This window comes from Paenibacillus rigui (assembly GCF_002234615.1).
Lineage (GTDB): Bacteria > Bacillota > Bacilli > Paenibacillales > NBRC-103111 > Paenibacillus_S > Paenibacillus_S rigui.
In genome coordinates this window covers 173,015-230,033 of the sequence record NZ_NMQW01000025.1, presented here as the reverse complement: position 1 = coordinate 230,033, position 57,019 = coordinate 173,015, and the positions used below count along the sequence as shown (strand labels likewise).

Genomic DNA, 57,019 nt, shown 5'->3' with positions numbered 1-57,019 from the left:
ATGGATAACAAACCATAATCTCACTAAACGCTTCTAAGTAAACATACCAGTCCGTGTCGTTTCTTTCCTCGTTCTGGACACAGCTTGAAGTCATGTCTTTATTGGTCATATAATCCGATGCAAATACTAATTTCACGTGATACTGCTCCTCCTCAGGCGTCTAAGAAAAGACAGATACAGGTAGACGGTTGCTTGATCCATCAGAGAGCGTCTTCTCTAACTTTTCAACATCATCATTTTATGTGAGAGGGAAATATGTAATTTACTTACAGCAACACAACAACCAAATAATACCATAGCCTTTTTAAAATGGTAAATATTAAGAGTAGTGCTTTTGTACTATATTATTATCAAATTTATGTTAAATTAGGCCTGTATAAGCATAATTTTAGAATTCACAAAAATAAAACGCCTGCACCTGATGCCGGGCAGACGTTTATACTTCAACCTATTATATGAAAGGGATTCTCTTACACTCCTACTATATGATAGCCATTATCTACATAAATAACTTCGCCAGTAATCCCTCGGGACAGATGGCTCATCAAAAACATCGCCGTATCTCCTACCTCGGCAACCTCCGTTGTACGGCGCAGCGGTGCTTTCTCCTCAACGGTTTTGAGAATCGAATTGAAATCCTTGATCCCTTTGGCCGCAAGTGTGCGGATCGGTCCGGCCGAAATGGCATTCACTCGTATATTGAACTGGCCCAGATCTCCTGCCAAGTAACGGACACTCGCTTCCAAAGCAGCTTTGGCTACGCCCATGACATTATAATTTTTCATGACCCGTTCCGCACCCAAGTAAGTCATGGTCATGATGCTTCCGCCTTCTGTCATGAGCGGATACATTCTTTGAGCTACCGCTACGAGTGAATATGCGCTAATATCTTGAGCCAGCGCGTGTCCAGCCCGCGAGGTATTCACAAACAAGCCTTCCAGCTCCTCTGTTTTGGCAAAAGCGATGCTATGTACAAGACCGTGCAGTACGCCAAAATGTTCCCCCACAGCAGCAGCAAGACCATCAATTTCCTCATCTACCGTGACATTACAAGGCAGAACCACCGAGCCGGGAATCGTATCCGCCAGCTTCCGGACCCGCTCCTCCACTCTTTCGCTCTCAAAAGTAAAAGCAAGGCGCGCTCCTTGCCCGGCTAACGATTGAGCGATCGCCCAAGCAATGCTTCGTTCATTGGCAACACCCATAACCAATATATTCTTACCTGTGAGCAGTCCGTTCATAAAGCCAAGTTCCCCTCTCCAGCTTGAAATGAGGCCTGTTGATTATGTATTCTCCCTCCATCAAAGTACCCCATTTTTCCCGATTTTTCAAGAATATAAATGAATTGGACGTCACAGTTCAAAAGAAGCCTGGGTCAACACTCTTACATCCGGGTGTGCACGCACATCCTCCATTAATTTGAATAGAGCTTCATCTTTCTTTTTCGCTTCAATCATGACATCAAGCCTGGGCGTAATGGCAGCGATCGAACGCAAAAACTCCATCAGGACAGATGCCTCGATAAAATCCGCATGTCCCCGGGGGTCCTTTTCGTTTTTCGGGCTGGAGACATGGATTTTCGGGGGTAAGGGCCGATCCGAGTGTTGTTCCGTTTGCCCGTCCCAAGTGTGCATAATACGGGGCCATAGCTCCGTCGCGGATTCCCCGCTGTGATTAACCTGATGATGATGAATATCCAGAACCATCGGCGCACCCACTTTTTCGCAAGTTTCCAGCGTCTCCAGGGCGGTGAACGTTTTATCATCATTTTCAAGAGTCATTCTAAGACGCACACGATCCGGAAGGTTGGTAAACCGGTCTATAAAACGTTCAAGAGCGGTTTGCTTGTTGCCGTAAGTCCCCCCGATATGAATGTTGTTTTTGGCGGAAAGATCAAGTCCCATGGCCTCCAGCATAGATGCATGCTTATCCAAATCAAGCAGCGAATTGCGCAGCACTTCCTCTCTGGGTGTGCTTAGCACTGTAAAATGGTCCGGATGAAAGCTGATACGCATGCTGTGCTCTTTGGCATACGCCCCCAGCTCTGCAAAATTGTCTTTTAGAACGTCTATCGGATTCCAGCCGGCCAGCAGCTCATGGTTGAAAAGCGGAATCAGCTTGGAGGAACAACGGTACAGCTGAATATCATAGGCCCGATTATGTTTAAGCAGGCGTAAGGTGTTATGAATATTTTCCGAAGCGATGCGCTCGAGCTTGCGGATTGCCGCTTCACGGTCTTCCAGCTTGGCAAAGCTCGTGGCCGTCATCGTTTTGGAAGGTGAAGCGTTCTGTACCCGCATGGACATGGCGACGTAGCCAAGGCGAACGATCATAAATGGACTCACGCTCCGCGTTTCATTTTACTTGCTAGCAGCTAGGATGCCCATTTGCTCTATACCCTATGAAGGTACAGCCATTACCATGTCCACGAATAGAACGGCGATCCTCTCTTACGGGATACCCCTTCTATTAAGGTGTTTCGATGATGTGCGGCCGCGTTAGTTCAAAAAAAAGCACCTGTTCGCTTGTGCGAAAAGGTGCTTTTGTTACTTATTTTTTAGAATCTGAAGAATGAAGGCCAAAAAACATCTCATGGGCAAGTGCCGTTTGAACCCGTGCCTCTTCTTCGGTTAATTTACGTACCAGCTCCATCTCTACCTGTGTGACCTCTTCTCCCTGGAAGTTAATCTCCGCGATTGAAGCGACAATCTTCACAATGGCAATAGCCTGATTATCAGGAGAATACGCAATTACCATCTGACCTGTAGGAAAAACGCGGAAGCCGGATTTTATCATTTTGCCCCGGCCGTACTCCAACAGCTCGTAAAGCTCCTGCTCCGACTTAAATTTACATACCGAATTGAATTCCGTTTGAAAACCCAAAAGCCTCACTCTCCTTTTAGATAAGTTGGAAGTCCGCTGAAATGATTTACTGTACTCCTAGCATACGTGATGCAGGTGCCCGAAGCAAGGGAATCAAGAGACCAGCCAACCCGGATGGCACGAATACTACTCTACATCAAAAGAGTACTGCAGCCGCTGCTTATCCGCATGCCGTTGAAGCGCAAGTGCTATCAGATCATCCAGCAGCTCCCCGTAAGGCTTGCCGGTTTCCTTCCACAAGAGAGGATACATGCTGTAGGGCGTAAAGCCCGGCATCGTATTAATTTCGTTAATGAAAATCTGGTTGTCTTCTTTTCTTAAGAAGAAGTCCACACGGGACAAGCCGGAGCCGTCCACGGCCAAAAATGCCCGTACAGCCAGCTCGCGAATTTGATCGGACAACTCGGCCGGAATGTCTGCCGGAATCATCATCGATGATTTGCCGTCGATATATTTGGCTTTATAATCGTAAAATTCATTCGATGAAGTAATTTCCCCTACGACTGAAGCTTTAGGCTCATCATTCCCGAGTACCGCCACCTCGACTTCGCGGGCATTGATATTTTCCTCTACGATAACTTTACGGTCATATTGGAAGGCAACCTGAATGGCTTGGAGCAGCTCGTCGCGATTTCTTGCTTTGCTGATTCCGACACTGGAGCCCAGGTTAGCCGGCTTGACAAAGCATGGAAACCCGATGGCAATTTCAATTTCCATCAGAAAGAAGGCTTGATCCTTCTCCCACTGTGTACGGGTGAAGTGACGGAACACGCATTGCGGCAGACCCTCTTGGGCGAAAACCTTTTTCATCATCACTTTATCCATGCCAACCGACGAAGCAAGTACCCCTGCACCTACATAGGCAATGTTCGCCATCTCCAACAGCCCTTGAATCGTTCCGTCTTCGCCGAAAGTTCCGTGCAGCAATGGCAGCACTACATCTAATTGGACCTCAGAGGAAGAAACCGCTGCAGGTGCAGCGGCTGCCGTATCCACTTTCACAGGAGAAGTAGATTCCACAGTGCTAAAGAACGGCTTCAAAGCAAAAGCGGCCGCCTGAGAAACCGCATCACTGCCAAAAGTAAGTTCGGCTGCAGTCTGGACGGGACCCGTCAGCTGTGGGCCTGACCTCCACTCCCCTTGCTTCGTTATGTAGAACGGGTGGACTTCATATTTGTTCATATCCATCGCTTTAATTACAGCAAGCGCCGTTTGCAGAGACACTTCATGCTCGCCTGATTTGCCGCCGTAAATTAACCCGATGCGAATTTTGTCGTTCATAATAACCTCCGAAAGTCGATATGAGTAATGACGATTGTTTTTACTGACTGGCATAAGGCATAAACTAACCCTGTTCGAAGAATACTTGCTTGGTAGGGCTCGTGCGGTCACATAAAATCGGTAATCCGCAAAAAACGGTACCGCGTCCGCTCGGTCCAAGCTACAGAATCTTTATAGCTCCAGTAGCGGTGATGACTTGCCGTTGTATGGGCGTTAACCAAAGGCATGCCGTTACCATCTTTGGCCGTCACGATCGTGCTGTGCTGAAAGCGTCCGTCGCCGTCCCAATCGTAGCTGATGACATCTCCGAGCTCCAGCTGATCGGCGCTGGAAGCCTCTTCGGCACGCAGACCCGTCCGGCTCATTAACAGATACCATTGCAGCGCTTGGGCAACAGACCAACTGAAGCTCCAATGCTCTTGCCCGTTGAAGCGGCCCTTGTACCACCAGCCAGAAGTTCTTTTCCCAGTATAGTTCATTGGCCCCCCGCCTGCAAAGAGGCACTGGGATATAAAATTACTGCAATCCACTTCGAATTCAATGTAAGCGGGATTTGCCTTATCCCACCATAATTCGGCGTAGGCTGCCGCTTTAAGTCGGTCGTAGTGCTGTTTTCTTCCGTTCGCTTCCAAATAGGGTAAAACGTTATGGTTAAGATAAGGCATGGACGGGGCCCGCATGAGCCCATAATCCGCATAGTGCTCATCCATCTCCAGAAGCCCGCCTGGCGGTGTACCCCTTTTCAAGGGTACGGCCTGTTCTATGCCTTTCGGTTCAATGCTTGCAATGTACCATTTGCCGTCTACCTCTTCGAGGGTCACGCGTTCCTTTTCCAGACGCTGCTCCTCCTGTTCCGTACTGCCGATAATGCCGACGGAGGTGCGTCGAAGCAGCAGGTCCGCCTTAACTCTCGAGGGCTGCTCGGACGCTCCGATAATCGTGAGCCTGGTTTCATTTTTCATTGTGAAAAAATTCCGGTCTTGATCCGAATGTGCGGTGCGGGCCAGCCGTTTGACTTGATCTTGCAGATAGGCGGAATCGGTAACAATGGACAGTAAGGGCTCAACAGAATAATCCATTTCCATCTGATTTTTGTGATGTACGTAATCATAGATCGTTGTTTTCCAGGACATGGCGGCTACCTCCACAAAACGGATTGAAAATCATAAAATCGGCATAAAAAGGGCATTTACCGGTCTTATAATCATTCCAAATATATGTGCTTACACGGGCAAAAATGATTGAATTTGACCTTTACGTAGAATCATTCAGCATGTATACTTAAGATATCACGAATATGAAATCGCGTTTCAACAGATGAAACAATATAGATTTCAAAGTTGAGTCTTTATCATAATGAAGGAGGAAATAAACAGATGGCTAAAAAAGACCAATATTCGGTCCGTAAATCGCTGGACGTGAACGGTAAAACGTTCCACTATTACAGCTTGCCAGGACTCGAAGAGCAAGGCCACGGCAGTATTTCGTCATTGCCTTTTTCCATCAAAGTATTGCTGGAGGCTGCTGTGCGTCAATTCGACGGCAGAGCGATTACAACGGATCATGTAAAACAATTAACGAACTGGGCTAGCGAACGCGACGATAAGGAAATTCCTTTCATCCCTGCCCGTATCGTACTTCAAGACTTCACCGGCGTACCTGTTGTTGTTGACTTGGCGGCTATGAGAGATACCATGAAAAAATCCGGCGGAGACCCTAAACGGATTAACCCGCTTGTTCCCGTAGATTTGGTTATTGACCACTCCGTTATGGTTGATGCCTTCGGCTCCAGCACAGCTCTGGAAACGAACATGAACATCGAATTCGAGCGCAATGAAGAGCGTTACCGTTTCCTTCGCTGGGCACAAACGGCGTTCGATAACTTCCGTGCCGTTCCACCGGCAACAGGTATCGTTCACCAAGTTAACCTGGAGTATTTGGCAAGTGTAGCAGCAACGAAAGTGGTTGACGGCGAAACAGAAGTATATCCTGACTCCCTCGTAGGTACTGACTCCCACACCACGATGATTAACGGTCTTGGTATCGTTGGCTGGGGCGTTGGCGGTATCGAAGCGGAAGCGGGAATGCTTGGTCAACCGTTGTACTTCGTTACTCCTGAAGTTATCGGCTTTAAATTGACAGGCCAGCTGCCAGAAGGCGCTACGGCGACTGACTTGGCATTGACTGTTACCCAAATGCTTCGCAAAAAAGGCGTTGTTGGTAAATTCGTTGAGTTCTACGGCCCTGGCTTGAGCAACATTTCCTTGGCTGACCGCGCAACGGTAGCTAACATGGCTCCTGAGTACGGCGCAACGATCGGCTTCTTCCCTGTTGACTCCGAGTCCTTGAACTACCTGAGAAGCACAGGCCGCGAGGAAGATCAAATCGCGCTGGTTGAAGCTTACTATAAAGCACAAGGCATGTTCCGTACAGACGATACACCGGATCCTGTATTCAGTGATAAAATCGAGCTGGATATGTCCGCAGTTGTACCAAGCTTGGCAGGTCCTAAGCGTCCTCAAGACCGTGTAGAGCTGACAGCTATGAAAGAATCGTTCAACACCATCGTTCGCACGCCGATCGAAAAAGGCGGATACGGCTTGAGCGACGAGAAAATCGCTGAAACCGTTGAAGTGAAGCATGCAAACGGTGAAGTGAGCAAAATGGGTACAGGTGCGGTAGTTATCGCGGCTATCACAAGCTGCACGAACACGTCCAACCCAAGCGTAATGCTCGGCGCAGGTCTCGTAGCGAAAAAAGCGGTGGCACGCGGCTTGAAAAAGCCTGCTTATGTAAAAAGCAGCTTGACTCCAGGCTCCCTCGTTGTTACCGAGTACTTGAAAAATGCCGGCGTCCTGGAATCCCTGGAAGCTCTCGGCTTCCACGTAGCAGGCTATGGCTGCGCAACCTGTATCGGTAACTCCGGTCCATTGCCAGAAGAAGTAGGTCAAGCGATTGCCGACAACGATATGACGGTAGCGGCTGTATTGTCCGGTAACCGTAACTTTGAAGGCCGCGTTCACGCTCAAGTGAAAGCCAACTACCTGGCATCGCCTCCGTTGGTTGTTGCTTACGCTTTGGCAGGTACGGTTAACATCGACTTGGCTAACGATCCAATCGGCTACGACCAAGCAAACCAACCAGTTTACTTGAAAGACATCTGGCCAACTAAAGATGAAATTCAAGAAGCTATTACTACAGCGATGAGCCCTGACATCTACCGCGACAAATATTCCAACGTATTCCGTGCGAACGAGCGTTGGAACGCTATCGACGTACCGGAAGGCGAGCTGTACGAGTGGGATGCGAAATCCACTTATATTGCAAATCCTCCGTTCTTCGAAAACCTGGGTGCAGGCATTGCCGACATCGCCGATATCCGTGGTGCGAAAACATTGGCCTTGCTGGGCGATTCCGTAACGACGGACCATATCTCTCCAGCGGGTAACATCAAGGCTGACAGCCCTGCAGGTAAATTCCTGATCGAGCACGGCGTGAAAAAAGAAGACTTTAACTCCTACGGTTCCCGTCGTGGTAATCACGATGTCATGATGCGCGGTACTTTCGCGAACATCCGGATTCGTAACCAAGTTGCACCTGGTACTGAGGGCGGCGTAACGACTTACCTGCCAACCGGCGAAGTGGAGTCGATCTACGATGCTTCCATGAAATATCAAGCTCAAGGCACGAACCTGGTTGTTATCGCAGGTAAAGAGTACGGTACAGGAAGCTCCCGTGACTGGGCAGCTAAAGGTACGTTCTTGCTGGGCGTTAAAGCCGTTATCGCTGAGAGCTTCGAGCGGATTCACCGTTCCAACCTCGTAGGTATGGGTGTACTGCCTCTTCAATTCATCGATGGTCAAGGCTGGAGCACGCTCGGTATCACCGGTACCGAAACGTTTGACATCACAGGCCTGAGCAACGATGTACAGCCAGGCCAACGCGTAACGGTTACAGCTACCCGCGAAGACGGAAGCAGCTTCAACTTTGAAGCAGCCGTACGTTTGGACAGCATGGTGGATGTAGACTACTACCGTAACGGCGGTATTCTGCAAACTGTACTGCGTCAAATCATGGCTTAATCCTGCTATATCATAAAAGAAGCTCTCATGGTCCTTTCGGGACCGTGGGAGCTTTTTTGGTGTGCAGTAAAGTCCGCAGCAAAAAAGCCCGGTATCCCCTTTACATTCCGGGGATACCAGGCTTCCGCTTTATTTGAGCATTTTACCCATGCGGCGGGCCGCTTCCATCAGCACCGGCGCATGCTCCATCATCTTCTCCAACGTGAGCCGGTTGGAGGGTCCGCTTACCGCGAGCGAGGCAACGAGCCGATGCGCGCGGTTGAAGATCGGCACCGCCACAGCAGCGGCGCCGGGCTCGCGCTCCTCGACGCTCGTCGCGAAGCCGAGCGTCTTCGCCTCATCGAGCTTTTGCAGGAAAGCGCTGCGTTCCAGCCCCGGCGGCCATGCCGGGCCTTCCATCAGCGTCTCCTGCACCTGCGGCTCGGCGAAGGCGACCAAGATCTTGCTCGACGCGCCGACATAGAGCGGCAGTCTTGCCCCGATCGGTGCGACGCGGCGGATCGCCTGATTGCTCTGCACCGCTTGTACCCTGACGCGCTCCATCCCGTCGCGGACATACAAGCTGATCGTCTCATCGAGCTGATCGCGAAGCCGCTCCATATCCGGCAGCAGGATCAGTGCCGGATCGTCGCTGTGATTCAAATTGGCGGAAAGCTCCCATATGCGAAAGCCAAGCCGATATTTATCCGAGGCTGCGTCGCGCAGCACGAAGCCTTTGCCCTCCAGCGAAGCCAGCAGCCGATGCACCGTGCTCTTGTGCAGAGAAACGCGGGCAGAGATTTCGGTTAAGCTCAAATCCTCCGATTCCGTAAAGCAAAGCAATATATCCAAAGCGCGTTCTACCGCGCGGACGGTCAATTTTCCATCTTCCATTCGGCCATTCCCCCCGATACTTCAGTTTCACTTGATGAAACCAAGTTACATATAGTATAACTCAACTCCTAAAAAACATAAAGCATATCTTTCATGGGGAGTGCCAATTCCAGCCAAGTATTACACGAAGATTACAGCAAGTTTACATTTTTCGCGATCAATTGACGCCACTTGCTGTACGTCTTACTATAGTAATAAGACTAAACGATTTGCTTAGAATCTACAGCATTAACAACTTCATAACCCATCGATATCTCAAGCATATATCGAGTCATCTGTACAGTTTATTAAGTCATCTTAGTTACTAAGGAGGGATTCCGATGGAAACCAACCCGCTCACTTCATCTTCTGTTCCTATGCACCCCACTGATATTGAAACCGCTCTCAAACCCTCCGTTGTCAAGAGTCGCTTCAGGGGACTATGGATCTCATTGCTTTCCTTATTACTCCTGTTCTTAAGCCTGGTCCTTGCTTTTCACGGCTACGTCGCCTGGAAGCTGGCCCGACCACATATTGACCCGCTTCGTTCAAATCCGGCGCTGGCCTTCGGCGCAGCTTATCAGGATATCGAATTTCCGAGCCTGAACGGCAGCTCCACTTTGTCCGGCTGGTATATCCCGGCTGAGCATCCCATTCCGTCCAACAATAAAACCGTCGTCTTCTCTCACGGCTATGGCGGGAACCGCGAGGAAATCTGGGTGCCTCTATATGATCTGGCCGCAGAATTGCACAAGCAAAATTATAATGTCATTATGTTCGATTACGGCTTTGTTCAGCCCAAGGAAATCGTTACAGGCGGAATCCGCGAATCACAAGAGCTGCTTGGAGCTATCAAGTACGCGAAGCAGCAGGGTGCCAAGCAGGTGTATGTATGGGGCTTCTCCATGGGAGCGGGAACCGCGCTTCAAGCCGCATTACAAACCAAGGATATCGACGGCATGATTCTGGACAGCACCTTCATTCTGGAGCCCGAAACACTGTATCATAATATGAAGCAGGAAGCGAATTTGCCGAAGTTCCCTTCCGAGCCTCTGGTTAAATTGTTTTTCCCGCTGATTAATGGCGTAAGCCTGAACCAAATCCCTTACACTAAAGTAAAAGAGACGAAATACTCCATACCGATCTTTTTTATTCACGGTGAACAGGATATGAAGGCGCCCTATGAGATGGTTCAAAACATTTTCAAAAATCAATCGAATACATCAGGCTCCCAGCTATGGCTGCTGCCTAAAGATACACACGAGCTGATCTACCGAGCTCATCCCAAGGATTATTTATCGCTTGCGACGGGCTTCCTCAATAATCTCCCGGTACGGTCAAGCGAGCCTACAAACCAAGGCCATTTGGAGCTTAAATCCTCCTAAATATTAGACAAAACCAAAATCCCCCTTCTCCCGGATCACTGCAGCAGTGCAAATCGCTGTCAGCGAGCCCATGGAAAAGGGGGATTTCTGTTTAGTCCTTAATCAGAGATAAAAATTCGGCTCTTGACGCCGCATCTTTACGGAACAAGCCGCGCACTGCGGAAGTGACCGTCTTGCTGCCTGGCTTCTTCACACCGCGCGCGCACATGCACAGGTGTTCTCCCTCGACAACGACCATGCAGCCGTGCGGAGACAGCTCAGTTTCGATAATATCCGCAATCTCGGACGTAATCCGTTCTTGCACCTGCAATTTGCGTGTCACAGCTTCAACCAGACGGGCGAATTTGCTAAGTCCGGCGATTTTACCGCTGGGTACATAGCCGATATGGATTTTACCGAAGAATGGCGCCATATGATGCTCACACTGACTGTAGTATACGATATCCTTGACGATGACGAGCTCCTCGTGTTTCTCATCAAAAGCAACGCCCAAAATATCTTTATAATCGGCCTCATAGCCTGCGAAAATTTCTTCATACATCCGGGTTACCCTGGCCGGTGTATCCAGCAAACCTTCGCGATCCACATCTTCGCCGATTAATCTTAAAATCTCGCGGATGTGGCCTTCTATAGCTGCCCGATTCTCTGCGACGCGGGTATTTTTATATTCTTTTGCCGGCATGTTTTCCCCTCCTAAGGGCTTTGTGGAACAAAGCCTGCTACGAAAAGTTTACGGACGAAACTTTTGTTTTTTCATCATTTGCTGTGCTCTTTGCATTTGCTGTTTGTTCAAGTTATAGCCCATTTTCTTGGCCATTTCCTGAAGCATTTCAGGGTTGCTCTGCATTTTCTCCAGCTGCTTGCGCAAATAATACACCCCTGCGAAAAATCCCCCGACTGCACCTGCCACTAAAGTTACTATAGGAATAATATAGCTCCACATTGTTAATTATCCACCTCATCAAGAAGTTATCAATGTACATCATAGCAAATCCTAGGCTTGCATACAAATACGATTTCGTTGTCCTCTATGATCCGTCCTTGGCGGCGGAACAGCTAGCGTTACAGCATTACGCTCTCTATAAAAACAGTCGTCTGCTTTGCCAAATCGACCTCTTTAATGTCCAGTTCACGGTCTGTCGAATCCGACTTAACCACTCGGATTACCGGACGTCCGGGCAAGCCCCTGTGCTGCCCAACGACAACTCCCGTTTCCCGTGTCGACAGCTTTACCGACGCTCCCGTCGGATATACCGACACGGTGCGGAGAAAATGAATCACAATCTCCCTGTCCAGCTGCGTTCCCGCCAGTGCTGTCATGTGCTCGCAAGCCTCATGCGGCAGCATTCGACGACCCAACGATAAGTCAAACAGCAGGTTATCGTAGGTGTTAGCAACGGCTACAATTTTGGCGTACAAATGAATTTGCTCACCGGGCATCCGCCGAGGCAGCCCTTCACCGTCAATTCGCTCATGATGCTGGAAAGCGACATGGGCGATGAGCAGGCTGAGCTCCCTTTTATTCTTCAACACCTCAAAGCCCCGCCAAGTGTGATGCATGCGCGAATCCTCGGCGCTGTCGTTAGTTATTTTCTCGACCTTCCCAATATCGTGCAGCAGCGCTCCCACTGCGAGCTCACGCAGCTGATTCACAGGCAAGTCCATTTGAATTCCGATCATCACCGACATCATACATACGTTCAACGCATGTACGTACATCGCATTATCTTGAGTACGAATGTCGGAAAGCTGGACGAGTACCTCTTTATTTTTCAGCAATTCCTCAAGTAAATGATCAATACTCCCGTTAATATGCCGGGTATTGAAATCTTTGCCTGACCGGATGGACTCAAATGTTTGCCCCATCTGCTGCATGACGGCCCGCTTTGTTTCGTCAGAAGCCACATCGGTAATTTCAACGTCTTCGAACAAAGGATCCTTAATATAGATCATCGTCACGCCAATCCGCTTAAGGGTCGTAATCATATAGACGGTGAGCTGCACGCCCTCCGACAAAAGAACAGCCCCGCTCCCTGAAAAAATGGTCCGGCCCAAATATTGCCCCTGCTCGACTTGCTCAATATGAATGTATTTCATGTCGGTTATCTCCCAAAAAGTTTTCCCGCAGGAAACACTTGTATCGTAGACAGTTATTTTACGTGCAACGCTTATTTGCCAATCAAGGATAAACGGCTTTCGCCGTCTTTCAAGATGGCATGCGTGTGTCAAGGTAGACGAAGGTTGAGAAGCTTATACTCCCTTATCTGCGAACAAAGGCAACGACCAACTTATTCGTTCGAATGTGTCCTTCATGCTTAAACAGTGATGCCCTCATGCTGCAGCAAAAAGCTTTTGATCTCCAAGCCTCCGCCATATCCAACCATCGATCCGTCAGCCCCGATCACCCTGTGGCAGGGTATGATGACGGGAATCGGGTTTTGGTTATTGGCCCCGCCTATGGCTCTAACGGCTTTCACAGAGTCAATCGTCTGACCTATATCTTTGTAGGAGCAAACGGTACCGTAAGGAATCCGACCTAAGGCGTCCCATACTTTCAATTGGAATGGAGTTCCTTGCAAATCCAGCTGCACGTCGAACCTCTTCCGATCCCCATGGAAATATTCCTTGAGCTGTACGGCCGGATCCCTGAGATCGGCCTCATCCTTGCGCCAATCCCGCGTGCCGTACCATCGCTCTGACCAGCTTTGCAGCCGGGCTGCCGTTAATTCGTCAAACCGGCCGAATTCGATATGGCATAGTCCGCTGCCGGCGCTTGCCAGCACCAAAGGTCCGATGGGAGAATCCAGCTCCATATATTGAATCGTTAAGACAGACATAGACTCTTTTCCAGCTCCCTTATGACAACCTGGTCCTGCTCCCGCTCCATAGCGCGGCGCAGCCCTTCCATCGCTTCCGATCCGCCGATGCGCCCGAGCGACCAGGCCGCTGCCGACCGGATCTCCGCTCTCTCATCGTGCAGCAGCAGCTCACTTAAAGCAGCTACGGCCGAGGCATCCTTAAAATGCCCCAGCGCCAATATGGCGTTGCGCTGAATCGGCTTTCTGCCGCGCCATGCGGCAGAGCTTGTACCGAACCGCTCCTTGAATTCGCGGTTCGTCATCTTCAATAGAGGGAGCAGAAGCGGCTTCGCCTGCTCCGGATCCGGCTGCAGCTCCGCATGCTGCGTCCAGTGCTTGCCCTTATTTTGGGGGCATACCGTCTGGCACGTATCGCAACCGTATAGACGGTTGCCTATTTTTTTCTTCAGCTCATCGTCTTCGATATGCCCTTTGGTTTGGGTAACGAAAGAGATGCAGCGCTGGGCATTGAGCTGCCCTGGGCCTACTAATGCTCCTGTCGGGCACGCATCGATGCATAAGGTGCAGTCCCCGCAGCTTTCGGTCACCGGGCGGTCCGCCGGCAGCGGTAAATTCGTGATCATTTCCCCGAGATACACCCAGGAGCCGAACTCAGGGGTGATGACGGAGCAATTTTTACCTAACCATCCGATCCCCGCCCGTTCGGCCACCGCGCGATCCACCAAAGCACCGGTATCTACCATGCTCTCCATACGGGCATCGGGCACTTGGTCACGAATCCACGCCTCCAGGCGCTGTAATCGGTTGCGAAGCACCTGATGGTAATCAAGCCCCCAAGCAGAGCGGGACAATATTCCGCGGTATGCCCCTTTTTCCGAACGGGGAGCGTCGGTGAGCTTGGAAGGATAAGCTACAGCTATAGATATAATCGAACGCGGGGCAGCAAAACTTAAGCCCGGATCCGTCCGTTTGTCCAAATCCTTCTCTTCAAAGCCTGATTCAAAGCCCTTTTCCCGGTGGCGCAGCAATATTTGCTTCAGCTCCACGAATGGATCCGAGGACGCCACTCCAATTTTGTCGATACCTAACGATTCGGCTGCGGCTTGCATATCCAGTTTTAGCTGCTGCCAATCGTTGCTGTTCATCTCCGCTATTCCCTTTGACATGCATGTTGCACCTCCTACAGCTTCTTCATTTTATAAAACGGCCACAGAATCCACTCCGCCCGGCCCTCTAACTTGGCGAGCGGTACGGCTCCGAAGGAACGGCTGTCCAAGCTGGCATACCGATGCCGGTTATCCCCCATCACGAAAACCTCTCCCGGCTTCACTTGATAGGGCTCGATCCGTCCGTCCTCAATCGGAGAATCGGTATAGCTCTCCTGTGCCGCTTCACCGTTAATATACAGCTTTCCCTGCCGTATATGCACTTCGTCCCCGGCTACAGCGACGACGCGCTTCACTAAATAAGGATGCGGGGATTCCTCGTCCCCTTCCCCTTCTTCAGGGTCTCTCACGACGATAACGTCTCCACGCTCCGGAGAGCTGACATAGCGAAAAGCCTTATTGATAAACAGCCATTCCCCTTCCTCCAAGGTAGGCTGCATGGACCCTCCCTTAACCATGGAGAGATGAAATATATATTGATGAACAAGCATCACAATACACAAGGCAACCACCAATGACTTCATCCATTCCCATATTTCCTTCAGAAAACCGGTAGAATGCGCCTCATGTCTATGCTCTCTCTCTCCAATTCGTTCGCTATCCGGCTCCTTCGGAGTAGAAGAACTCATGGTTATGCCTCCGTCCCTTCCCCTTTCCACTTACACCAATGCTTGTAATAGTCCAAAACCCAATCATCGCGGAAAGGCGCCTTGCCCTGCTTGATGCGCTCCAGTAAATCGTGAAGCCCCTGCTTCACCTTGCTGTCAACGATATCCGAGTACCGGTAGCTGATTTTGTGCCGCTCGTATTCTTCCTGGTCAACCACATGGACCGCTCCTCCAGGCATCCGGATGACGTCCAAATCATAATCGATATAGGTAATCACTTTGCCATTAACATAGGGAGGAGACGCCACATTGCAATAATAGCGTACACCGGATTCCTCCAGCAGCGCCACGACGTTAAACCACTGATTCGGTATGAAAAAGGAAACGCCGGGAATACGGCTCACCCATTGCTTTCCATCCGCTTCAACGATCTTGGTTTGACTGTTAATGAGTACCAGCATCGATTCTGCCTTATGAGGTTCGTAAAGAAGCGACTCGGGCACAAGCCCGTTTTCCAGCCACATCCGGTGAACATGCCCATCATGCTTGAAGCTTTTGATAATATAGGATGTAAAAGTCGCCATGCCGTCCAAACCCTTCTATAGTAACGTACGCATCTCGTTTTCTTCTTAGCATAAACTTATGTCCGGCGGCTTTCAAGAGTCGTAACACAAAAAGCACAGCCTCGACTTATGCTCGCGGGCTATGCTTGGTAAAAAAGAACCGTATCTTCTTATTCTTGTAGAGATTATCCGTTCACGATGCTCAAGCGATGGGTTGTCCGGGAAAAATCAGCCGCTTTATATCCCGCCGACTCATAGACCGGTAAAACCATTTCGTTATGCACATCCACTGTAATCATAATGCGTCGAACTTTTCTTTGTACAAACCGCTGCCTCATAGCTTCGATCAGCTTTGTTCCGATGCCTTGACGCTGATACTCCTGGCTGACAGCAATGCGATAGTAGTACCCTTCCTGATTGTCGATCGTGCCGATAATCACACCTACCATTTGATTGTTCGCGATAGCCACGAGCACCAGCTCACTATCCCAAGAAAGCTGTCTTGCGAAAGCTTCCATGGTTTCTTCGTAGCAAGCCTCAGATAATACTTGTTTGAACAACTCGGTACAGGAAACATAATCGGACAATTGAAAAGAACGAACGAGCATAGTGAACTCTCCCCGCGTCTTGATTTAGTATATATAAAATACGACAAATCTCGCAAAATTCCTGCTTAATGTTCGAAAAATCCTCATAAATCTTTATAAATATTTAAAATTCTATTGTAAGCGCTATATATTAAGCGTTTTCATAATATTTTGATACTTTTCGTCCCTTTTCCTTCCATTTTCGGTTAAACTTATCTAAATGACGATTACTTGATTCAAAAATGAGTTGACATTACTTTCTTTCGTAAAATGGTAACAAAATGGATAATTTTCCGTATAACCTTGTAACCGACTATTTCCGACAGGAGTGAACCGATATGACCAGTCAGCCTCCATCCCAAGCATCTTCCACGAAATCCAAGGCTCTTGTTAGCCTATTCCTTGCCACTGCACTTGCTGCGGCCTCCGGCTGTTCTCCTTCCACACCCAAGCCTGTCCAGCAAACGATCCCTCAGCCTGCCGGTGCGACGGGGCCTGCCGCACAAGCTGCGGCCCCTACAGCCGACTATTGCAGAGATACAAATAACGACGAATTGTGTGACGACGACGGCTCCAGCTACGTATCCTCCGGATCGAACCGGTACTATTACAACGGAGCTACCTATTACCGTCGCAATACAAGCGCCCCCGTCGTTTCCCAGCCGACTACATCCGTGCCGAGAACAGGGGCCAGTACCAACGTCACGGCACCTGCCGCAACCGGAGGCACCACAGGAATAACGCCTGGCAGCTCTTCGAATACAGATGCGGCGGCAAATACTCCGACGACCAGCTCAAGAACAGGCACATTCACGACCAACGGCTCAAGCGGCGCAGGAGGAGCGGGATCATCTGCTTCAAACGGGATAACGGGTACATCCGGGGACAAGCCCACCTCGAAGCCGGCCGACTCCAGTACGAAAAGCTCGGACAAAAGCAATATCAGCAGTTCCAAAAGCTCAAGCAGCTCTACGGATAACAGCAAAAGCAATAGTTCTTCCTCAGAGCTGTCCAGTTCCCGTTCCAGCGGCTCCACATCGTCAAGCTCCTCGAAGAGCAGCGGTATTTCCTCGGGCAGCTCCTCCTCCTCCCACGGGGGGATTGGCAGCTCGAGCGGAAGCAGCAGCAGCTAGAAGAACCGGTGCTTTCCTGCATCATTCGATGAAATGCCGAAGCTCCTTTCAAACTTCATTGAAGCTGAAGCATAATCTTGCATCTGCGGAGACATGATATAGCTGGAAAATGAACCGATGAAAGGAGGCTTTCACCCGATGCAAAATGTCCGCCGAATTCATGAACTGAACGATATCAAGACTTCGTCCTGGACGGAAGAGGAGCTGCACTATCACCAACGCGTCATGAGCGACCTCTCCCCATGGCTCAATGCCCAAGGCACCGCCATGCTGAGTCAGATCATCCATGAGATTGAAGACCGCGGCTAAAATCACACTTTTTATACATACGTGTTGATTTTATATCAAATATAAGGGATAATAAGCTTAGCTGCTGCCGGACGAAGCTTGGCTGCAGCCAGCTGGCGCGATTCCGTTGGAATTGCCGCAAGGTTCAAGGCCAACGATTTTCGTACCGGACACTACATATTATTAGGAGGTTTTTTACGAAATGGCACATCAATTACCCGCATTGCCTTACGCTAACAACGCACTTGAACCGCACATCGACGAAACAACGATGATGATCCACCACGATCGTCACCACAACACATACGTAACGAACCTGAACGCAGCTTTGGAAGCTCACCCGGATCTGCAATCCAAAAGCATCGAAGAGTTGATCTCCAACATCGACGCTTTGCCAGAAGGCATCCGTACAGCGGTTCGCAACAATGGCGGCGGCCATGCGAATCACTCCCTGTTCTGGGAAGTTATCGGACCAAACGGCGGTGGCGCACCTGCCGGCAAATTGGCTGATGCTATCAACAACGAGCTTGGCGGCTTCGACAAATTCAAAGAAGACTTCGCTAAAGCAGGCACAACTCGTTTTGGCAGCGGCTGGGCTTGGCTCTCCGTTACTCCACAAGGCAAATTAGTCGTTAGCAGCACACCTAACCAAGACAGCCCGATCATGGAAGGCAACACGCCAATCCTGGGTATGGACGTTTGGGAGCATGCCTACTACTTGAAATATCAAAACAAACGCCCTGACTACATCGCAGCGTTCTGGAACGTTGTCAACTGGGCTGAAGTTGGCAAGCGCTACGAAGCGGCTCTGTAAGTGCCGTTTTTCGTTCCATCCAAGGGAGAGAACATCACTGTTCTCTCTCTTATTTTATATTCGGTTACACATTTCACAGAATTTTCGTTCCCAATATGAAATAATATACATAATGTCTGTGAACACTGAGGTGGTATAAGCCCTAATGCGATTACTCCCTATATCCATGGTTCAGCCGGGGATGCGCCTCGGTAAACCCATCATGTCCGAGGATGGTCAACTTTTGCTCGAATCCGGGGCTGAGCTTTGTGCTGTCCGTATCCGCAAGCTGGTGCACATGGGATATCAGCAGCTGTATATCGAGGACAAACAGACAGAGGACATACAAATTCAAGACGCCCTGCGCGAAGAAACCCGGGCGGCCGTGAGGCTCCACCTGCTTCGAGCCTATCAGCGCCTGCATCAAACCGGGGAATGGAGCAGTGGGGAACGGCAATTTTTGTCCAACGCCGCCTTGCACTCCATGAAAATCATTTATGATGATTTGAAGCACCAGAACCTGACCTATGATGATACCATTTTTTTGATGCCGGCAAACCGGAGCAGCTTCTCGATTCTGGAGCATCTGTGTCAGAACGCGCTGAATACGTGCGTATATGCCACGCGTATCGGGATGATCGAGAATTTGGACCGGGAGCAAATTTTTGCTCTTGGACTGGGCGCCATGCTTCACGATATCGGCAATACCCAAGTATCCCCCAAGCTTTTGTTAAAAACGACCCCTCTCACGCCGCTGGAGTATGAAGCGATTCAAAAGCATACGGAATACGGCTTCCGCATCGTCAAGGAGATGCCGGGCATTCCACTTTTATCGGCGCATTGTGCGCTTCAGCATCATGAGAAAATTAACGGCTCCGGCTACCCTGCAGGTTTAACGGATGCCGGCATCCACCCTTTTGCCCAATGGGTAGGTTTGCTGGACGCTTATGACGCGATGACGAACCCCAGGCCCTACCGACCCGCCATGCCGCCGGATCATGCATTGGAAAATCTTTGCACGAGAGCCGGAACATTGTATGATAGAGAAAAGGTCGATACCTTTCGAAGTAAGGTTGCCATATACCCTGCCGGACTGACCGTCCGCTTGAGCACCGGTCAAATCGGCATCGTATCCAAGTACAATCCGACATTCAAGCAGCGCCCCGTGATCAGGGTCCTGACCAATGAGCTGGGAGAAAGCTTGAAGCAGCCTATGGAGATTGATTTATCGCGCCATCTGCATATCATGATTGACCGGATCGGTGAAGATGCAATGGTCCATTAAGTTTGGAAAAGAGATGAGCTTAGGCTATGCAAATCATGATTCCTTTGCTGAAAAACGTACCTTTGTTTCAGGATATGACGGACTACGAGCTGGATGCCATCGCCCCGTTGTTCGTAGAACGCAAGTTCAGGAAGAATACCGTTTTGTTTTTTGAAGGAGATTTGGGAGAAGAGTTTTTTATTATTGAGACAGGCTTGGTCAAAATATACAGAATTGATCATGCGAAGGAAATTATTTTATCCCTGTTCGATCGGGGAGATTTTTTCGGAGAAATGTCTTTAATTCAAAAAGGGCTTACCCGCTCGGCTACCGCCGAAACGCTGGAAGCCACGACGATGTACAGCTTGAGCCGGCAAGCCTTCTATCAATTTCTCGAGCGTTCGCCCAAGCTCAGTCTGAGGCTGCTGGAAATGACGATGGACCGGCTTCGCAAAGCCAACGAGCAAATCTATGACCTAACCTTCCTCGACGTCAGGACGCGAACGATCAAAGTACTATGCAGGCTGGCTGAGGAGCACGGCATTGCTCAAAGCGATAGCTTGCTGATCAACATGAAGCTGACGCATCAGCAATTGGCCAATATGGCAGGCACCGTGAGAGAATCCGTTACGAAGGTGCTTCAGGAGCTTCAAGAGGAGCAGATTATCGGCATTGAGAAAAAATTAATCTCCATCAAGAACATGGATGCGTTAAAAACCAAAACAGCTCCGGAATAGAAGCCGATGAATAAGCGATGGAGCGGACGAGCGGTTTGCTCTGATAACGATCGGCGAAGCGGGAAAGTATCTGCAGTCCGTTGTTCGCTCACGAATCCCGCCCCGGCACGCTTATGCTTCTGCAGAATCAAAGTACCGGTTCAGAATGCGCAAAAAAACATTCGGAAACGCGTACTGCCCCATGCTCTCCCTGTCGAGCCACTGATAGTGTGAAGGCAAAGGCAGCTCCGTGGCGGAGGCTAGGACAGGAGACGAAAGTCTGCCGGTCACGATCTGCATATCCCAGTGAATATGGCTGAACGTATGCTCCGCATGCATAAACCAGCGTTCCGCCTCGAACGAAACCGTCTCCTCCGCAAGCCGTTCGGCCAAAGCTGCTATCGATGGCTGCAGCTCACCTGGCGTCGGGGAATCGACTGACGCGTAGGCGAACGGCACCTCCGCATGAGGCAGCTCCCACATTCTGGCGAGCAGCCCTTCTTGCGGACGCTGGCGGATCAGCACGCGGCCCTCATTCGCACCGGCACCTTCGATCAATGCCGCCATCCGGTACTCGGGACGCGGCGGCTTGGCCTTTTTCTTCACAGGCAGCGCCTCTTCCATCCCCGCTTCCCTGGCTGCGCAATGCTCCATGACCGAACAGGTCAGGCAGTGGGGTGAACGCGGGGTGCATACGAGCGCTCCCAGTTCCATCAGGCCTTGATTGAAATCCCCTGCGGCCCCGTCAGGAATGAGCTCCTTCGCGAGCTTTTCCATCAGCACCCTCGTGCTCCCTTTCATAATATCTTCCTCGATTAAAAAGTATCTGGAAAGCACCCTCATAACATTACCGTCAACGGCAGGCTCCGGTACATTGTAAGCAATGCTAAGCACAGCGCCAGACGTATAAGGGCCTACACCCTTGAGTGAGGAAATCTCTTCTTTCGTGTTCGGCACAACCCCGCCATACCGTTCATGAACCTCCCGTACGGCTGCTTGCAAATTACGTGCGCGGGAGTAGTAGCCCAGTCCTTCCCACAGCTTCAGCACGTCCTCTTCCGGTGCATTCGCCAAAGCCTCCGTCGTCGGAAAGCGTTCAATAAACCGGTTAAAATACGGTATGACTGTGTCCACACGTGTTTGCTGCAGCATCACTTCGGAAATCCAAATATAATACGGGTTGCGGCTCCGGCGCCAAGGCAGATCACGGCGATGCCTTCGGTACCAAGCCAGCAGCTCCGTTGAAAAGTACGTTTTCTTCTGTTCTGTATCCATTGAGTCTCCTTCTAAATGCAAACGATTATGGTATAATAATGGAAATATCCATCGGAGGAGTGAGCCCTATGTTAACTCCCGGTGAGCTGGCCGCGCGGCTGAATAAGCTGGTTATATCGATCCTCCTGGTCGGGCACCAGAAATGCAGTCCGGAATGGCACCAGCTGCCCCGAACCATTCAGCACCATTCCATCTGGCTGGTTATTAAGGGCAAAGGCACCTTCACCATCAACGGCACACATTATCCTGCAGAGCCGGGCAAGTTCTTCGCCTTCAGTCCCGGGATGATCGTGGAACGGCAAACGGACCCTGAACAACCGCTGGAATACTACTTCCTACGTTTTCATTATACGGAAACTTACGAGGAGAAGGAACAGTGGATTTATCGCAGCGCTGCGGAATCGGCCTTTCCGCTGGAAGGCATGTACACCGTCACCAATACCCCGCAGCTTATTTATTTGTTCGAGCAGTTGGATATGCTGTGGAAGCGGAGAGGCCATATGACCGCGATGCGGCGCAAAATATTGCTGCTTGAAATATTTCTCACACTGATTCAGGATTTCCGTGCGCAAAAAATCGCAGGCGACACGACCGCAGCCATTGAGCTGACGCAGGACTACATGGTCGGACACTATCAGGAGCCGTTAACCCTGGAAGGACTGGCACAGATGGCCGGATTGAGCGTAAGCCATTATTCCCGCTTATTCAAAAAGTTTATCGGCTACAGCCCCATCGATTACTTGACGCATCTGCGGGTGGACCGCGCCAAAGAGCTGCTCGTGCTCTATGATTACCGGTTAAAGTCGATCGCCAACAGTGTAGGCTATACGGATGAGTTTTACTTTAGCCGTATTTTCAAAAAGGTGACCGGCGTGTCGCCCCGCGATTATGCGAAAAAACACCGGTTCGCCCCTGTCGTGGACCGGGGATGAACGAAAGCGTGAACAAGAGAACAAGCATCGGAGGACTGATCGGAATGAAAGGTTTCACATCAGGATTGGGGCAGCGGGGACTTATCGCTCTGCTGCTCGTCATGGCACTGGCCGGCTGCGGCAGCCCTGCAAAAAATGGAGGCGAGCCGTTCGGAGGCGATAAAAATCCGAATGCAAGCTCGAATGCGGCATTAGCCGAAGCGCCGGAGCAGGTGCAGGCGCTGTACAAGCAGACATGCCTGTCATGTCATGGAAATAATCTGGAGGGCAAGGTAGGGCCTACCACCAATCTGCAGAAGATCGGCTCCAAGCTGAGCAAGGATCAGATTGCGAAACAGATTACGAACGGCGGCAACGGAATGCCGGGTTTCGGCTCCAAGCTGAAGCCGGAGGAAGTCGATGCCCTGGCTGCCTGGCTCGCCGCTAAAAAATGACCGGTGCGCTGCGCTCGCATCGGCCGCTTCGGCCGTTGTACAAGCGTAAAAGACCCCGCTGTACAACGGCACGGATCCGCGACCTTTATCGAAGCCTTGCGAAGATGAGCGGCAGCCGCGTTCAGCGGCTGGTTTTATCGCCAATAAGCCTGCAGCCCCTTGTATGAAGGGGTGCAGGCTTATTTCTATAACGCGGGAGCGCAGCCGCGCTGCTGTTGCTTTATGCCCTATGCCTCAGGTAGGCTCCAGGCTCCAGGCTCCAAGCTTCAGGCCGATGTGTCGCGGCCGCCCTCTGTCCGTTCCACGATGGCATACGCCATCGCCATCGTGTCCGTATGCGTGATGCTCAAATGCACCGCCGTCGCACCCGGCTCTAGCTGCAGCCGCCTGAGCGCCGCGTCAGCTATGCGGCAAATCGGCTTGCCGAGCGCATCCGGAAGCACTTCCATATCCTGCAGCGACAGCTGCTTCCCGATACCGCAGCCAAAAGCCTTGCTGACGGCCTCCTTGGCTGCAAAGCGGCCGGACACGAACTCGGCCAGCCTTCCCTGCCTTCGCGAGGCCAGCTCCCGCTCAGCAGGCGTCAGCACCCTCTCCATAAATCGGTCGGCGACCGAATTGCCGAGTATGGAGCGGACCCGCTCGATGGCAACCAAATCGGTTCCAATCCCGATAATCATCGTGAACGCTTCCCTCGTTTCAAATCAATTCGTTAAATGCCCGGAATGCCGGCACGTTTATGCTCGGTCTTCAAGTACTGCTTCTCCAGCTTTTCTTTGGCTGCAGCATCGATATCCTTACCTTCCAAATAAGCGCTGTTGGCATCATAAGTGATGCCGAGCTCGGCCTCATCCGTCTGCCCTTCCCATAAGCCTGCGGTTGGAGCTTTATCCAATACGCTTTGCGGAACGCCCAGCTTGGCTGCAAGCTGGCGAACCTGACGCTTGTTCAAGGAGCTCAAGGGCGTAATATCGACCGCTCCGTCTCCGTATTTGGTGAAGAAGCCTGTGATCGCCTCAGAAGCATGGTCCGTTCCGACAACGAGCAGATTCAGCTCGAAGGCCAGTGCATATTGCAGCACCATCCGGGTTCTTGCCTTAACATTGCCCTTTCCGCCACGGCTCAGGTGACGATGCTCACCAATCGACTTCAGCCCGTATTCCGCCTCCAAAGCAATTTCATTGACGGCTTCCTCGATGTTCGTCTCAATTTTATACTTCAGCGCAAAGGCATCCGCTACCGCGTAGCTGTCGGCAATATCCGCTTGCTCGCCATAGGGCTGAAAGACCCCAACGGTTTTGTACTCCTTCCCCTTCTCTTCCGTCAGCTCGTTCGTGGCTTGAATACAGAGCCCTGTTGTAACCGCACTGTCAATGCCGCCGCTAATCGCAATCAGCAGCCCGTCCACTCCCGCTTTCAGCACGTATTCCTTCAAAAAATCAACGCGCTTGCGGATTTCCTCATCCACGTTAATTTCCGGCTTCACGCCAAGCTTCGCGATAATTTCCTGCTGCAAGCTCATATTGTCCACCTCTCCCCTTCGTCCGTTTACTATTAAGTATAGTTAACTCCGCTTCCCCAATGCAACTATACAAAGCTAGAAGGCATCCATGGATAAACGGCTTCGCCATCTTTCTTAATCTACCAAAAAAACTCCCGTATACCCGGATCATTATCCAGGCTTACGGGAGCTTCTTGATGCGTTATTTGCAATATTCTTCGAAAGCGGAGATCAGGTCGTTCGCAATCATTTCGGCCGAACGGTCCTCGATCTGATGACGCTGAATGAAATGAACCAGCTGTCCGTCCTTGAACAAAGCGATGGACGGAGAAGAAGGCGGATACGGAGCCAAGTACTCGCGAGCTTTAGCCGTTGCTTCCTTATCCTGTCCGGCAAACACCGTAAACAGGTGATCCGGCTTCACTTCATTTTGCAGGGCTTTGGCTACACCTGGACGGCATTGGCCGGCGGCACAGCCGCAAACGGAGTTAATGACGAGCAGGGCCGTGCCCTCTGCGTTCGGAAGATGTTCAACAACCTCCTCCGGTGTACGAAGCTCGCTAATACCGATACGGGTCAAGTCATCGCGCATCGGCTGAACCATATCTCTCATGTATGAATCAAATTGAAATTGCATAATATCTTTCACTCCTTTTACCTACATAAGGATATACAAACTATCATATGTTCCATTATACATCGGCTAGGAATGAAAGCAAAGCATCTGTGTTTAAAAAAGGGCATTCTATTTTTTTGTAGACTTTTTCATCGCTTCGTTGGGGGCGTTATAAGCAGGGTAAGCTACGTCCTTGTCGGGATGCATAAATATTCCCCCTTGGGGAGGGATGCCTTTTTCAAACAAATCTTTATTCTCGCTCGTATGAAAACCGACATCTTTGTACGGATGTACCCACTCGTCTCCAGCCATTACAACCGGGTCTACGTCCTTGGACCAGTTCTCCAAAGGCGATTGCGGGGATTCATAATTATGATCTCCAATGACTACGCCCTGTGAATTAACAAAAGGCTCCTTCGGTTCCGTCCCTTGCTTAAATTCCGGTAAAAAGTTAATTTCAAACGGGTCCAGCTCGCTGTTATCTTTGCTTCCGGCAACAGGGCGAACCGGCTTACCATTCTCATTACGGTCCATCAATCTTTCCCTCCTCATCCGTGATGCATCTGCCTTCGTGGCTTCTGAATTAAACTGAGGGACGGTTCGGTCCCCGCAGCTTTTTATCGGTGCCTGCCGCATCGGATACCCGCTGTGATATCTTTTTATTTTGCTCTGCCTGCTGCTCTTGCTCCTTGGACTCCGAAAGGTGATTGTTCATCGATAAGCTCCTTTCATCTTTTTAGCTAGTATGCTTCCGCCGATTGATTTCCAACCCGGGCTTCAAAAATTGGAAGGTGAACGATTTCTTGTTGAGCACGTCGAAACGATAGCCCTGCTCCTTTAGATGCCGAATGATGTGCGGCAGAGCATCCACCGTCGTCGTTTTCTGATCCAGATCGTGCATTAAAATAATTGCCTGCCGCTTCCCTCTGCTATTTTGCTTTACAGCCTCTACGATCTGCTCCTCACTGACTACCGCACCGGCCGCATCGGTCGAGCTTACATTCCAGTCGAAATAGCTGTACCCTTGCTGCGATATGTCACGGATGATGTTAGTCATTACATTCGAGCCGCCGTATTTCCGGCTCTGGTGATTGTTCGAGCCTCCCGGAAACCGCATGATCCGGGGTTTGACGCCAACCGTCTGCTCCAGGAACCGGTCCAGCCGCCGGACATCCGCTTGAAATGCCTCCGTAGAGGCATAAACGCGATTGTAATCATGGGAATACGTATGATTCCCCAAAGCATGCCCCGCTTCCACGATCGCTTGCAAGCTATGCTTGTCCGCGGCGGCAGCCCGGCCAGTTACAAAGAACGTCGCCCGAACGCCATGCTCCCGCAAAATGCGCAAAATGCGAAGCGTATTTCCGGAAGGGCCGTCATCGAACGTCAAGTAGGCCGTTTTCTCCATCCCTATACATTCGTTCTTGGACATAGACGGCCCACATGAAGCGCAGAGGAAGCCCCCAAGCTGCAGCTGAGTAGTTACCCGTTCCTCCTCCCCGGCAGCGGCTCGTACCTCCCCTGTGGGAAGAGACGATGGAGCGGGAGGTGCGGCGCGCGGCGATTCCGTCATGCTTTCGGAGAATAAAGGCATTCGGGTCAGCGGGATGAGTCCCAGCCCTACCGCTAGGAAGCATCCCAAACAGCTTATGACCACGCGAAGGCCAAAGCGAAGCTTCATGTTATCCGTCCCCCTCACGATACCCTCACTGTAAAGGCTAACAGATAGTATGACCCCTATGGTCTCCTTTCCTGGCTGGACGTTATTGGAAAGTGATGGGCAGACGCCGTGCCCCCTCTAGGCCAATGCAGCATATATTAAGACAAATGCCTATCGTTCGAGGAGGAATCCCCTTGCGTATTGCCAGTCACAAAAGCTTGCTGAAGCTTCAGGGCCGCTTTTATGTCGTTCAATTCAGTGATTCATTATATTTAATCTCACAGCGATTCGGCGTGAGCGTATCCGACTTGCTGACGTATAACGACCAGCTTCAAGGATCCAGTACCTTGTTTCCCGGAGAAATCTTATATATCCCTGAGCCCATGTCCAACACCTTGCGCAGAGGAACCGAAAAGCATCAGAGCAAGCACCTCAGTAAGCACATTAGTAAACATCTCAGTAAGCCGGGAAGCGGAAGGCATCAAAGCAAGCAGCACGGTTCAAAGAAACGGCTTTCCCGTCCGTAGACGGCAAAGCCGTTTTTTCTTGAATCGATTTCCATTGGAGCACCAGCCGCCGCTTGGTCCGTGACCGTGCTATGCCGCACCGGTGGATTAAACCGTGTTGGAAGTGGCGGCACAATGACTTTCTGCAATGAATTCTGTTTGCTTCCATCCGAATAAAAGGAGTAAGATTAGACAAGAACGGCTGAAAGCCGCTTATAATGGATATTATGGATATTATGCAACGGCAAGGAGTTATCAGATATGTCATATGATGTTATCGTCATCGGCGGCGGGCCCTCCGGCCTGATGGCCTGTATCGCTGCCGCCTCGCACGGGGCCAAGGTGCTGCTGATCGATAAGGGCGATAAGCTGGGCCGCAAGCTGGGCATTTCGGGAGGCGGCCGGTGCAATGTTACGAATGCCAAGGAAATCGACGAGCTGATCCAGCACATACCGGGCAACGGGCGGTTTCTTTACAGCGCTTTCGCCCACTTCAGCAATAAGGACATTATTGCTTTCTTTGAAGGGCTCGGAATCCCCCTGAAGGAGGAAGACCGGGGCCGGATGTTCCCCGTCAGCGACAAGGCGAAGACGGTTGTCGATGCGCTGGTCGCCAAGGTGCGAAGCCTTGGCGTCGATATCCGGGTGAACCAGCCGGTTCACCGCGTGCTGTTCCGCGATGAGCGGGTCGCGGGTGTGGAGCTGCACGACGGGCGGCACATCGAGTCGCGCGGCGTGATTGTGGCCACCGGCGGCAAGTCGGTGCCGCATACGGGCTCTACCGGCGACGGCTACGCCTGGGCCGAGGCAGCGGGGCACACGATCACGGAGCTGTACCCGACGGAGGTACCCCTGACGTCACGGGAGCCATTTATCCGCAGCAAGGAGCTGCAGGGCTTGTCGCTGCGCGGCATTACGCTTTCCGTGTGGAACCATAAAGGAAAGAAGCTGATCGAGCACGAGGGGGATATGATCTTCACCCATTTCGGCCTTTCCGGCCCGGCCGTGCTGCGCTGCAGCCAATTTGTCGTGAAGGCGCTTAAGCAGCAAGGAGGAGGAACCGTACGGTTAACGCTGGATCTGTTTCCTGAGCAAAGCGTCGAGGAAATTTATCAGTCTACCCTTCGTCTGGCGAAGGACGATCCGAAGAAGCAGATCAAGAATGTGTTGAAAGCCGCCGTATCCGAGCGCTTGGTCCCCCTTTTACTGAACAAAGCGGAGCTTGCGGGCGACATTACATACGACAACATTCCGAAGGCGCCTTGGATGGAGCTCGCGAAGCTGCTGAAAGCTTTTCCCATCGAAGTGAACGGGACCTTGTCGATTGAGGAAGCCTTTGTAACGGGCGGCGGGGTCCACCTGAAGGAAATTGATCCAAAAACGATGATGTCCAAACAAAAGGAAGGGCTGTTCTTCTGCGGCGAAATTCTCGATATACATGGATATACAGGAGGATATAATATTACAGCCGCTTTTACGACGGGGTACACGGCTGGGATGAGCGCCGCATCGGCAGCTATCCCTTCCGCATCATCGAAACCATAGCAACGGGAGGCCATAACCTTGGGGAAATTAAGCAAAATACTTGGAATTATCGCCAGCGTAGTGACTATCGCTATCGCGGTGTCTTATTTTATGGATAAACCCTCCATGGACCAGACGAGACTATCTTGCTTGATGCTGGCCATGTGCGGTTCTTTGATTTTCAACGGAGGCGCGTCCTATTTAACGAAGAAGGACAGACAAGGCTTGCTATCGGTTGCAGTAGGTATCGTTATTGTCGTGTTTGTACTTCTTCAATACCCTTTCTAAATGAATTCAGGCGGTGCCCGGACAGCATTCCACCGAATGTGTGCCTGGGTACCGCCTTTATTTTATCCGTCAGACTAGCTGCGCTGCCCCTCCGAGTAGGGTTCGATGTGCACGTGCACGTTATTGATGCTATGCTTCACATGCATACGCCGTTCAATATCGTCGCTAATATGATGGCTCTGCTCCACGCTCAGCTCGGCGCTCACCTCCACGACCACATCGAGAAGCACACTGCTGCCGTGCACACGGGCGCGAATATCCTTGATCCCTTTGACGCCCGGTGTTTTCCGTACGGTCTCTTGGAAAACCTGGAGCCGCTTCTCGTCGAAGCCGTCCGTGAGAGCATGTGTCGCCTCCGAGAAAATAGACCAGGCTGTCTTGCAAATGACAAGCCCCACCGCAAAGGCAGCGATCGGATCCAGGATCGGAAACCCGAGGCGGGACCCGAAGATGCCCACTGCTGCACCAATGCTCACCAGGGCATCCGAACGGTTGTCATAGGCAGCCGCCATCAGCGATTGGTTATTAATCCGCTTTGCCAGCCGATGATTGTACAGGTAAACTCCCCACATGCATACCGCAGCAATTAGCGCCACCCAGCCTGCAAGCATGTCCGGTGCCTGACGGTCGGAAGCCAAAAAGCTTTGGCCCGCTTGAATCAGCACTTGAATGCCGGCCGCGAACATAATGAAGGATGCGACAAGCGACGCAATCGTCTCTGCACGCAAATGGCCGTAAGGATGATCCTCATCGGGCGGCTTGCGGGATATGCGCAGACCGATCAGAACGGCCAAAGAAACGATAATATCGGTTGTATTGTTAATACCGTCTGCAGTTAATGCTTCTGAGCCCGTGATATAGCCCATGCTGATTTTGAATACAGAGAGGATGATATAAGCGACAATACTGACCCATGCGCCCTTTTCCCCCTGCTTCAGGTTATCATATGTGTCCACGTGCGGCTCTCCTCCAGTTCCATTGTCGAAACAAGCTATTTCTAAAACCGACCCCATCATAACAAACGAAACCGTTGTGGGTCTAGAGAAACAGTTTTCCCCCTGCAACGAAAATTAGGAGAGAGGCAACATTGTTTTCCGGGGTCAATTTTGTAGGACAAGGCAAGGATTAACGGCTTCGCCATTTTTCAAGGCGTCATGCGTTTGTCTCTTGTCAACTGAAAAAAAACAGCGGTCCGCTTTCATACGGTAGCCCGCTGATTTTGTCTTACATATGGACTCCGGCATCAAAATAGCCGTAATCATCGCCCGAAGGGTCTAACGGCTGCTTCCCTTCATCGTCAACCGAGTGCACAGCCTCACTTCCTATAGCCCCTTCATTGGTCGCATAAGAATCATCCCAATCCTCATTCACCACATGTGCCGGAATCCGAATATAATCGGCTTCATCATAGGCCATCGCATAGGTATCCAGCTCAGATGCTCCATCCTCTCGTTCCACCAGCCGCCCACCATAAGCCTGCGCGATTTCGAGAGCGGACGTAAGCTCGCTGTGGTCCACCTCAAGATGAACTGTCGGATGCTTCATCTCGGTATGTACACCGGCCCGGTAGCCCAATTCTTCCAACGTCTCGCGAGCCATGGCCGCAGACTGCTCCGTATCAAACTCAAAAAATATCGGTGCGGAACTCATACAGAATCGTCCTTTCTTTATACAGGAATAGTCTGCCTTATCATTCCCTGTTAGTGCTTCATTATTCCGGTGACGGATTGGGGTCCGGCCTCGTTTCATTCGAAGAACAGACATACCTTGTGAACATGAAGCATAGGATGGTACCAAAGAACAAAGGCTTCCCACTTTAGCGAAAGAGGTGAATGCGTTGTCCCCCTACAATGAAGATCCGAATGAAACCGACCCATCGGCAAACGCTGCTTCGGTCACAGACCCTTCGGACGTCAGCGAGAACAAATGGATAGCCGTCATTGCCTACATTGTATTTTTCCTGCCGCTCCTGGTCGCCAAGCAATCCCGTTTCGCCATGTATCATGCAAATCAGGGGCTCGTACTGCTTCTCTTCTCCTTAGCCTCCAACATCGTGCTGGGGCTGATTCCAGTGGTCGGCTGGATCCTGCTCCCGATCGCCAACCTGGCTACACTGGTCCTGGCAATCATCGGCATTATTCAAGCGGCCAACGGACAATTGAAACCGCTCCCGGTTTTAGGTAAGATCTCTATTATCAAAACGCCTTAGGAGCCAAGGGCAACCCGCATCGTGTGCCGGGTAAGGTAAACCTGGACCGGAGGTTCTCTGCTTACGCTTATCTAGACAATAAGCCGTTCCCCCCTTATGGAGGAACGGCTTATTTCATTGCAAGCAGACGATCAAAGAACAGAGGAATCGGGTCACAGCTGAGCAGAGTGCCCTCTTGAAACTTACACCTGTAATCCAGACAATCGGCCGAAGCGAGCATCGGACCGAGAAACTGTCTCACGTGTGCAGGCACCCCTTGATTATCCGGACGGGTCACCCATTCCACCGTCTTCCATGCCAATGTCCCTTCTACGGTTTCACGAGGCAGCATCAGCGCTTCCGCGTTGTCCTCAGGCAGCTCGGCAATATACACATACATCCCTCCGAATTCCCCCGGATCGGACTCCCAAGTCACCACACCGGAAAACCTGGCTTCGTTCAGCGTAATTCCGGTCTCCTCCCGAACCTCACGAAGCACGCTCTCGAAGGGCGTCTCCCCAGGCTCCAGCTTCCCCCCTACGCCATGCCAAAGTCCAACCAGCGGGGGCTTGGCCCGATTCAGCATCAGCAGCTCCGCTCCTCGGCGAATAAAGCATAAATTGTATTTCAGCATCACGTACGCTCTCCTTTCTCGGCTTTAAAACAAGCTCCTTTATTGGGCATCCGTTTCCCTTGAACCGGACTGATTCTTAACATGTATAATTATTTATCTCATTGAAGGCTCCGGGTTGTCAACGAGGAATCCATTTGTTATCATTGACAAAGTAGTTAAGGATGTGTAATGATATATTCAGAAAAAGTTACTTTATCGCTTGAAAGCTAAAAAGCTACAAAGCCACAAAGTCCTAAAGAGCGGAGCCGGCAGTAGGTCGTCCTGCTGCAGTTAGGCTAAGGCGGCCATAGATTGAGAGGAGCAAAAGTATGATGACAAGAGACAACAATCACAAAATTTTGGACTGCACGATCCGCGATGGCGGTTTAGTAAACAACTGGGATTTCAGCGTGAAAATGGTACAGGATATGTACGCAGGTTTAAGTGAAGCCGGCGTCGAATATATGGAAGTTGGTTATAAAAACTCGGCAAAATTGCTGAAAGGCGCCGATGCGGGCCCTTGGCGTTTTCTGAATGAGGATTTCCTGAAGGAAGTTATCCAAACGAAAACCGACACGAAGCTTTCCGCTTTGGTAGATATCGGCCGCGTAGACGAGAATGATATTTTGCCGCGCGAGCAAAGCTTCCTGGATATGATCCGTGTCGCTACCTATATCAAAGATGTGGACAAGGCTCTTGAGCTGGTTCAGAAATTCAACGGCTACGGCTACGAAACAAGCATTAACATCATGGCGTTGTCTCACGTTATGGAGAACGAGCTGGCCGAAGCTTTCGAAGAAATTAATAAAAGCCCTGTAGACGTCGTGTACATCGTTGATTCCTACGGAAGCATGGATTACACCGATATCGACTACCTGGTAGCCAAGTTCCAGCGTCTGCTGCCTGAGAAAAGACTTGGACTGCATATGCACAATAACATGCAGCTGGCTTTCTCCAATACTTTGCAAGGCGCGAGAAAAGGCGTAGAATTCCTGGACGCTTCCGTTTACGGTATGGGCCGTGCTGCAGGAAACTGCACAACCGAGCTGCTGCTCAGCAACCTGAAAAACCCAAGATATGATGTGCGTCCCGTGCTCGATCTGATCGAGAAACACTTGGTGCCTATGCGTGAAAAAGTAGAATGGGGCTACAACATCCCTTACATGATCGCCGGGGCGTTGAACGAGCATCCACGTGCCGCTATGGCGCTTCGTGCAAGCGACGATAAAGACAAATACGTTGAATTCTACGATAAATTGACTTCTCCGGAAGCGATGCCGACAAATCATCATTCCGATTAATTAATGCACCATTGCTTATTGCTTGTTCATGGAAGACGGAGGCTGTCCTTCATAGGTAGTAAGCCGTCAGGCCTGTTGAGAACTTCTCAGCAGGCCTTTTTCCTATTACTGCCCGATCCGCAGGAAATAAACAGGGTCTACTTTTTTACCGAGACGGTACTCGTTCGGGGTTGCTCCTACAAATGTGCGAAACACCTTGCTGAAATAATTCGCATAGCCGAAGCCCGTTTCCTGTGCTATGGACTCCACGGTTTTCCCAGTATGCCTCAGCAGCCAAGCTGCCTGCTCCACACGAATTTTCCTTAAATATTGGTTCGGCTTAAGTCCCGTCTTCTTCAGAAATTGACGGCAGAAGTGAAACTTCGTCAGCCCTGCCGCCTCCGCCATATCGTCGATTGATAAATCATGCGCATAACGCGCCTTCATCAGCTTGACCGCCGCCCGGATCGATTCGGGCAAATCCTCTGCCGCACGTACGATATCCCGCCCCTCCGCGAGCCGGTGCAGTCCCATCAGCATCTCGTACAACCGGATGGCAATCGTATACTTGTCCAGCTGCGGGTCACGGTATACGTCGGCATACAATCGGCTGAGGGCAAGGACAGGCTCCATATGGTCTTTGAACGAGATAACCGAGCCCAGCTTCTGGATAATATCGGAAAAGTGATTGGCTGCATCCATCCCGTTGACAACTACATACAGGAACTCCCATTCCTCGCTATCGTGAGGCAAATAATATTCATGCTCGCTGGGAACGGTGACAAGAAAGCCTTGTTCTCTGGTGAGTGCATATTCCGTCTCCCCAATCTTCAATGCGCCCCGTCCCGACAGCGTATATTGAAATACGGCATACCCGCCTCCCCGCTCCATCCCGTTCCAGCGATACGCTGGCGAGGTCACACGGTCCCACCCGATATTCAGAAGCCGAATCGGCAGCGAAGCCGGGCTCAAATATTTAAAACCATAGCTGGATCGCTCACATTCCTCATGTTGAAACAGCAATATAGTATCATCCTTTCGAAAATATGTTATCCTTGTAAGCCTTTCCCGTTTATTTTATTATGAAACTGTCCGAATCGGAAGTCAACGAAAAACAACTCTTTTCCTATAAAAATAAAGCAGGAGGTACGTTTATTTATGTTGAAAATCGCAATGATCGGTGCGGGAAGTATCGGCTTTACCCGTCGGCTTGTCATGGATATTTTGGCAGTCGAGGAATTCAGGGATGCGCAATTTCGTTTCATGGATATCAATGAAGAAAGCTTGGAGATGGTAACTCAGCTGTGCAAACTGATGATCGCCAAAAACGATCTCGCTGCGACCATCGTCGCAACAACGGATCAGCGCGAAGCGATCGCCGGTGCCGATTATGTCTTCTGTACGGCCCGTGTCGGCGGACTGGAAGCGTTCAAGCATGACATCGAAATTCCGCTGCGCTATGGCGTCGATCAATGCGTAGGCGATACGCTGGGACCCGGCGGTGTGTTCTTCGCGCTGCGGACGATCCCTGTGCTGCTCGACATCGCACGGGATATGAGGGAGCTTGCCCCGAATGCGCTGCTGCTTAATTACAGCAATCCGATGGCTATGAACACATGGGCGGTTCGTCGGGCAGGAGGCGTTCGCGTCATCGGCCTATGCCACGGCGTCCAGCACAGCCACGCCTTGATCTCCAAGGCACTCGGCCTGCCTAAGGAAGAAGTCGACTTTACCGCCGCAGGCATCAACCACCAAACCTGGTTCGTGCAGGTCGCCCATCAAGGCAAAAGCCTGCTGCCGGACATTCTCGAAGCTATGGAGAATCACCCCGAGATCTCGAAGAAGGAGCCTTGCCGCATCGATGTGCTCCGCCGCTTCGGTTACTTCTCTACCGAATCGAACGGACATTTGAGCGAGTACTTGCCTTGGTACCGCAAGCGCGCGGGCGAGACAGAGCAATGGATCAGCCGCGACTCCTGGATCGGCGGAGAGACCGGAGGCTACTTGAATCATTGCTTGAGCCGTGGGGATGAATACAAGGAGAATTACCCGAAATGGCTGAATGGAGAGCTGGAGTTCATCAAGCTCGGCGAGCGTTCCGAGGAGCATGGCTCGTATATTCTTGAGGCGTTGGAAACCGGCCGCGTGTACCGGGGGCATTTTAACATTGAGAACCGAGGGCTCATTACGAACCTGCCGGACGGCAGCACCATTGAGATCCCTTGCTATGTGGACCGCAACGGCATTCAACCGACGTCCATCGGCGACCTGCCGTTAGCGTGCGCCGCCACATGCCGTACCAGCATTTCCGTGCAGGAAATGACCGTCGAAGCCGCGTTGACCGGGAACCGGGAGCTGGTGAAGCAGGCGGTGCTTCACGACCCATTGACCGCAGCCGTCTGCACAACCGAGGAAGTATGGCGCATGTGCGACGACATGTTCGAAGCACTGGGGCCTTGGCTCCCGCAATTCAACGGCGAGAACCGGACCTGGAGCGATATACCGCAGCCGAACGGCGGGAAGCTTGCTTTTGTAAAATAAGCGATCACTTTGGCATACGCGGTTTCATGGGCCGAAGCCCCCGCTTTGGCTTGCCTTAACGGGCCATCGTGGACTGGAACCAAGCCTTGGATGTGGCATAGCAAAAGCTTAAGCGTCCTAATAATTTATATACTAAAAAGAGGTCATCCTTCGAAGGATGACCTCTTTCGCTTATTATTTATCTGAAATCAGGCGGAATCCGGTTTGCGACACCCGTCTTGATGGCCGCTTCAATAACGGCATGACGCACATTTTGCACCACATGATCATTGAAAATACTCGGTATGATATAGAGCTCGTTCAGCTCCTCTTCCGACACGACAGATGCGATGGCCCGGGCTGCCGCAAGCTTCATCGCCTCGTTGATCCGGTGCGCTCTGCAATCAAGTGCCCCGCGGAAAATGCCGGGGAAGCACAGCACGTTGTTAATCTGGTTCGGGTAGTCACTCCGCCCTGTTGCCATGACTCGAACATAAGGAGCTGCCAGCTCCGGATCAATCTCCGGCTGCGGGTTCGCCAGCGCGAAAACAATCGGATCTTTGGCCATCGCCTTCACATGCTCTACCTTCAACAGCCCTGCACGCGATACACCGATAAACACATCGGCTCCCGCGATCAGCTGATCCAAGCCTCCCGGTACCGCCTCAACCTGCGGCTGCTCCGCAAGCCACTGCCACATCGGCTGATCATAGGAACCCCCCCGTACAATGGCACCATCCCTGTCCACCGGCACCAACCGCTGCACGCCGGCCGCCAGCAGCATTTTACATACGGATACCCCCGCTGCGCCAATGCCGTTGACAACAACACGAATCGAATCGATCGGCTTGTCTACTACCTTCAAGGCATTCAGAATCCCTGCCATCATGACCACGGCCGTGCCGTGCTGATCGTCGTGGAACACAGGGATGTCCAGCTCCTCCTCCAGCCTCGCTTCGATCTCAAAGCAGCGCGGAGAGCTGATGTCCTCCAGATTAATGCCGCCGAATACCGGGCTGATCGCCTTGACTGTACGGATGATTTCTTCCGTATCCGTCGTATCCAGGCAGATCGGAAAGGCGTCCACATCGGCAAGCTGCTTAAACAGCATCGCTTTCCCTTCCATGACCGGCGCCGCAGCCTGTGGACCGATATCCCCTAGACCCAATACCGCTGTACCATCCGTTACGACAGCGACCGTATTTCGTTTGATCGTCAGCGAATACGCTTTCTTCGGGTTCTCATGAATGGCAGTACAAACCCGTGCAACGCCCGGTGTGTACACCCGGGATAAATCGTCTCGATTTTTGATCGGCATGCTCGGCTGCACGGATATTTTGCCCCCCAAGTGGGCCAGAAAGGTTCGATCGGACACGTTAATTAGCGTAATCCCCTTCAGCGCTTTTATCGCATCCACGACCTGGGCTTCTACCGAATCCTGGACATCCACCGTGATGTCCCGTACCGATGATTCCTTACCTACCCGGATGACGTCAATGGAAGTGACGTCACCTCCAGCTTGGCTGATCACCGAGGCTACATCTCCAAATGTCACCTGATCATGAGCCAGCTCTACCCTTAGAATGATACTCGTATTGGCCAAAACGATCCCCTCCACCGCAAAATATACAAATTCATGTATAAAAATGCATCATTATGTATCGGAGCTATCATATCACGCTTGATTTGCTTCGAGCAATGCGATGATGCGCCGCTTTAATGGGACGTAGAATGTCCACAGGAGGGATGGGCTGCAGGAGCTAGAATGATTTTACGGCCTTTTCCAGCATCGCCTGGTCCATGGCGCCAGGATGCTTTTTACGAATCTTACCCTGCTCATCTATGACGTAAGTGGCGGGATAAGCCGTAACCTGATACGTTTTGCCGATATCTCCCGTCGTATCCAGAACAACCGGGAACGTTAAGCCCCAGTAATCAACGAAGGCTTGTACCGGAATTTTACTTGCCTCCGTATGCGTCGCGTCCACCGACAAGATCACGACATTGTTATCCTTATACTCACTGTAAAACCGCTGCATATGCGGCATCTCAACCCGGCAAGGAGGGCACCAGGTCGCCCAAAAATTCAGCACAACCTTTTTCCCGCGAAAATCCGACAGCTTAACGGGCTGCCCCTGCAAAGTTAACAGTTCAAAATCCGGGGCCACCTGCCCGAGCCCGATTCCCGTCTGCTGTCCGGCTTGGTCCATTGCTTGACCACCGCCCCATCCGGCTTTCTCCCACGTGTTGACCGCAACGGTGCTGATTAGCACGTGCACGACAACGAAGGCCAGAACAAAGGTCGGCATTCTCCTCAGCTCCAGTGGCGGACGCTTCCTCAGAAGAATCCCTGCCGCAGCTGCTCCAGCAGCCGCTATCAGCCCTGTCGTGGCAGTATTTACCTCTGAAAAAAAGAGCTCAAAAATCCGATAACTGGTGTACCCCACCAAAATCGAGACAAGCCACGAATCTATATTTATAGGGAAGCTTGGCGATTTTTGGTCCCTTAACCATACATAAGCAGCAGCGGCAAATGAAGCTAACCATGCACCTTCGGTTCCACCGCTGAAATACAGCAGAGACCAAGGGCTATCCAAACCGGTCTGGGGATGAAATACCCATACGCTCAGCTTCCATACGGCTAACCAAAGAAGCAGCACTTCAAAAAAACGATCCGCCGGCTTCTCTTCGGCATTCGTTGAGCGTAACCGCCATCTCATTGCCACATAACCAACGGCCACAGCTGCCGCTATCATCAACATCTGTTTTTGCAACACTAGCGGGCCTATTGTCCATACATCCACTTTCCGTGCCTCCTTACGCAATTCACTATTCTCATTGTGGCCGGAGGACGGGATCATGTCAACTTGTTAAGCTTCCCCAGACATTGTGAATTTCTCTCCAACTCATCATGCCGTTCAGGCAAGCCTTGGCCAAGCTGTTCTTTGACAGCGAAGCGTTTACATATAAGGTTTGAACACTACATCATAGAACAACTGGAGGTAATCAACGACGATGAAGAAACAACTTGCCGCACTACTACTTGCCACAACACTTACGGCCGGAATCGGCTACTCGGTTCCAACCTCAGCTCAGGCTGCCTCTGAAGCCGAAATTGTCAGCACGGTCAGCTTCAGGGAGAAGGCTTCCACCTCTTCGAATGTCATCCGTTATTTGAAGAAGGGTGAAAGTGTTGATTTGATTTCCAAGGTTAATGCTTATTGGTACAAGGTTCGCGATGCCAAGGGCCAGACAGGCTATGTATCCTCAAGCGCTAAATATATCAAGGTCGACTCGTCAGGCAGCGGTAGTACGGGTGGAAGCAGCGGAGGCTCGGGCAGCGTATCGGACAGCACCGCTCTTCGCAACAAAATTATTAATGCAGGTAAAAAATATCTCGGTACCCCGTACGAATACGGCTCTGACCGTTCCAATACGAAAACATTCGACTGCTCCGACTTCGTACGCCAAGCATTTAAGGATGGTGCAGGCATCACTCTTCCCAGCGATTCCCGCGGGCAGGGCGATTATGTGAAAAAGTTCGGCAATACCACAACGGATTGGCATAAATTGAAGCCGGGCGATCTGATGTTCTTTATGGATTATAAAGGTACCAGCAAATCGGCCTATCCGAAGGATACGTCCGGGCAGCGTATTACCCATGTCGCCATTTATTTAGGAGACGGCAAAATTCTCGGCACGTACTCCAAGGAATCCGGTGGCGTACGTATCGATAGTATTGAGGGTAGACACTGGGAATACCGGTTTATTTTTGGCGGCAGCGCACTAAAATAATCGCAGCAAGCCCAAGCACCGTATATGACGGTCTTGGGCTTTTATTTTTTCAGGGCAGGCTCGGTAACATGACGGTCATGCTCGTCCCTTCTCCGACCTTGCTATCCACTTCAACCATCCCTTGGTGAAGGGAAACGATTTTTTTCACGATGGCCAGACCCAAACCGCTTCCTCCATTACTGTCGGACCGGGAGGGATCCCCTTTATAAAATTGATGAAAGACCATAGACTGCTCCCGGTCAGGAATACCGATACCGGTGTCGGTAATGACCACTTTGACCCGGCTCAGCTCAGCCTCGATCCGGATCTGTATTCTGCCTCCGTCCGGTGTAAATTTAATACTGTTGCCCAGCAGGTTCATCCACACTTGACTCAACAAATCGCGGTCAGCCGAGATCGTCGTTTTGGGGAGGTCCAGATCAATTTGCAGCTGCTTTAAGCTCCACACCGGCTCGCATACCACGATAATCCGCCTTATTTGCTCGTCCAGCCTGTACGCTGTTTTATGAAACGGGTGATGCTCGGATTCCAACGATGCCAGCCGAAGCAGATTATCGCTTAGCCTCGAAATCCGCTCACTCTCCGATTGAATGATGTCCAAATAGTATAAGCGGTCGCTCTCCGTCATCTCGTCCGTACGCAGCGCTTTGGTGAACCCGATAATCGAAGTCAACGGGGTCTGGATTTCATGGGAAACATTCGAAACAAAGTCCTGCCGCATCTGCTCCAGACGGCGGAGCTCGTAGGTCATCTCATCGAAGCTCTTCGACAGCACACCAATTTCATCCGTCCGATTCAGCTTCATCTCTACGTCAAAATCCCCTTTGGCCAGCCTCCGAGTGGCTAAAGTCAGCCTATTCAGCGGCTTCACCAAATAGCTGGCAACCAGCAGCATAAACAAGCCTCCCACTACCAGCACAGTGAGCACATGAAGATTAAGTGCCTTTCGGAAATCGACTGCCTTTAGCGGATACGTCGGTCGAATAAATACGGCAAAGGTCTGATTTCGCTGCTCAATTGGCAGGCCATAGATCCAGGAGGCCGGCGTTCTCGGCCCAATCGCCATTGTATTTCCCAGCATCACTCTTTGTACCTCTTCTGCTGTCAATCGGTCAGAGACATCCCTGCCCGCGGCGAGATGGATTGGACTGTCATATACACTGATGGAATACGATTTCATATGCTCCATCAGCTCTACAGTCTCCTTCCAACGATCCGGCGCCGTCTGCTCTAATAAGGCTGCAATATCACCTGCAGTGCTGATGGTATCCTGCTCCATCCATTGTTGAAACTGCTGCTCAAAAAAGCGGCTCGTCAGGATGAATGCCGCTATCAGTCCAATAGCCACTGCCGCGATAAATGCCATCACCACTCGAGTGTACAGCGATTTGAACATCAAGTCACCTCTATACGATAGCCTAAGCCGCGGATCGTGCTAATTTTAAAGCCGGCCCGGTCTTCCTGAAACCTTTCTCTTAGCCTTTTAATATGTACGTCTACCGTCCGTTCGTCTCCTTCATAGCCGATCCCCCATATTTGATCGATCAGCTGCTCCCTTGTAAATATTTGTCCCGGATAATTAGCAAGCTTAAACAGCAGCTCGAACTCTTTTAGCGGTAAATTGATGGTCTCCTCACCCATTCTCGTCTCATGTGACGATTGATCCATCAGGACCGTTCCGATTTGTACAATATGGGAGGACGAAATTTTATAACGCTTCAGCAGCGCCCGAACCCGGACAACCAATTCGATCGGATCAAAGGGCTTGACCAAATAATCATCTGTTCCCAGCTGAAATCCTTTCACCTTCTGGCCCGTCTCCCCTTTGGCCGTCACCATCAGCACAGGGATGTCATACTGGCTTTTCACCTCATGACACAAATCCCAGCCATCCATCTCAGGCATCATAATATCTAATATGACCAAATCTATTTTATGGGATTCCAACCTTACCAAAGCTTCCTTCCCATTCGCAGCTTCGATCGTGTCGAATCCTTCCCTTTTCAAAAACAATGTGATCAGTTCCACAATATGCCGATCATCATCGACAACCAATATATTTGGCATCCCCAGGCGCACTCCTTGCTACTCTACGGTTTATTTCCCCTAGTATACCCTGCAAAAATGAACGCAATATGAACTGATGGGTAAGTTTACCATTGGGAGAATGGAAAAAGACCTTAGCGCCATTCACAAGGCCTAAGGTCCCTTTATTAACTATAATGATAGTTCAAATCCCACTGTATCCCATAACGATCGATCAGCTTCGCGTATTTGGCCCCCCAGAAAGTTTGCTGTAGAGGCATTCTCACCTCGGCTCCGACCTTGAGGATTTCGTACACTTGATCCGTTCGTTCCTCAGAGTCGAATTCAATCGTCAGACTGACTTGGTCGCCTCGGGTGACCTGTTGTCCCGGGAACGTATCGGAGAAATAAAAAGCCAACGTTCCCGCCTTTAAACGGCCGTGAAGCACTTTATTCGCGTAATGCTCCGGGATTGTCATCCCTTTGCCATCGATATATCTCTGAATCATTTCAATTTCTCCGCCAAGCGCATGCGCATAATAATGCATCGCCTCCTCGGCGTTTCCTTGAAACATGAGATAGGGTGTCAGTTTCATGGCTGCTCCTCCTTGATATTTGAACGATGAGCGAATGGATATTCGGCAAGTCCTATCGTAAGTTTTCTGCTCAATCTATTCTTTTATACCCGGAAACAGCTTTTCTGCACATCGGATCATTTCATCATACGCATCACGTAAATCTTGAATTGTCGTTAACTCCGGCGTCTGCTTGATCTCCTCTTCGCTATGCTGCTGGAGCACACCATTCAATCCCTGGTAGTTAAACTTCAAATCTTTGTAGGTTTGGTCCAGCTTCTCTACAACGACACCAATCAATGTTTGATAATGCTCCATTCTATCCCTCCTGAAGTAAGAACTGCTTATCTATGCCGCTATTAAAAACAGATCCCGCCATCAGCGAGATCTGTTCATTGTTTGAAAGTCTATAAGCCTAATATGGCATCGATCATAGGCTTCGTATCGCCGCCCGGGTACATCACATACAGCAAAATGTACACAGCCACACCGGTTGGAGCGGTTAGCAGCCAAATGACTGCCGTCCAACGGCCGATTTTCTTATGCTTGGCAAATCGTTTATTGAATGCGTGCAGGAGTGTAACAATCCCGAATACACCGCCGATGGTAGCCAATGTAATATGGAAAAACAAAAACAAATGGTACGGCAGCTTTAAATGCTCCGGGCCGCCAAAGCTGGTATTCCCTACAAATACGGTCCGGGATGCGTATATCAGGAAGAAAGCAAGAGCAAACGCAGCGCCCCACAGCATCAGCTTCTGATGCGTTTCCCGGTTTCCTTTCGCAATATAGTACCAGCCGAAGGCTACAAAGATAGCACTGATAACTATGAAGCTCGTGCTGATCGTAGGTAAAATATGCATTCTTCGCCCCACCTCATCGATAATAGATTACGCCTGATTCGGATTCCCCTGAGACCGGGAATAGCTCTCCATCAGCAAATCCTCTTCCTCATCCTTTTTACGCTCTGTGCGGTACCAGCGGAAGAAGGTATACGCCAATGCGATACCATACACAATCTCTTGTACAATTTTCATGATGACGCCGCCCAGCTGCTGGTCATTCAAGACGGACATGAACAAAAATTGCTCCGACACATTTTCGTAAGAAGCGTACATCGGCTCACCTGCGAAAATAATGAGCGCACAGGCCGGCGTAAGCAAAACACCATTAATAAAAATATAAGCCATTTTCCACAGCTCGGACATCTTGTTGTATTCCGGCAGCGGAGTGAACACGGGAAACCACATTTGAAACGCGGCCAGCAGAAACACGGTATTATACACATGATGCAGCAGCTCGTTCGCCATCAAGGTATCCATAATAATCGGGATATGATAAAAGGAGAATACCATGTTAAACGTGAACAGCGAAACCAACGGGGAAGTTACGAATTTCATTAGATTGTGCATCGCTTTATTTCTGAACAAGGGACGGAGCAACCAACCTGGTATTCCAAGCAGAATCAACGAAGGCATAATCAGATATAAAATCGACTGCTGCAGCATATGGGCGCTGAAACTAAAGTGGTGTCCGTAATAACTGAGCGGACTCCCCTCTGCAATATAATATAAAAGCAGTCCTGTATAAAAATACAACTCATGCTTCAGCTTAACCGGTTCTGAATCGGCTATTCGATGTCGCCATTTACGAACAGCCATCCCATACAACCACGCGATAATAATCAGCACAACCAGCGTTGCAGGACTCCATAGCTCTGCAAAGCCTGCCGTTCCGGTTGCTGCCGAATGGCCCATGTGCCCCATTGGCTCTGAATTCATGTATAACCTCTCCTTTCTTGATGCGCCCTTTCATGCATCCACCTGAATCTGAGGGTAAAGAAAAAGAGGGGCTTTCATTGCTAAAAGCCGCCTCCTTGTTCCTATTACCACCAAACCCAATATACTGCCATAATTACAGCTGTCAAAGCAATGAATGCTCCAAAAGCCAGACCAATGATTGGAAACAGGTGACCTCTGTCTTTCATGTGCATCCAAAAAGCTAACTGGAAAACGGCCTGAACAATTCCGAGCCCTACCAAAAAGATGATTAAGAACGATTTATCGAGCCCGCCGTACAATACCGCTGCGAAAGCAAGAATTGTCAGTAGTATCGAGATGATATACGACAAGTAATGGTTCCTTGGGCCTTCGAGCCTGTGTCGTTCACCCGAAGAAGTGTGTTGATGACTGCTCATTTACGGTCCCACCTTCCCCAATAAGTAAACTACGGTGAAGATAAATACCCACACAACGTCGATAAAGTGCCAGTACAAGCCGGCTACGTAGAACTTAGGCGCCGTAACGACCGTAAGTCCTTTCTTAAAGGAAGAGATAATCAACAGAGCAATCCATAATACCCCGAACGCTACGTGAGCTCCGTGGAACCCAACTAACGTATAGAAGGAAGTGGCGAATGCACTCTTCGAGAACACATGACCTTCGTGGACATACTCTTTAAACTCATAAATCTCAAGACCCAAGAAAGCAAGACCGAGCAGGATCGTGATTGTCATCCACATAAGCAGCTGATTCAGCTTGCCGCGGTGTAAAGCCATCGTACCGAAAACACTGGTCAAGGAGCTCGTCAACAGGATGAATGTTGACAGAGCTACTGTACCCAGTTGGAAAATTTCTTGACCTGTTGGACCATCCGGTACTTGGTTGCGCAGCGCGATAAACGTAGCGAACAACGTACCGAACAATACGCACTCTCCACCAAGGAAGAGCCAGAAGCCCATAACTTTATTTTTACCTTCTAAGGTCGCAGTTTCTGCGTGAGGTGGCAGGGCACCGCCTACTTCGTGATGTGCACTCATGCCTTTACCCCCTTATCGTTCAACTCTTCAGGTTCAATATGATACCCGTGATCGTCGTATACAGATCTCAGGAACATCGTCAAAAGCATAATCCCCATACCTACGGCCGATACCGAGTACGTGTGATACATAAAACCAAAGCCTGCAATAAAGAAACCGATGGAGAAGATTAGCGGCAAGATGGAAGGTGACGGCATGTGAATCGAACCGATCGGTTCTGCTGGCGTCATCTCTTTATTACCTGCCATTTTCTCTTTCCACAATGGATCCAAACCGCGAACCAATGGAGTTTGCTTGAAGTTATACTCCGGCGGAGGCGAAGGAATCGCCCACTCCAATGTACGTCCGTCCCATGGGTCGGCTGGAGCATTTTGCGGCAAGCGGGATGTTGCAATGATATTAATCAAGAACACGATCATACCGATACCCATCAGGAATGCACCGATCGTCGAGATAAAGTTACCTTCTTCCAAACCAACGCCAGGTTGATATGTAAATACGCGGCGAGGCATCCCCATCAGACCCAAGAAGTGCTGAGGGAAGAATGTCAGGTGGAAGCCGATAAAGAACGTCCAGAAATGAATTTTACCCAAAGTTTCGTTCAGCAAGCGGCCGAACATTTTTGGCCACCAGTAGTATGCACCGGCGAACAAACCAAGCACCAAGCCCCCTACGATAACGTAGTGGAAATGCGCTACAACGAAGTAAGTATCATGGTATTGGAAGTCAGCTGCAGGTACCGCCAGCATAACCCCTGTCGTACCACCCATAACGAACGTCGGAATGAACGCTGTTGCAAAAATGTTTGCAGTGGAGAACGTAATTTGACCGCCCCAAAGCGTAAACAGCCAGTTAAAGATTTTAACCCCTGTCGGAATCGCAATAGCCATCGTCGCAACTGCGAAAATCGCATTACCTACAGGACCGATACCTGTTGTAAACATATGATGGACCCAAACCATGAAGCCCAAGAAACCGATCAGCGCTGTAGCGAATACCATCGAGCTGTAACCGAACAAACGCTTTTTCGAGAATGTACTTACAATCTCCGAGATAATACCAAATGCCGGCAAAATCAAGATATATACTTCGGGATGACCGAAGATCCAGAAAAGATGTTCCCAAAGCACCGGGTTACCGCCCTTGGATACTTCAAAGAACGCGCCGCCGAACAGGCGGTCAAACATCAATTCAACCAAACCTACAGTAATGGCCGGGAAAGCGAACAGAATCAAGGCCGACGTGATGAATGCAGTCCACGTAAACAACGGCATTCTCATATATGTCATACCCGGAGCACGCATGTTAATGATCGTTACGAGGAAGTTAATCCCCCCGATCAGCGTACCCAAACCTGCAATTTGCAAGCCCAAAACGTAGAAGTCAACGCCATGGTAGCTGCTAGTCGAATCAACGATACCCGCAAGCGGTACATAAGCCGTCCAGCCCGCTGCCGGTGCGCCGCCTAGGAACCAGCTTGTGTTCAGCATGACACCACCGAAGAAAAATAACCAGAATCCAAGCGCATTCACGAATGGAAACGCTACGTCACGAGCACCAATCTGAAGCGGCACGACCGCATTCATAAATGCAAAGATGATCGGCATCGCAGCGAAGAAGATCATTGTCGTTCCGTGCATTGTCGTTAATGCATTAAACGTATCGCCGATAAAAATCTTATTGTCTGGATACAAAAGCTGAATCCGAATCAGGATCGCTTCGACACCGCCCATGAGGAAGAAAAGTCCCCCGGCGATTAAGTACAGAATACCGATTTTTTTATGGTCAACGGTTGTGAGCCAATCCATTAAACCGGTGTAATGCTTCGCTTTATGTGAGTGAGCCAACGTATTTTACCTCCTTTGTTCCAAGATGTTCATTATTTCAATGAATTTAAGTATTTGATTACATCGTTGATCTGGTCATCCTTCAAAGGAACCTGCGGCATTTTGTTGCCCGGTTTCACGGCTTGAGGATCCTTGACCCACTGTCTGATGCTGTCATCGTTGTGAGGTAAAATACCTGCTACAAGCTCACGAGAAGCAAATCCGTTCAAGTTAGGTCCAAAACCAAGGCCTTGCGCGTTCACTGCATGACAGGACAAGCAATTTTCTTTAAACACTTGCTCACCGTTTTTCGCATCCGCAGGAATCGCTGCAGGGGTTTTCATTTTATTGACCCACGCGTTGAAATCCGCTTCGGATTTGGACACTACTTTGAAGTCCATCAACGCATGAGATGCTCCACAGAGCTCCGCACATTTCCCTTTAAACGTATCCACTTCATCCGCTTCCAAATAGAACGTGTTCGTCATACCCACGTTCGTATCCTGTTTACCGCCAAGGGACGGAACCCAGAAGGAGTGAAGGACATCGGCAGAGGTCAATTCAAAAGCAATCTTTTTGTTCGTAGGAATGACCAAGTCCTGAGCCGTAGCAATACCCAAATCCGGATATTCAAACTGCCACCAGAATTGATGGGCCGTTACTTTCACGTGAATGGCATCCTTGTCCTGCGTATGATTCTCCGCAAGCTTAACCGTGTAGCTCACCGTCGGAACCGCCAGGATGAGCAACAGGATAATAGGAATAACCGTCCAAATAATTTCCAGTGTGTGCGAACCTTCTACTTGCTTCGGAATAATGTCTTTGTCGCCTTTTTTCTTCCGGAAGCGCACCAATACATAAACGTAGATAACGAATACAACGATTACAACCAAGACCATAATCCCCAAGGAAAGCTTCATCAGAAACAGTTGGTCTCTGGCTACCGGTCCTCTGGGCTTCAAGGCGGAAATCGTTTCGTCTCCACATCCTGTCAGAAGCAGCATCATCAGCCCGAACAGAGGGATGTAACGCCACAGATTTTGCCATCGATTCATCTTATCAATCCCACCTCTAAAGCAAATATTTTTCGAACAAAAGGTCATATATTGTCAATGAACCTAATCACCATATTAACTATAAATTCGCACCCTACAATTGTCAATGAATCTTAACAAGTTCACAAATTGTTCTCAATTGTTTGATTTCATGGGCTTTTTCTCCTTCGTCTCTCTGTTTTATTTCCATAATTCAGGACTTTTATGCATCCAAACACGATGGTGAACCAATGCATATTTTCGTCCATTTGATGAATCCTATTATTGAAATAACGCATCTGGATTCACTAAAAAGGAGGCTTCTATGAGCTATTTTCGACTTATTACGACAATCTTATGTACAAGCTCTCTCATCATTCTGAGCGGATGCTTCAGCTGGTACGATTACAACAGTGCGAATAACTATGGGAGCCGACGCGACGAGCCTAGGCAGGACACATCCAGAGCCTACCAGACCCAGCAGCAATATGCCGTTGTCTCGCATAAACACAGCAACCTGGAAATGAATCAGTTTCTGTCAGATCAAGTGGCCGCTATGGACGGCGTGAACAGTGCGATTGTTATGCTGGCAGACAACATTGCTTATGTGGCTATTACAATTGACAAGACAGCCACCGGCACCCACAGCGCGCCGAACGAAACGAATAACGCCGGGACGGTTCGCGGCCTCTACAGCCCCTATACTCCATTTAACGATTCGGCGGATCCGAGAAAGCTGGCGACAGGCAGCAATTCCTATGATACGGTCATGAATCACGATCAAATTACCCATCTATTCAAGCAAAAAATCGCCGAGAAGATCCGTTCCCTGCAGCCTACTGTTGCGGACGTATATATCTCAGCAAATCGCATCTATATAAATGTAATGAACCGATTAGCCCAATTGGCTTGGAGCGGGAATGACCTTAAGCCTTATTTGCCGGAGTTTGACAGCATATCCGAAAGTATCTTCGGAACGCAGCCAACGGTCCCTACGCAATCGGAAAGCCATTAAGGACTTTCTGAAAAGCAACGCAATTGCCCCTGACTATCGCTTCATATATATATGAAGCGAAGCAGGGGATTTTTATGCTGGTTTCTTTTTCCTCGGCCTTCCTGTAGAATGCAGGTAGTACAACTATGATGCGTGAGCAGCAGAAAGAGCAAAGGTATTTTTATATGAAGAGTCCGTTACAAGCCATGATGAGCTTCTTCCATACAGTACCTGACTCGACGGCAGCATCCGACAAAGGCATATGTCAAGGTCTGACCCGTTGCTCTCGACGAATAATGAATGAACCCATAGATAAGGAGACAATCTATAATGAAATCCAAACCATTTGCCGCACTCGGCATTAGTGATGTACTGTCGGAGGCACTCCAGCAGCAAGGGTACACAGAGCCAACCCCCATTCAGCAAGAAGCCATTCCTGTCGTTCTCTCCGGAAGCGACGTCATCGCCCAGGCTCAGACCGGTACAGGAAAAACACTGGCGTTCGTCCTTCCGATTTTGGAAACCATCGATTTGAAAAAAAACTACACGCAAGCCTTGATCGTCACACCAACCCGGGAACTGGCGATTCAAATTGCCGGAGAGGTACAAAGATGGGCTCCGCTTAAAGGCGTCGGTGTGTTGGCAGCCTACGGCGGGCAGGACGTTGAGCGTCAGCTCAAAAAGCTCGAGGGTACGGTACATATGATTATCGCAACACCTGGCCGTCTGCTGGATCATCTGCGCAGAGGAACGGTACAGCTGCAAAGGCTTTCCACCCTCGTTCTCGACGAAGCGGATCAAATGCTGCACATGGGTTTTCTCAAGGAAGTCGAAGAAATCATTATTCAGACCTCTCCGAAAAGACAAACGCTGCTGTTCTCCGCGACAATGCCGGGCCCGATCCGCAACTTGGCCAAAAGCTACATGAGAACCCCGGAGGAAATCAAGGTAAAATCCAAGCAGGTGACACTGAAGGAAATTGAGCAGGTTGCCGTAAAAACAACGGACCGCGGCAAGCAGGAAGCATTAATCCGGTTAATTGAAGAATATAAGCCCTACTTGGCGATGATTTTTTGCCGGACTAAAATTCGCGCCTCCAAATTAAACGAAGCTTTGCAGGAGCGCGGCTTCGCTTCCGATGAGCTGCACGGCGATTTAACCCAGGCCAAGCGTGAGCAAGTCATGAAGCGATTCAGAGAGGCCAAAATCCAGTTGCTTGTGGCAACGGATATCGCGGCGCGCGGGCTTGACGTAGAAGGCATCACGCATGTATTCAACTACGACATGCCTCATGATGTCGAGAGCTATATTCATCGGATCGGCCGTACGGGCCGTGCCGGACAGCGCGGGATGGCGGTAACGATGGTGGCCCAGCGGGATCAAGGCACACTTGAAGCCATCGAGCGCGGCATCAACGAACAGCTTCCGCGGCGTACCGCCAATGCGGACGGTGAGCTGAGTCCTGCTCCAACTAAGCGCGAATCGAGAGCGGACATGAGCACCACCCGGGACAGCGAACGCTCCGCCCGGGGCGGACGCGGTGAAAGCAGAGGCGGGCGATCCGGCGCACGCGAGCGTCAAGGCAGCAAGCGGGGAGACAAAGCCGCAGCCGGATTTGAACGCAGCGGGCGTGGAGCAAGCAGCAAGCTAGCAGGCGGACGCGGACGCTCGGAGGATATCGCAGGCGCATGGCATCAGCGGGCGGAAGAAAGCGAAGCATTGGAGCGCAGCGAACGCGAGCTGGCAGAAGGCGGCGGGAAAAGAGCCGGTGCTAGAGGCCGTTTCCAAGGCATTGCCCGGACCAGCAAAGCGGCATACAGCGGCGACGAGCAGCGCCGGGGCGCGGGTGAACGCGCCGGTGCCAGAGGTGCTTCGGGGCGCAGCGACGCTAGCGCGCAAGGGCGCACGCGCAGCCAGGCCGCCGCGGGACGCGGACGCGCTGCCGGTGGTGAGCAGCGCTGGGGCGCGGACGAACGCGCCGGCGCCAGAGGTGCTGCGGCACGCGGCGATGCTAGCGCCCAAGGGCGCACGCGCAGCCAGGCCGCCGCGGGACGCGGACGCGCTGCCGGAGGCGAGCAGCGCTGGGGCGCGGACGAACGCGCCGGCGCCAGAGGCGCTTCGGGGCGCGGCGACGCTAGCGCGCAAGGCCGCGGGCGCAGCCAGGCCGCCGCGGGACGCGGACGCGCTGCGGGCGCAACCGCCGGCAAGCGCGATCAAGGCGGGCGGACGACCGGCGCTGCGGGCAAGCCGCGTGCAGGGCGCAGGCCAGCCGGAGGCGGAAGAAGCGGGCGTTAGGACAGCTATTTTTTTCCAAATTAGGGTAAATAACGTTAGGGTTCAGCGGTGAAAGCCTTTACCTTCCGACGTAAACCATGTAAAATAAGGTATACGGTACTCGGCAAGGAACTTCCAAAACTAAGGAGGGGTTTCCATGTACGAATTAAAAGATCATGATATTATCTTTATTTTTACCGGACCCAACGGTGCCGGCCGTAAAACAGTTGCACAAATGTCGGGCGATACACTCGGTATGAAGCAGGTCATTTCGTACACTACTCGGGCACCTCGATCCTCAGAAGTGGATGGACAGGATTACCATTTCGTCTCAAAAGATGAGTTCATCGCAGCCGAGCGTAATCAAGAGTTTGTCGAAGTCATCGAAATCGACGGGAACCGTTACGGCGTGAAGGAGCAGGATGTTGCCGACATGCTGCAAAAGCACGGAGCCATCTACCTGGTGCTGAACCGGTTTGGCGCCGAGTCGTTGAAGCAGCGTTACGGCAGGAAGGCTGCACGCATTTTCATCTATGCTGATCTGAAGACGATCGTAAAGCGCGAGGAGGAACGGGGCGACTCCCCTGAACTGATCGACCGCTACACTTCCCATTACGATGAAGAAATGGCTTATAAAGATCATTGCGAGCACATTTTTGAAAATCTCGATTTGGCGCATACAGTCTTCGATCTAACCAAAACGTTGGACGATAACTATTTGCACCGTAATCTGGTGGACAAAGACTAACGAACAGCGAACAAACAATTCAATATAAAATGAAAAGAGACCGATCCCCTGCGTACTCCACGCGAGACGGTCTTTTTTTCATAGCGAAAAGAAAGGTGAACCCTTGTATGCATATTGTTTCGATTGAACCGACCCCTAGTCCGAATTCGATGAAAATTAATTTGAGCGAGCGGCTTCCCGAAGGTGCCCGCCACACGTATACACCGGGTGAGCCGCAAAAGGCTCCTGCCGCCCTTCGCGGCATTCTTGCGATCACAGGCGTCAAAAGCATCTACCACGCCGCCGATTTCATCGCAGTGGATCGGCTGGCCAAGGCCGATTGGCAGCCGATCCTGCAGCAAATCCGCGAGCTGCTCGGGGGCAGCGAAGCCGCGTCCGCAACAGCCGCTCCATCCGCTGGAGCGGCCACCGTCTCTACTGACGAAGCCGAAGCATCGCTTCCCTTCGGCGAGGTTCACGTGCTGCTGCAGCATTTTCGCGGCATCCCGCTGCAGGTGCGGGTGCAGAGCGGATCCGAGCAGCAGCGGATCGCGCTGCCGGAACGCTTCAGCGAGGCCGCCATCCGGGCGGCAGCGGCATCCCCCAATCTCATCAAAGAGCGTTCGCTCGAGGATTGGGGGATCCGCTATGGCGAGCTGAAGGAGGTGCTGGACGAGGTGGCGCAGGAGCTGGACGCCACCTACGATGATGCCCGCCTGCAGCAGCTCGTGCAGCAGGCGCAGCAGCAGACCGGCGCCCTGCCGGAGGGCGCCGCAGCCGTTCAAGCGGCGGGCCGCACGGTGCCGACGCCGGAAGAGCTGGCGCGGGACCTCACCGACGCCGACTGGAAGCGGCGCTATGCCGCGCTGCAGCAGGTGAAGCCTTCACCTGCGACACTGCCTCTTCTCGTCACCGCACTCCGTGACGAGAAGTCGACCGTACGCCGGCTGGCTACAGTGTACCTCGGCGATTTGAAGGAGGAAGACGGAGTCGACGTGCTGCCTTATCTATATCAAGCATTGAAGGATGATTCGGCGTCCGTCCGCCGCACGGCCGGCGATACGCTGTCGGATATCGGCGACTCCCGGGCTACACAAGCCATGATGGAGGCCTTGAAGGATCCGAACAAGCTGGTCCGTTGGCGGGCTGCCCGATTTCTTTACGAAGCGGGTACGGATGAAGCTCTGCCCGCACTGAAAGAGGCGTTAGATGAGCCGGAATTCGAAGTTCGCATGCAAATGCACATGGCTATCGAACGAATGGAAGGCGGCCACGCCGCTGAAGGGTCGGTATGGCAGCAGATGACCCGGCGTTCGCAGTAACCTAAAGCCTAAGACATCCCTGACCTTTTATGCGGCATACCCACATCCATGCGTGAGATACGAACATACGAATAAATACTAATACCCAATTCCCTGCACCCACATCATAATACAAAGACGCCTCACTACCGCGAACCACGTGGCAGTAAGGCGTCTTTTCATAATCAATCACGGATTATCGGATTCCCTAGGGGGACTTATACCGTGTAATATTTTAAAACATGATGGAGCTTATCGCTTCTCTCATTCAGCGACTCGGCGGAAGCGGCGATTTCCTCCATCGAAGCAAGCTGCTGCTGAGTGGCGGAGGCGACTTCCTGCGCGTGAGCAGCGGCATTGCGGGAAATCAGGACCGTTTCTTCCATCGACGCCGTCACCTGCTGCGAGCCTGCGGACATTTGCTGCGATGCGGCCGATATTTCCTGAATTTGCTCGGCTACCTGCTGAATGGACCCAAGGATACGGCCGAATACTTCGCCGCTTCGCTCAATCGTATCCGTTCCTTTGTCGACTTCCTTGACGCCAACTTCCATTTTCTCAACCGCCTCCTGACTGCGGTCCTGAATCATTCGGATGAGCTGTACGATCTGCTTGCCGGAAGCTTCCGATTCCTCGGCCAGCTTCTTCACTTCCGCCGCTACAACCTGAAAACCCCTGCCATGCACCCCGGCTCTCGCTGCTTCAATCGAGGCATTCAACGCCAAGAGCTGAGTCTGCTTGGTAATGGCATTTTGCGCTTCGGCAATCCGATTGATTTGGCTGGAGGCATCCCCAAGCAGGCGGATCGTCACCGCCGTTTCCTCCACTTTTTCCTTAATGGACGACATCTGCTCCACCGCTCGGCTGACGACCTCATGGCCATGGTTCGCATCCGCGGCTGCGCCATTAGCAGATTCCGAAACAAACGCAGACGTTTCCGCAATTCGCTGAACCCCTGCCGCCATTTCCTGCATAGCCTGCGACGTCTCCTGAGCCGTATGCATCTGCAGCTCCGAGCCGGTAGCAACCTCCTGGATCGTCCTTGCTATTTGCTCGGAAGAACGGGTCGATTCCAAGCTTGCCAGGGACAACTGCTGCGAAGAAGTGTTTACGAGCTCGGCCACCTGCTTGCTCTCCCCTACAACATGCTGGAACGAATCCGCCAAAGCATTGAAGGCATGCACCAATTGGCTCAGCTCATCCTTGGTATCAACAGGCGCCCTAGCGGTTAGCTGCCCTTGGGACAGCAAGGCGGACGTTTCCTTCAGCTGGTCTACCGTGTGCTTAACGGAACAATAAAATGCAATAAACACATAGGCCGCAATAAGAATAAATAACAAAGTCATCGCCAGCAGCGTCACTTTACTCGATTCCGCCTTATGGATTCGCTGTACTAATTGTTGATCCAGCTGTTGGAGCTCCGTCTGATACAGCACGCCTGATGCATCGAACGCTTTGGCCGTCAGCTCGTCCAGCTCCGCGGTTTTCATAATAAACGAAAAGGATGCAACAATATTCGAGTATAACGAATTATTAAAGAAAGTGACGCCTTCCATCGCCTGCTTCAAGGCTGCGCTCAGTTTTTCTTCTGAAGCGCGATTGTATTGATAGGAAATTTGCGTCGAATCCTTCAGCTTATCTAAATAAGCGCTGATGTCTCCTGTTGAAAGGATCATCTGCTCCTTCTCGACCGTATTGTTGAAATTCCCCCGTTGAAGCAGTTCCCCGCTTAGACTTGCGGCTTTGCCGATACTAAACCACAAATACGGCATCACGTTCACCGTGGAATCCATCAAATAATAGCTGTCCATCTGGGGATCCAATATAAGATTGGACTCATTCTTGACTTCGTTCACCAGCTTGGCAATCGACTTTTCCATATCCATGTGTTTATCTTCATTATCGGTCGCATTAAAGCTGCCTGCGGACGACTTCAAATCATTCCACTGGCTCATTAATGGCTTGAGCGAATCCGAGACATCGAGAAGAGCGCGATGAGACGTGTTTTTTTGATCCAATTGGGCAAGGACCTGATCTACCTGGGATTGCCATTCAGTTATCTGCCCCGTGGCGGCTTTATTCCCCCTGATAGAGGCTGCCGCTGTAAGCCTGTGCTTCTCCACCGCCGTAATCAGCACATTCAAATCTTGAAGAAGTTCCGTTCCCAGGCGCTCCTGCTCGGCAAAGCGAATTTCTTCATCCAGTTTATTGAAATATTGGACCAGCATGAACGTGATGGGAATAAGAAAAATAAGTCCGATCAGTCCAAACTTGATCGAATAACGAAGACGGTTTAGCACAAGCATAGCGGGCTTAAACATCTGGCTCCAGTGTCTCATCCGATTGCCCATAAGGATCATCCCCTACGATAGTATTACGTCACAAAATATGACATAATATTATTATATAGGCTGAAATATCCAAAAAACAAGGATTATTATGTAAGTTTATGTCACATGCACAAAATTAGAGTACCGTTTCGCCTAATTTTAGGACCTGCAAGGAGGATTCATTTAGCCCCCTTCGTTCCCATTCCGCATACAGCCGATCCAATGCCTCTTTAGGCGTATCGTCCGCAAGCCGAAAAGCACCGTAATGCATCGGAATAAACAGCTCCGCCTGAACCTCTACAAAAGCCTGCACCGCCTCCTCCGGCGTCACATGCTGCATTGACATGAACCATTCCGGCTCATAGGCCCCGATAGGCATCAGCGCATACCGGATCGCGAAACGCTCGCCGATCTGCCGAAAGCCCGGGAAGTAGCCGCTGTCTCCCGCAAAATATACCGCTTCACGGCCGCTGTGCCGCTCCGGCTGAACCACCCAGCCGCCCCAGTGCGAGCGGTTCGTATCCCACAAGGTGCGGCGCGTCCAGTGCTGCGCCGGTACAAAATGCAGCTCCAGCCCTCCGAGCTGCGCCTGCTCCCACCAGCCCAGCTCCGTGACATGAGCGAAGCCCTGGGCTCGCAGCTTGGCCCCGAGACCCTCGGGGACGAACAGCTGCGCTGTTTTGAATCTGCGCAGCGATGCCATATGCATATGGTCGTAGTGACTATGCGACAGCAGCACCGCGTCGATATTAGGCAGCTCGGACAGCTGCAGGCCTGGAGGCGCCAGCCGCCTGGCGAAGCCCATCCGCTCGGCCCAGACCGGATCGGTCAGCAGGTTCAAGCCGCCGATCTGGATCAGAAACGTGGAATGTCCGATCCACGTGATGGACGTTTCCGTCCGATTCGTTCGGAGGAAATCGGTTCTTTTGTCCAGGCATTGAGGAACGACATAGGATAAGTCCTTGATCTTTCTTCTACGCTCCGCCTGCCACTGCCGAAGCCTGCGAAAATTATTGTCCATTTGGACACCATTCATATTCTCGAATCTTTTGCCAGCTATGGGTACCCTCTCCTTCATGACACCGGAATAACGCTATTATCTCAATATATTTCACTATAACGGTTTCCTTAGGGTGCTGTAAAATTCTAGCCAAACAGTATAAGCAGGACAAAACATTCTGTCGCAAACAAAAAACAGGCGAGAATACCACTCCCCTGTCCCTGTCGGATTTAAAAACAGCTGTTCTCTCAAGCTGCCTGTACTTTTTATTTTGTGCTACAATAATTTCACAATGCCCTGAAAGGAACGGATGCCCCCTATGTCTCACCCTCGAATCGTCATTTACAGCGGCGGCACGCTCGGAAGCTGGGCGCTTCCCTATGCCGATGGCGCGGATCTGCTCGTCGGAGCCGACCGCGGAGCGCTATTCATGCTCCGCCACGGATTAAAGCCCGATATCGCCCTAGGTGATTTCGATTCGGTTTCAGCCGATGAACTGGTGGAAATCGAACGGCACAGCACCCTTTTTCAAAGCTGCGATCCTATTGATAAAGACTATACGG

Annotated in this window: 61 protein-coding genes (2 of these 61 cut by a window edge); 21 read left to right on the top strand and 40 right to left on the bottom strand. The window is 51.0% G+C overall.

Annotation, left to right across the window (positions count from 1 at the left end):
- The 6 genes from CF651_RS18870 to CF651_RS18845 all read right to left on the bottom strand — a co-directional run.
- Window positions 1-136 carry the beginning of a glycosyltransferase gene (locus CF651_RS18870; RefSeq protein WP_094016412.1) on the bottom strand. It extends 1,079 nt beyond the left edge of the window, so 136 of the gene's 1,215 nt are visible here — the first part of the coding sequence; the start codon lies at window positions 134-136; the stop codon falls past the left edge of the window.
- A 334-nt stretch (window positions 137-470) separates the two neighbouring features.
- Window positions 471-1,241, bottom strand: a complete 771-nt coding sequence (fabI, locus tag CF651_RS18865; protein ID WP_094016411.1) for an enoyl-ACP reductase FabI — start codon at window positions 1,239-1,241, stop codon at window positions 471-473.
- Between the two features lie 111 nt (window positions 1,242-1,352).
- On the bottom strand, window positions 1,353-2,333 hold the full coding sequence (uvsE, locus tag CF651_RS18860) for a UV DNA damage repair endonuclease UvsE (protein WP_094016410.1): 981 nt from the start codon (window positions 2,331-2,333) through the stop codon (window positions 1,353-1,355).
- A gap of 217 nt (window positions 2,334-2,550) precedes the next feature.
- The gene (locus CF651_RS18855; protein WP_094016409.1) at window positions 2,551-2,883 is read right to left on the bottom strand and encodes a hypothetical protein; all 333 of its coding nucleotides are present in this window, start codon (window positions 2,881-2,883) and stop codon (window positions 2,551-2,553) included.
- Window positions 2,884-3,009: 126 nt separating this feature from the next.
- Window positions 3,010-4,164, bottom strand: a complete 1,155-nt coding sequence (locus CF651_RS18850) for a D-alanine--D-alanine ligase (RefSeq protein WP_094016408.1) — start codon at window positions 4,162-4,164, stop codon at window positions 3,010-3,012.
- A 107-nt stretch (window positions 4,165-4,271) separates the two neighbouring features.
- Window positions 4,272-5,297, bottom strand: coding sequence for an amidase domain-containing protein (locus tag CF651_RS18845; RefSeq protein WP_094016407.1), 1,026 nt, complete (start codon window positions 5,295-5,297; stop codon window positions 4,272-4,274).
- 243 nt (window positions 5,298-5,540) lie between these two features.
- Between CF651_RS18845 and acnA the strand changes: the two genes are divergently transcribed.
- The gene (acnA, locus tag CF651_RS18840) at window positions 5,541-8,246 is read left to right on the top strand and encodes an aconitate hydratase AcnA (protein WP_094016406.1); all 2,706 of its coding nucleotides are present in this window, start codon (window positions 5,541-5,543) and stop codon (window positions 8,244-8,246) included.
- 129 nt (window positions 8,247-8,375) lie between these two features.
- On the opposite strand, the gene CF651_RS18835 is transcribed toward acnA, so the two are convergent.
- Window positions 8,376-9,119, bottom strand: a complete 744-nt coding sequence (locus tag CF651_RS18835; protein WP_094016405.1) for an IclR family transcriptional regulator — start codon at window positions 9,117-9,119, stop codon at window positions 8,376-8,378.
- Between the two features lie 320 nt (window positions 9,120-9,439).
- On the opposite strand from CF651_RS18835, the gene CF651_RS18830 reads away from it, so the two are divergent.
- On the top strand, window positions 9,440-10,483 hold the full coding sequence (locus tag CF651_RS18830; protein WP_094016404.1) for an alpha/beta hydrolase: 1,044 nt from the start codon (window positions 9,440-9,442) through the stop codon (window positions 10,481-10,483).
- Window positions 10,484-10,574: 91 nt separating this feature from the next.
- Here the strand turns inward: CF651_RS18830 and folE are convergent, their stop codons facing one another.
- The 8 genes from folE to CF651_RS18790 all read right to left on the bottom strand — a co-directional run bounded on the left by folE (window position 10,575) and on the right by CF651_RS18790 (window position 16,247).
- On the bottom strand, window positions 10,575-11,165 hold the full coding sequence (folE, locus tag CF651_RS18825) for a GTP cyclohydrolase I FolE (RefSeq protein WP_094016403.1): 591 nt from the start codon (window positions 11,163-11,165) through the stop codon (window positions 10,575-10,577).
- A gap of 48 nt (window positions 11,166-11,213) precedes the next feature.
- Window positions 11,214-11,426, bottom strand: coding sequence for a YneF family protein (locus tag CF651_RS18820; RefSeq protein ID WP_094016402.1), 213 nt, complete (start codon window positions 11,424-11,426; stop codon window positions 11,214-11,216).
- Window positions 11,427-11,545: 119 nt separating this feature from the next.
- Window positions 11,546-12,580 (bottom strand): HD-GYP domain-containing protein, encoded by a 1,035-nt coding sequence (locus CF651_RS18815; RefSeq protein ID WP_094016401.1) that lies wholly within the window; start codon window positions 12,578-12,580, stop codon window positions 11,546-11,548.
- Window positions 12,581-12,798: 218 nt separating this feature from the next.
- Window positions 12,799-13,320 carry a methylated-DNA--[protein]-cysteine S-methyltransferase gene (locus CF651_RS18810; protein ID WP_094016400.1) on the bottom strand — a complete coding sequence of 174 codons (522 nt, stop codon included), beginning with the start codon at window positions 13,318-13,320 and terminating at the stop codon, window positions 12,799-12,801.
- Window positions 13,308-14,468 (bottom strand): tRNA epoxyqueuosine(34) reductase QueG, encoded by a 1,161-nt coding sequence (gene queG, locus CF651_RS18805; protein ID WP_094016399.1) that lies wholly within the window; start codon window positions 14,466-14,468, stop codon window positions 13,308-13,310. The genes CF651_RS18810 and queG overlap by 13 nt, the downstream gene beginning before the upstream one ends.
- Before the next feature lie 14 nt (window positions 14,469-14,482).
- Complete coding sequence (gene lepB, locus CF651_RS18800) at window positions 14,483-15,097, bottom strand: signal peptidase I (RefSeq protein ID WP_094016398.1); 615 nt, start codon at window positions 15,095-15,097, stop codon at window positions 14,483-14,485.
- Between the two features lie 2 nt (window positions 15,098-15,099).
- Window positions 15,100-15,660 (bottom strand): DUF402 domain-containing protein, encoded by a 561-nt coding sequence (locus tag CF651_RS18795; protein WP_094016397.1) that lies wholly within the window; start codon window positions 15,658-15,660, stop codon window positions 15,100-15,102.
- A gap of 164 nt (window positions 15,661-15,824) precedes the next feature.
- Complete coding sequence (locus tag CF651_RS18790) at window positions 15,825-16,247, bottom strand: GNAT family N-acetyltransferase (protein ID WP_094016396.1); 423 nt, start codon at window positions 16,245-16,247, stop codon at window positions 15,825-15,827.
- A gap of 317 nt (window positions 16,248-16,564) precedes the next feature.
- Here CF651_RS18790 and CF651_RS31975 point away from each other — a divergent pair, with 317 nt between their 5' ends.
- The 5 genes from CF651_RS31975 to CF651_RS18770 all read left to right on the top strand — a co-directional run bounded on the left by CF651_RS31975 (window position 16,565) and on the right by CF651_RS18770 (window position 20,441).
- Window positions 16,565-17,359, top strand: a complete 795-nt coding sequence (locus CF651_RS31975; protein ID WP_144029076.1) for a hypothetical protein — start codon at window positions 16,565-16,567, stop codon at window positions 17,357-17,359.
- Window positions 17,360-17,497: 138 nt separating this feature from the next.
- On the top strand, window positions 17,498-17,668 hold the full coding sequence (locus CF651_RS32355) for a hypothetical protein (RefSeq protein WP_179232874.1): 171 nt from the start codon (window positions 17,498-17,500) through the stop codon (window positions 17,666-17,668).
- Window positions 17,669-17,849: 181 nt separating this feature from the next.
- Window positions 17,850-18,461 (top strand): superoxide dismutase, encoded by a 612-nt coding sequence (locus CF651_RS18780; protein WP_094016394.1) that lies wholly within the window; start codon window positions 17,850-17,852, stop codon window positions 18,459-18,461.
- Window positions 18,462-18,606: 145 nt separating this feature from the next.
- Entirely contained in the window at window positions 18,607-19,725 is a 1,119-nt protein-coding gene (locus CF651_RS18775) for an HD-GYP domain-containing protein (protein WP_094016393.1), read from the top strand.
- Between the two features lie 26 nt (window positions 19,726-19,751).
- Window positions 19,752-20,441 carry a Crp/Fnr family transcriptional regulator gene (locus tag CF651_RS18770; protein ID WP_094016392.1) on the top strand — a complete coding sequence of 230 codons (690 nt, stop codon included), beginning with the start codon at window positions 19,752-19,754 and terminating at the stop codon, window positions 20,439-20,441.
- 111 nt (window positions 20,442-20,552) lie between these two features.
- Here CF651_RS18770 and mutY read toward each other — a convergent pair whose 3' ends face one another.
- Window positions 20,553-21,695, bottom strand: coding sequence for an A/G-specific adenine glycosylase (gene mutY / locus CF651_RS18765; RefSeq protein ID WP_094016391.1), 1,143 nt, complete (start codon window positions 21,693-21,695; stop codon window positions 20,553-20,555).
- Window positions 21,696-21,763: 68 nt separating this feature from the next.
- Between mutY and CF651_RS18760 the strand changes: the two genes are divergently transcribed.
- On the top strand, window positions 21,764-22,627 hold the full coding sequence (locus CF651_RS18760) for an AraC family transcriptional regulator (protein ID WP_094016390.1): 864 nt from the start codon (window positions 21,764-21,766) through the stop codon (window positions 22,625-22,627).
- A gap of 8 nt (window positions 22,628-22,635) precedes the next feature.
- Entirely contained in the window at window positions 22,636-23,061 is a 426-nt protein-coding gene (locus tag CF651_RS18755; RefSeq protein WP_245856032.1) for a c-type cytochrome, read from the top strand.
- Between the two features lie 266 nt (window positions 23,062-23,327).
- On the opposite strand, the gene acpS is transcribed toward CF651_RS18755, so the two are convergent.
- The 6 genes from acpS to CF651_RS18730 form a co-directional block, all read right to left on the bottom strand.
- A complete protein-coding gene (acpS, locus tag CF651_RS18750) occupies window positions 23,328-23,741 on the bottom strand; it encodes a holo-ACP synthase (protein WP_094016389.1) in 414 nt (137 codons plus the stop codon).
- A gap of 32 nt (window positions 23,742-23,773) precedes the next feature.
- Complete coding sequence (gene nadE, locus CF651_RS18745; protein WP_094016388.1) at window positions 23,774-24,583, bottom strand: ammonia-dependent NAD(+) synthetase; 810 nt, start codon at window positions 24,581-24,583, stop codon at window positions 23,774-23,776.
- A 181-nt stretch (window positions 24,584-24,764) separates the two neighbouring features.
- A complete protein-coding gene (locus CF651_RS18740) occupies window positions 24,765-25,199 on the bottom strand; it encodes a BrxA/BrxB family bacilliredoxin (RefSeq protein WP_094016387.1) in 435 nt (144 codons plus the stop codon).
- A 108-nt stretch (window positions 25,200-25,307) separates the two neighbouring features.
- Window positions 25,308-25,712, bottom strand: a complete 405-nt coding sequence (locus CF651_RS18735; RefSeq protein WP_245856031.1) for a DUF3905 domain-containing protein — start codon at window positions 25,710-25,712, stop codon at window positions 25,308-25,310.
- 49 nt (window positions 25,713-25,761) lie between these two features.
- A complete protein-coding gene (locus CF651_RS33195; protein WP_281254488.1) occupies window positions 25,762-25,893 on the bottom strand; it encodes a hypothetical protein in 132 nt (43 codons plus the stop codon).
- A gap of 21 nt (window positions 25,894-25,914) precedes the next feature.
- A complete protein-coding gene (locus CF651_RS18730; protein ID WP_094016385.1) occupies window positions 25,915-26,859 on the bottom strand; it encodes a polysaccharide deacetylase family protein in 945 nt (314 codons plus the stop codon).
- A 173-nt stretch (window positions 26,860-27,032) separates the two neighbouring features.
- Between CF651_RS18730 and CF651_RS18725 the strand changes: the two genes are divergently transcribed.
- The 3 genes from CF651_RS18725 (at window position 27,033) to CF651_RS18715 (ending at window position 29,156) form a co-directional block, all read left to right on the top strand.
- The gene (locus tag CF651_RS18725; RefSeq protein WP_179232873.1) at window positions 27,033-27,365 is read left to right on the top strand and encodes a LysM peptidoglycan-binding domain-containing protein; all 333 of its coding nucleotides are present in this window, start codon (window positions 27,033-27,035) and stop codon (window positions 27,363-27,365) included.
- 240 nt (window positions 27,366-27,605) lie between these two features.
- Entirely contained in the window at window positions 27,606-28,889 is a 1,284-nt protein-coding gene (locus CF651_RS18720) for a BaiN/RdsA family NAD(P)/FAD-dependent oxidoreductase (RefSeq protein ID WP_094016383.1), read from the top strand.
- Window positions 28,890-28,907: 18 nt separating this feature from the next.
- Complete coding sequence (locus tag CF651_RS18715) at window positions 28,908-29,156, top strand: hypothetical protein (RefSeq protein ID WP_094016382.1); 249 nt, start codon at window positions 28,908-28,910, stop codon at window positions 29,154-29,156.
- Window positions 29,157-29,230: 74 nt separating this feature from the next.
- Here the strand turns inward: CF651_RS18715 and CF651_RS18710 are convergent, their stop codons facing one another.
- Window positions 29,231-30,112, bottom strand: a complete 882-nt coding sequence (locus CF651_RS18710) for a cation diffusion facilitator family transporter (RefSeq protein WP_094016381.1) — start codon at window positions 30,110-30,112, stop codon at window positions 29,231-29,233.
- Window positions 30,113-30,380: 268 nt separating this feature from the next.
- Window positions 30,381-30,806, bottom strand: coding sequence for a hypothetical protein (locus CF651_RS18705; protein WP_094016380.1), 426 nt, complete (start codon window positions 30,804-30,806; stop codon window positions 30,381-30,383).
- Window positions 30,807-30,993: 187 nt separating this feature from the next.
- Here CF651_RS18705 and CF651_RS18700 point away from each other — a divergent pair, with 187 nt between their 5' ends.
- A complete protein-coding gene (locus CF651_RS18700; protein WP_094016379.1) occupies window positions 30,994-31,365 on the top strand; it encodes a DUF4870 domain-containing protein in 372 nt (123 codons plus the stop codon).
- Between the two features lie 109 nt (window positions 31,366-31,474).
- On the opposite strand, the gene CF651_RS18695 is transcribed toward CF651_RS18700, so the two are convergent.
- A complete protein-coding gene (locus tag CF651_RS18695) occupies window positions 31,475-31,978 on the bottom strand; it encodes an NUDIX hydrolase (RefSeq protein WP_094016378.1) in 504 nt (167 codons plus the stop codon).
- 311 nt (window positions 31,979-32,289) lie between these two features.
- Here CF651_RS18695 and CF651_RS18690 point away from each other — a divergent pair, with 311 nt between their 5' ends.
- Entirely contained in the window at window positions 32,290-33,258 is a 969-nt protein-coding gene (locus CF651_RS18690; protein ID WP_094016377.1) for an aldolase catalytic domain-containing protein, read from the top strand.
- Window positions 33,259-33,363: 105 nt separating this feature from the next.
- Here CF651_RS18690 and CF651_RS18685 read toward each other — a convergent pair whose 3' ends face one another.
- Window positions 33,364-34,260, bottom strand: a complete 897-nt coding sequence (locus tag CF651_RS18685) for an AraC family transcriptional regulator (RefSeq protein ID WP_094016376.1) — start codon at window positions 34,258-34,260, stop codon at window positions 33,364-33,366.
- A 135-nt stretch (window positions 34,261-34,395) separates the two neighbouring features.
- On the opposite strand from CF651_RS18685, the gene melA reads away from it, so the two are divergent.
- On the top strand, window positions 34,396-35,778 hold the full coding sequence (gene melA, locus CF651_RS18680) for an alpha-glucosidase/alpha-galactosidase (protein ID WP_094016375.1): 1,383 nt from the start codon (window positions 34,396-34,398) through the stop codon (window positions 35,776-35,778).
- Window positions 35,779-35,956: 178 nt separating this feature from the next.
- On the opposite strand, the gene CF651_RS18675 is transcribed toward melA, so the two are convergent.
- Together CF651_RS18675 and CF651_RS18670 are read right to left on the bottom strand one after the other, a co-directional pair.
- Complete coding sequence (locus CF651_RS18675; RefSeq protein ID WP_094016374.1) at window positions 35,957-37,360, bottom strand: NAD-dependent malic enzyme; 1,404 nt, start codon at window positions 37,358-37,360, stop codon at window positions 35,957-35,959.
- A gap of 157 nt (window positions 37,361-37,517) precedes the next feature.
- Window positions 37,518-38,561 (bottom strand): peroxiredoxin family protein, encoded by a 1,044-nt coding sequence (locus CF651_RS18670; RefSeq protein WP_179232872.1) that lies wholly within the window; start codon window positions 38,559-38,561, stop codon window positions 37,518-37,520.
- A gap of 211 nt (window positions 38,562-38,772) precedes the next feature.
- Here CF651_RS18670 and CF651_RS18665 point away from each other — a divergent pair, with 211 nt between their 5' ends.
- A complete protein-coding gene (locus CF651_RS18665; protein ID WP_094016372.1) occupies window positions 38,773-39,552 on the top strand; it encodes a C40 family peptidase in 780 nt (259 codons plus the stop codon).
- Window positions 39,553-39,601: 49 nt separating this feature from the next.
- On the opposite strand, the gene CF651_RS18660 is transcribed toward CF651_RS18665, so the two are convergent.
- The 10 genes from CF651_RS18660 to coxB form a co-directional block, all read right to left on the bottom strand.
- Window positions 39,602-40,948, bottom strand: a complete 1,347-nt coding sequence (locus CF651_RS18660) for a sensor histidine kinase (protein ID WP_094016371.1) — start codon at window positions 40,946-40,948, stop codon at window positions 39,602-39,604.
- Window positions 40,948-41,619, bottom strand: a complete 672-nt coding sequence (locus tag CF651_RS18655; RefSeq protein ID WP_094016370.1) for a response regulator transcription factor — start codon at window positions 41,617-41,619, stop codon at window positions 40,948-40,950. Before CF651_RS18655 ends, CF651_RS18660 begins: the two co-directional genes overlap by 1 nt.
- Before the next feature lie 146 nt (window positions 41,620-41,765).
- Window positions 41,766-42,173, bottom strand: coding sequence for a VOC family protein (locus CF651_RS18650; RefSeq protein ID WP_094016369.1), 408 nt, complete (start codon window positions 42,171-42,173; stop codon window positions 41,766-41,768).
- Between the two features lie 75 nt (window positions 42,174-42,248).
- Window positions 42,249-42,470 carry a hypothetical protein gene (locus CF651_RS18645; protein WP_094016368.1) on the bottom strand — a complete coding sequence of 74 codons (222 nt, stop codon included), beginning with the start codon at window positions 42,468-42,470 and terminating at the stop codon, window positions 42,249-42,251.
- 89 nt (window positions 42,471-42,559) lie between these two features.
- Window positions 42,560-43,015, bottom strand: a complete 456-nt coding sequence (locus tag CF651_RS18640; RefSeq protein WP_094016367.1) for a DUF420 domain-containing protein — start codon at window positions 43,013-43,015, stop codon at window positions 42,560-42,562.
- Window positions 43,016-43,042: 27 nt separating this feature from the next.
- Window positions 43,043-43,933 (bottom strand): cytochrome c oxidase assembly protein, encoded by an 891-nt coding sequence (locus CF651_RS18635; protein ID WP_245856029.1) that lies wholly within the window; start codon window positions 43,931-43,933, stop codon window positions 43,043-43,045.
- Window positions 43,934-44,037: 104 nt separating this feature from the next.
- A complete protein-coding gene (locus tag CF651_RS18630) occupies window positions 44,038-44,349 on the bottom strand; it encodes a cytochrome C oxidase subunit IV family protein (RefSeq protein WP_094016366.1) in 312 nt (103 codons plus the stop codon).
- On the bottom strand, window positions 44,350-44,970 hold the full coding sequence (locus tag CF651_RS18625; RefSeq protein WP_094016365.1) for a cytochrome (ubi)quinol oxidase subunit III: 621 nt from the start codon (window positions 44,968-44,970) through the stop codon (window positions 44,350-44,352).
- Window positions 44,967-46,778 carry a cytochrome c oxidase subunit I gene (gene ctaD, locus CF651_RS18620; RefSeq protein ID WP_179232878.1) on the bottom strand — a complete coding sequence of 604 codons (1,812 nt, stop codon included), beginning with the start codon at window positions 46,776-46,778 and terminating at the stop codon, window positions 44,967-44,969. The genes CF651_RS18625 and ctaD overlap by 4 nt, the downstream gene beginning before the upstream one ends.
- A gap of 71 nt (window positions 46,779-46,849) precedes the next feature.
- Window positions 46,850-47,851 (bottom strand): cytochrome c oxidase subunit II, encoded by a 1,002-nt coding sequence (coxB, locus tag CF651_RS18615; RefSeq protein WP_094016363.1) that lies wholly within the window; start codon window positions 47,849-47,851, stop codon window positions 46,850-46,852.
- 304 nt (window positions 47,852-48,155) lie between these two features.
- Here coxB and CF651_RS18610 point away from each other — a divergent pair, with 304 nt between their 5' ends.
- From CF651_RS18610 to CF651_RS18595, 4 genes are all read left to right on the top strand, one after another.
- Window positions 48,156-48,845: a YhcN/YlaJ family sporulation lipoprotein gene (locus CF651_RS18610; RefSeq protein WP_094016362.1), complete on the top strand. Its 690-nt coding sequence runs from the start codon at window positions 48,156-48,158 to the stop codon at window positions 48,843-48,845.
- Between the two features lie 309 nt (window positions 48,846-49,154).
- Window positions 49,155-51,119, top strand: coding sequence for a DEAD/DEAH box helicase (locus CF651_RS18605; RefSeq protein WP_094016361.1), 1,965 nt, complete (start codon window positions 49,155-49,157; stop codon window positions 51,117-51,119).
- Window positions 51,120-51,255: 136 nt separating this feature from the next.
- A complete protein-coding gene (locus tag CF651_RS18600) occupies window positions 51,256-51,846 on the top strand; it encodes a guanylate kinase (protein ID WP_094016360.1) in 591 nt (196 codons plus the stop codon).
- 107 nt (window positions 51,847-51,953) lie between these two features.
- Complete coding sequence (locus CF651_RS18595; protein ID WP_094016359.1) at window positions 51,954-53,147, top strand: conserved virulence factor C family protein; 1,194 nt, start codon at window positions 51,954-51,956, stop codon at window positions 53,145-53,147.
- A 197-nt stretch (window positions 53,148-53,344) separates the two neighbouring features.
- Here the strand turns inward: CF651_RS18595 and CF651_RS18590 are convergent, their stop codons facing one another.
- On the bottom strand, window positions 53,345-55,477 hold the full coding sequence (locus tag CF651_RS18590) for a methyl-accepting chemotaxis protein (protein WP_179232871.1): 2,133 nt from the start codon (window positions 55,475-55,477) through the stop codon (window positions 53,345-53,347).
- Window positions 55,478-55,592: 115 nt separating this feature from the next.
- A complete protein-coding gene (locus CF651_RS18585; RefSeq protein WP_245856027.1) occupies window positions 55,593-56,477 on the bottom strand; it encodes an MBL fold metallo-hydrolase in 885 nt (294 codons plus the stop codon).
- 298 nt (window positions 56,478-56,775) lie between these two features.
- Here CF651_RS18585 and CF651_RS18580 point away from each other — a divergent pair, with 298 nt between their 5' ends.
- A protein-coding gene (locus CF651_RS18580; RefSeq protein ID WP_094016356.1) for a thiamine diphosphokinase crosses the window boundary here: on the top strand, window positions 56,776-57,019 show its 5' portion. 419 nt of this gene lie beyond the right edge of the window; the window shows 244 of its 663 coding nt (coding positions 1-244); it begins with the start codon at window positions 56,776-56,778; its stop codon lies off the right edge, out of view.

Excerpts from the sequence above, each read along its gene's own strand:
- fabI (WP_094016411.1), bottom strand. The coding sequence starts at position 1,241 with ATGAACGGACTGCTCACAGGTAAGAATATATTGGTTATGGGTGTTGCC.
- uvsE (WP_094016410.1), bottom strand. The coding sequence starts at position 2,333 with ATGATCGTTCGCCTTGGCTACGTCGCCATGTCCATGCGGGTACAGAAC.
- CF651_RS18850 (WP_094016408.1), bottom strand. The coding sequence starts at position 4,164 with ATGAACGACAAAATTCGCATCGGGTTAATTTACGGCGGCAAATCAGGC.
- CF651_RS18845 (WP_094016407.1), bottom strand. The coding sequence starts at position 5,297 with ATGTCCTGGAAAACAACGATCTATGATTACGTACATCACAAAAATCAG.
- acnA (WP_094016406.1), top strand. The coding sequence starts at position 5,541 with ATGGCTAAAAAAGACCAATATTCGGTCCGTAAATCGCTGGACGTGAAC.
- CF651_RS18835 (WP_094016405.1), bottom strand. The coding sequence starts at position 9,119 with ATGGAAGATGGAAAATTGACCGTCCGCGCGGTAGAACGCGCTTTGGAT.
- CF651_RS18830 (WP_094016404.1), top strand. The coding sequence starts at position 9,440 with ATGGAAACCAACCCGCTCACTTCATCTTCTGTTCCTATGCACCCCACT.
- folE (WP_094016403.1), bottom strand. The coding sequence starts at position 11,165 with ATGCCGGCAAAAGAATATAAAAATACCCGCGTCGCAGAGAATCGGGCA.
- CF651_RS18820 (WP_094016402.1), bottom strand. The coding sequence starts at position 11,426 with ATGTGGAGCTATATTATTCCTATAGTAACTTTAGTGGCAGGTGCAGTC.
- CF651_RS18815 (WP_094016401.1), bottom strand. The coding sequence starts at position 12,580 with ATGAAATACATTCATATTGAGCAAGTCGAGCAGGGGCAATATTTGGGC.
- CF651_RS18810 (WP_094016400.1), bottom strand. The coding sequence starts at position 13,320 with ATGTCTGTCTTAACGATTCAATATATGGAGCTGGATTCTCCCATCGGA.
- queG (WP_094016399.1), bottom strand. The coding sequence starts at position 14,468 with ATGTCAAAGGGAATAGCGGAGATGAACAGCAACGATTGGCAGCAGCTA.
- lepB (WP_094016398.1), bottom strand. The coding sequence starts at position 15,097 with ATGAGTTCTTCTACTCCGAAGGAGCCGGATAGCGAACGAATTGGAGAG.
- CF651_RS18795 (WP_094016397.1), bottom strand. The coding sequence starts at position 15,660 with ATGGCGACTTTTACATCCTATATTATCAAAAGCTTCAAGCATGATGGG.
- CF651_RS18790 (WP_094016396.1), bottom strand. The coding sequence starts at position 16,247 with ATGCTCGTTCGTTCTTTTCAATTGTCCGATTATGTTTCCTGTACCGAG.
- CF651_RS31975 (WP_144029076.1), top strand. The coding sequence starts at position 16,565 with ATGACCAGTCAGCCTCCATCCCAAGCATCTTCCACGAAATCCAAGGCT.
- CF651_RS32355 (WP_179232874.1), top strand. The coding sequence starts at position 17,498 with ATGCAAAATGTCCGCCGAATTCATGAACTGAACGATATCAAGACTTCG.
- CF651_RS18780 (WP_094016394.1), top strand. The coding sequence starts at position 17,850 with ATGGCACATCAATTACCCGCATTGCCTTACGCTAACAACGCACTTGAA.
- CF651_RS18775 (WP_094016393.1), top strand. The coding sequence starts at position 18,607 with ATGCGATTACTCCCTATATCCATGGTTCAGCCGGGGATGCGCCTCGGT.
- CF651_RS18770 (WP_094016392.1), top strand. The coding sequence starts at position 19,752 with ATGCAAATCATGATTCCTTTGCTGAAAAACGTACCTTTGTTTCAGGAT.
- mutY (WP_094016391.1), bottom strand. The coding sequence starts at position 21,695 with ATGGATACAGAACAGAAGAAAACGTACTTTTCAACGGAGCTGCTGGCT.
- CF651_RS18760 (WP_094016390.1), top strand. The coding sequence starts at position 21,764 with ATGTTAACTCCCGGTGAGCTGGCCGCGCGGCTGAATAAGCTGGTTATA.
- acpS (WP_094016389.1), bottom strand. The coding sequence starts at position 23,741 with ATGATTATCGGGATTGGAACCGATTTGGTTGCCATCGAGCGGGTCCGC.
- nadE (WP_094016388.1), bottom strand. The coding sequence starts at position 24,583 with ATGAGCTTGCAGCAGGAAATTATCGCGAAGCTTGGCGTGAAGCCGGAA.
- CF651_RS18740 (WP_094016387.1), bottom strand. The coding sequence starts at position 25,199 with ATGCAATTTCAATTTGATTCATACATGAGAGATATGGTTCAGCCGATG.
- CF651_RS18735 (WP_245856031.1), bottom strand. The coding sequence starts at position 25,712 with ATGGACCGTAATGAGAATGGTAAGCCGGTTCGCCCTGTTGCCGGAAGC.
- CF651_RS33195 (WP_281254488.1), bottom strand. The coding sequence starts at position 25,893 with ATGAACAATCACCTTTCGGAGTCCAAGGAGCAAGAGCAGCAGGCAGAG.
- CF651_RS18730 (WP_094016385.1), bottom strand. The coding sequence starts at position 26,859 with ATGAAGCTTCGCTTTGGCCTTCGCGTGGTCATAAGCTGTTTGGGATGC.
- CF651_RS18720 (WP_094016383.1), top strand. The coding sequence starts at position 27,606 with ATGTCATATGATGTTATCGTCATCGGCGGCGGGCCCTCCGGCCTGATG.
- CF651_RS18705 (WP_094016380.1), bottom strand. The coding sequence starts at position 30,806 with ATGAGTTCCGCACCGATATTTTTTGAGTTTGATACGGAGCAGTCTGCG.
- CF651_RS18695 (WP_094016378.1), bottom strand. The coding sequence starts at position 31,978 with ATGCTGAAATACAATTTATGCTTTATTCGCCGAGGAGCGGAGCTGCTG.
- CF651_RS18690 (WP_094016377.1), top strand. The coding sequence starts at position 32,290 with ATGACAAGAGACAACAATCACAAAATTTTGGACTGCACGATCCGCGAT.
- melA (WP_094016375.1), top strand. The coding sequence starts at position 34,396 with ATGTTGAAAATCGCAATGATCGGTGCGGGAAGTATCGGCTTTACCCGT.
- CF651_RS18665 (WP_094016372.1), top strand. The coding sequence starts at position 38,773 with ATGAAGAAACAACTTGCCGCACTACTACTTGCCACAACACTTACGGCC.
- CF651_RS18660 (WP_094016371.1), bottom strand. The coding sequence starts at position 40,948 with ATGTTCAAATCGCTGTACACTCGAGTGGTGATGGCATTTATCGCGGCA.
- CF651_RS18655 (WP_094016370.1), bottom strand. The coding sequence starts at position 41,619 with ATGCCAAATATATTGGTTGTCGATGATGATCGGCATATTGTGGAACTG.
- CF651_RS18650 (WP_094016369.1), bottom strand. The coding sequence starts at position 42,173 with ATGAAACTGACACCCTATCTCATGTTTCAAGGAAACGCCGAGGAGGCG.
- CF651_RS18645 (WP_094016368.1), bottom strand. The coding sequence starts at position 42,470 with ATGGAGCATTATCAAACATTGATTGGTGTCGTTGTAGAGAAGCTGGAC.
- CF651_RS18640 (WP_094016367.1), bottom strand. The coding sequence starts at position 43,015 with ATGCATATTTTACCTACGATCAGCACGAGCTTCATAGTTATCAGTGCT.
- CF651_RS18635 (WP_245856029.1), bottom strand. The coding sequence starts at position 43,933 with ATGAATTCAGAGCCAATGGGGCACATGGGCCATTCGGCAGCAACCGGA.
- CF651_RS18630 (WP_094016366.1), bottom strand. The coding sequence starts at position 44,349 with ATGAGCAGTCATCAACACACTTCTTCGGGTGAACGACACAGGCTCGAA.
- CF651_RS18625 (WP_094016365.1), bottom strand. The coding sequence starts at position 44,970 with ATGAGTGCACATCACGAAGTAGGCGGTGCCCTGCCACCTCACGCAGAA.
- ctaD (WP_179232878.1), bottom strand. The coding sequence starts at position 46,778 with ATGGATTGGCTCACAACCGTTGACCATAAAAAAATCGGTATTCTGTAC.
- coxB (WP_094016363.1), bottom strand. The coding sequence starts at position 47,851 with ATGAATCGATGGCAAAATCTGTGGCGTTACATCCCTCTGTTCGGGCTG.
- CF651_RS18610 (WP_094016362.1), top strand. The coding sequence starts at position 48,156 with ATGAGCTATTTTCGACTTATTACGACAATCTTATGTACAAGCTCTCTC.
- CF651_RS18605 (WP_094016361.1), top strand. The coding sequence starts at position 49,155 with ATGAAATCCAAACCATTTGCCGCACTCGGCATTAGTGATGTACTGTCG.
- CF651_RS18600 (WP_094016360.1), top strand. The coding sequence starts at position 51,256 with ATGTACGAATTAAAAGATCATGATATTATCTTTATTTTTACCGGACCC.
- CF651_RS18595 (WP_094016359.1), top strand. The coding sequence starts at position 51,954 with ATGCATATTGTTTCGATTGAACCGACCCCTAGTCCGAATTCGATGAAA.
- CF651_RS18590 (WP_179232871.1), bottom strand. The coding sequence starts at position 55,477 with ATGGGCAATCGGATGAGACACTGGAGCCAGATGTTTAAGCCCGCTATG.
- CF651_RS18585 (WP_245856027.1), bottom strand. The coding sequence starts at position 56,477 with ATGGACAATAATTTTCGCAGGCTTCGGCAGTGGCAGGCGGAGCGTAGA.